The organism is Erythrobacter sp. HI0063 (assembly GCF_001635685.1).
In the GTDB taxonomy this organism is placed as follows: domain Bacteria; phylum Pseudomonadota; class Alphaproteobacteria; order Sphingomonadales; family Sphingomonadaceae; genus Qipengyuania.
On the sequence record NZ_LWFF01000048.1, the window covers coordinates 1 to 55,347 of the forward strand.

Sequence of the window (55,347 nt, forward strand, 5' to 3'; positions counted from 1 at the left end):
CAGCACTCGACCCGCCCGCCCCCCGATGCCTCATTTTTGACAGATTCGTTCATCCGGGCGACAGGCCGCGATGGCACCCGGCCCGCTTTCTCTCGAAGCACGGCCCGGCGCCGCGTTTCCGTTCGTGAAGGAGCAAGCAATGAACACACTCACCGCCGCGCCCCGCGCGCTTGCCATCGCCGCCGCGATCGCCCTTCCCGCCACCGGGCTTCACGCCCAGCAGGACCGCGTTCAGCCGGAAACGGTCGATGTCTATGGATCCGCCCTTGTGGAAGGGCCCGATGTCGAGGGGATCATCTCCGCCCGGCGCGACAATCGCATCCAGATCACCGCCGATGACGGCACGAACACCGTGGTCACGATCGACCAGGAAACGCGGGTCAAGGGCAAGGGCGGCTTCCTGGGCCTCGGCAACAAGGACATGGCCGCCGATGCGCTGGTCAACGGCCTGCCGGTCAGCGTCGAAACCCTACAGACCGCGGATGGCGAGCTGGTCGCGAGCGCGATCGATTTCCGCAACAAGGATCTCGAATTCGCCTCGATGATCCAGCGCGGCACCGCTCAGGGTTTCGCCGAGCAGACCGCCGCCACCGATGCGCTGCGCAGCCGCGTGGGCGACATCGACCAGTATAATGTGAAGGGCACGACCAATGTGTTCTTCGACACCGGCAAGGCCCAGCTTTCGGGGCAGGCGCAGGCCGATCTTTGCGCCGCCGCCGCGCAGGCCGACAGCACGGACAACGCCCTGCTGCTGGTGGTGGGATACACCGATTCGACCGGCGATTACGAATTCAACCAGGAATTGAGCGAGAAGCGCGCCGCGCGCGTGGTCAATTATCTCCAGCAGCAATGCGGCTGGAAGCCCTACCGGATGCTGACGCCGACCGGCATGGCCGAAGCCGATCCCCTGGCCGACAATTACACCGAGCAGGGCAAGGCACAGAACCGCCGCGTGGCGGTGAACATCCTCGTGAGCAAGAGCGTCGACGGGCTGTAAGACGGTTTCAAGACCGGACTGGCGGGGGCGGAAGCGATTCCGCCCCCGCTTCGTATCCGGATCTCTGTCGAAAGGCCGCGCGCGCAGCCGGGGCCGGGTGGGATCAGGCCGCCAGAGCGGCGCGCAGATCGTCCCGTATGGCCTTGAGGCGCGGGAGGATTTCGGACACGTCCTCTGCGCCCTTGCTCGCAGCCGCGCTTTCGCCCCGCGGGGCCGATGAGGTATCTTCAGCCGAACGATTGCCCTGCTCGCGAAGCGCCGCCTGCGCACCTTTCAGCGTATAGCCGTCACGATTGACCAGCCGGTCGATCCGCTCGATCAGGGCGATATCGGCAGGGCGGTAATAGCGGCGATTGCCGCTGCGCTTCAGCGGCTGAAGCTGCGCAAACTGCTGCTCCCAATAGCGCAGGACGTGTTGCTTGATGCCGAGCGCGCGGGCGACCTCTCCGATGGTGCGCAGGGCGCCGTCATCCTTGCCGTCTTCGAATGTGGCGTCGAATTCAGCCATGCGTCCCTCCCGGCAAGCGCGATCACCCTTGGGCGATGCGGTCCTTCAACAATTGGCTGGCGCGGAAAGTCAGCACGCGGCGCGAGGTGATCGGAACTTCGACCCCGGTCTTGGGATTGCGGCCGACACGCTCGTTCTTGTCGCGCAGCACAAAACTGCCAAAGCCGGAGATCTTCACGTTCTCGCCATCGCTCAGCGCGTCGCACATATTCTTCAGGATCGCTTCGACCATGTCGAGCGATTCCGCACGGCTGAAACCCATCTTGCGATTGATGGTCTCAGCCAGATCGGCGCGGGTTAATGTGCCCACGGAGCGCATGTCGCTTCCTTTCCTAACAGGTGCGACCCTGTATCGATTAACCTAAGTCTATAGGCGCAGGGTACGAAAGCTGCAACCAAAGGGGCCGAAGCGTCCCGAAATGGTCACATGCGTGCGAGCGCGGCACCCCAGGTGAAGCCGCCGCCCATCGCTTCGAACAGGACCAGATCGCCCTCTTTCACACGCCCGTCGCGCACCGCCACATCGAGCGCGAGCGGAACCGAGGCGGCCGAAGTATTGGCGTGGCGATCCACGGTGACGACCACCCTTTCCGCCGGCAGGCCCAATTTGCGCGCCGTCGCATCGAGGATGCGCGCATTCGCCTGATGCGGGACCACCCAGTCGATCTGGTCGACCGCGATACCGGCCTCCTCGATCGTTTCCCTCAGGACTTCGGCGAGATTGACGACCGCGTGGCGGAAAACTTCGCGCCCGCGCATTCTGAGCTTGCCGACCGTGCCGGTGGTCGACGGGCCGCCATCGACATAGAGCAATTCCTTGTGCGCTCCGTCGGCATGCAGCTTGCTGGCAATGATGCCCGGGCCGTCTTCCGCGACCTCGCGCGCCTCTAGAACGACTGCCCCCGCCCCGTCGCCGAAGAGGACGCAGGTGGTGCGGTCCTCCCAGTCGAGAATGCGGCTGAAGGTTTCCGCGCCGATCACAAGCGCCTTTTTCGCCATGCCCGTGCGCAGCAGCGAATCGGCCGTCGCAAGCGCGTAGAGGAAGCCGGAACAGACCGCCTGCACGTCGAAGGCCACGCCGCTATTGCAGCCCAGCGCGTGCTGGACCTGCGTGGCGGTGGCGGGAAAGGTGTGGTCGGGCGTTGCCGTGGCAAGAACGATCAGGCCGATCTCGCTCGCTTCGACACCCGCAGCGTCGAGCGCACGGCGCGCGGCTTCGGTGGCGAGGCTGGAGGTGGTCTCGTCCTCTTCGGCGAGATGGCGCTGGCGGATGCCGGTGCGCTCGACGATCCACTCGTCGGACGTGTCGATCCGCTCCGCCAGATCGGCATTGGTAAAGACCTGGCGCGGCAGAGCCGAGCCGGTACCGGTCAGGACCGAGCGAATCACTTCGCGTTTCCGGTCGCCGCGAAGCCGGTATCCGACACTTCACCCAGATCGTGGGCGATGCGGTTGACGATATCGTCTTCGAGCAGGCGTGCAGCGACCTTCACCGCGTTGGCGACACCCTTGGCATTGGCGCTGCCATGGCTTTTGACGACCACGCCGTTGAGTCCGAGGAAGACCGCGCCGTTGTGGTTGTTGGGATCGAGATGGTGCTTCAGCAACTCGGTCGCGGGCCGCGAGACGAGGAAGCCGACCTTGGACCGGATCGAGGAGCTGAAGGCCTGCTTCAGCAGATCGGTGACGAAGCGGGCCGCGCCTTCGATAGCCTTGAGAGCGATATTGCCGGAAAAGCCATCGCACACCACCACGTCGCACTGGCCGCGATTGATCTTGTCGGCTTCCACGAAGCCTTCGAAATCCATCGCCAGGCCCGTCGCCGCACGCAGGCGGTTGGCGGCTTCCTGAATGTCCTCGGTGCCCTTGGTTTCCTCGGTGCCGATATTGAGGAGGCGCACGCGCGGACGCTCGCGCCCCGTTACAATGCGCGAATAGGCGGCGCCCATGATCGCGAACTGGACGAGATTGCGCGCGTCGCATTCGCGATTGGCGCCCAGATCGAGCATAATCACGTCGTCGTCGGTCAGCGTGGGAAGCAGCGCGGCCAGCGCGGGCCGATCGAGCCCCGGCATGGTGCGCAGGGCAAGCTTGCTCATCGCCATCAGCGCGCCGGTGTTCCCGGCGCTGACGGCGGCACCTGCCTCGCCCCGCTTCACCGCATCGACGGCGAGGCCCATGCTGGTGGTCTTGGCCCGGCGGAGTGCGCGGCTGGGCTTTTCGTCGCCCGCGACCACATCCTCGCAATGGAGGATTTCGGACGCGCCGCGCATGTTGGGATGCTCTTCGAGCGCGGCTTCGATCCGCGCCCGGTCACCCACCAGCAGGAATTTGAAGCTGTCGTGGTCGCGACGCGCCAATGCGGCGCCTTCGACCATGACGCGAACGCCCTCGTCGCCGCCCATCGCGTCAACGGCGATACGCGGCAAGCTCATGGCGTTCTCCGGTCGCTAACGGTCAGAGACCGACGGCGATGACTTCGCGGCCGTTGTAGAAACCGCAATGCGGGCACAGATTGTGCGGACGCTTCAGTTCGCCGCAGTTCGAGCATTCGTGATGTGCTTCGACCTTGAGCGAATCGTGCGAACGGCGATTGCCGCGGCGGTGGGGCGATACTTTTCTTTTGGGGACGGCCATGGCGGCACCTGTTCCTCAATCAATTCGAATGGTTGGTGGCCGCCCTAGGGGAAGGTCCGGGACCGCACAAGAGCGCGGCAGACCGAAAATTCCAACCCGTGACGGTGAAGGCGGGCGCTATAGCGATATTTTCGCACGTTGCAAGCACACTGGCCGGGCCCTAGCAGAGCGTCTCACGCAAAACCGGGGAACCTGCCGCATGGATATCGTCCTGCCGATCACGCTTACCTCCGCCGCTGCCGCGGCGCTGATCAATATCTGGCTCGCTTTCAGAGTCGGCCAGCTGCGCCTGGCGACCAAGACCAGCCACGGGGACGATGGCGGCGGACCGCTGACGCGGCGGATGCGCGCGCAGCTCAATTTCGTCGAGAACACCGCCTTCTTCCTGATCCTTATCGCCGGAATCGAACTGGCCGGGCACGGCGATCTGTGGCTGTCGGCCACGGCGGGCATCTATCTGCTGGCGCGTGTGGCCCACGGGATCGGCATGGACGGCGAAAACCCCACCCTGCCCCGCAAGGTTGGCGTGATCGTCACCTTCGTGACGCAGCTCTTCCTGGCGGGCTATGCAGTGGGGATTGCGCTCGCCGTGATCTGATCCGTCAGGCCAGCGCCGCGTCGCTTACGAAGGCGTTGGTCTTGCGCTCCTGCCCGAATGTGCTGGTGGGGCCGTGGCCGGGGATGAACGTCACATCGTCCCCCAGCGGCCAGAGCTTGGTCACGATCGCATCGATCAGATCCTGGTGGTTGCCCATCGGAAAATCGGTCCGACCGATACTGCCCTGGAACAAAACATCGCCGACCAGAGCGAATTTGCTGGGGCGATGGTAGAAGATGACATGGCCGGGCGTGTGGCCGGGGCAGTGGAAGACTTCCAGCTCCAGATCGCCGACCGTGACCGTCTCGCCCTCTTCCAGCCAGCGATCGGGTTCGAAGGTCTGGCCGTGGACGCCGAACCGCGCCCCGTCGTCGTCGAGCCGGGCGATCCAGAACCGATCCGCTTCGTGCGGGCCTTCGATGGGAACGCCCAGTTCCTTGGCGAGAATGCCCGCTTCGCCGCAATGGTCGATATGGCCGTGCGTGAGCAGAATCTTTTCAAGCTCCACGCCGGAATTCTTCAGCGCCGCCTTCACCTTGTCGAGATCGCCGCCCGGATCGACCAGCGCGCCCTTATTGGTGGCGGTGCACCATATCAGCGAGCAATTCTGCTGGAGCGGCGTGACGGGGATGATGCCCGCCTTCATCGGCGGATTGCGGGGCGGTGTAGTCGTCGTTTCGGTCATGCCGCGGAGATGGCCCAGCGCCCCCGGCTTTGCAATGCCGCCCCGATCGGGTGGCCGTTACGCGGCCTTCGAAAGCCGCCGCCGATTGGCGCGCACGGTCTTGCCGAAATGGGATAGGCCGCGCCGGGTGACGGTGGCGGCGCTATCGGTGGGCGAGGACCAGAGGGCGAAGGGCAGCATGACCATGGCGAGCATCTTTTCCTCGACCATGCGCTGCGCCTCGCGATCGCCCAACGCGCCACCCTGCGCGATCCGCATGGTGCGAAGCCCGATGACAGTCATGGCGTCGAGGGAAAGGAGCCAGGCATCGAACCCGATGCCTGGCCAGGGATTCTTGGTGAACATAGCGGCTCCTTCATAGCGAGCGCGAAAGGAAGGGAATTTCCGAGGCCGCAGGACCGGCTCGCCCACCACTACGTCGAAATGAGAGTCGGCTTGAAGTCAGCCCAAGCGGAAATCGACGATCCGCCCATCACTGCGGAACGTGCAGCCGAATTCATCGCGGCGCGAATCGCGCGAATCGATCCGGCCGATCACGCGCACGGCATTGCGGTCGATCTGCTCAACCCGGTCGATCGCCACGCGGCCATATTGCGAGGCCTGGCGTCCGCAGGCGTTGAAGGCCGCGCGCTCGAAATCGTTGCTGTAATTGGTCCCGTAAAGATCGTCCCCGCGATAGGGTTCGTACCCGCCCGAGCCGCTGCGATATGTGTCGCCGCCGAGAATTCCGCCAAGCCCGCCGAGGCCGCCATAGGCCGAACAGCCGCCCAACAGGACGGTCGCGGCGAGAGCGGGGATGAGGCGGATGGGGATAAGGGACGTCTTCATGGCGATGCTCCTGCAAGATCAAAGATTTGCGTGCCCACTCACGCAGTCGATGAAGCTCATACGAACGCACGCGCCTCTCGTTCCAGCGCACGCCAAACCAGGCGCATTCACATCCGCCCGCCCTTCCACACCACGCGGCCGATCACTTCGACCTCGTCCCGCGCAAGCTCGATCGGTGCATAGGCGTCGTTGGCGCTGACCAGAGCGATCCGGCCCGGCGCGCTGGCCTGGATCTGCTTGACGTGGAGCGCATCTCCGATGCGGACGACGAACACGCCCTCGCCCGTGCGCCGCGTGCGGTCGACGAAGATTTCGTCACCCGAACGCAGCAGCGGCTCCATACTGTCGCCCTCGACCCGGATGGCGGACAGATCCGCCCCGTCCAGCCCCATCTCGCGCAGCCAGCGCTTGGAAAATTGAAAGGTGTCATAGGAAATTTCCTCCGCGCCTACCGATCCCGGCCCCGCCGACGCTTCGAGCGGAAGGCGCGGCACCGAGATATACGCGTCTTCGCGCGAAGCGACCGGCGGATTGGCGGAGGACTGCCCGGCTGGACGAGCAAGCGAGCGAGTGGCGATGGCGTCGCGCGCGACTCCGAGAAACTCCGCGATCCGCAGCAGGTCAGGCTCGTCGAGATGGCGGGGGCTGCCGCGATTGAGATATTGATGGAGATAAGCGGGATTGCGCCCGATCAACCGCGCCAGCGCGCTCAGCGTGTGGCCCTGCTCCTTGGCAATGGCAGCGAGCCGCGCGCGCGCATGGCGCTCCTCGGGATCGAAACGGTCGAGCGGTTCCTGCCTGTCCATGAGCGGTCCTTTCCGAGTGCCGCGTTATATTTTTCCTATAGCTTAGTATTTTTCCTAGACAAGTAGGATTTCGACTGGAACGTATCGTGAACATCAAGCGACTCGTCACCTGCCACAGAGGGAAACATGCTGCTTCGCAAAGTCGAGAAATTCCTCCGCCGCCACCGCATGGCCGCCACCACCTTCGGACGCCTCGCGGCGCGCGATCCGCGATTCGTGCTCGATCTGCGGCGCGGACGCGAACCGCGCGGGCGCACCGAACAGCGCGTCACGCGCTGGATGAACGATTACGAGGAGCCGCTGTATGTCTGACGTTATGACCTCCGCGCTCGTGGTCGCGAAACCGCCGAAACGCGCTCGCAAGACTGCGGCAGACCGACTTCGCGACGCGTTACTGGCTCTGAGCGAGCATCGGGGCCAGCTTCTCGCGCAGTCCGAGCGTGCCTGGGCCAGCATCACCTTCGCAGGCGCGCGGCATGGCTTCATTCTGCTGTTCGCAGGCGAGGACGCGGTTGCGGCGGGCGAGCGCTTCATAGCCGCCCTGCCCGATCACGAATTCGCGCTCGCCGGCCAATTGGTGGCGGATGCGACCGTCACCGAAGTCGAACACCGGCTTTTGCCGAGCCCGCGCCTGATCGTGACCTGCGAGGTGTTGTTGCTGGAAGAAGGATGACGGTCGGGCGGGAGGGGATAGGTCCCCCACCGCCCGATCACGATCAGTTCCGCCTGATCACCATGTTCCGGATCTCGGTCATGTCCTCCATCGAAAAGCGGATGCCTTCGCGTCCCAGGCCGGAGTTCTTCACCCCGCCATAGGGCATGTTGTCGACGCGGTAGCTTGGGATTTCGTTGACCATCAGCCCACCGACATCGACTCGGTCCCAGGCTTCGAGCACCTTGAACAGATCGCGCGTGAAGATGCCCGCCTGAAGGCCGAACTCGCTGCGGTTCACTTCGGCCAGCGCATCGTCCCATTCGCGGAATTTCATCAGCACGGCGACCGGGCCGAACGCCTCTTCGTTGACGATCTTCGCCGCGCGATCGACGTTTTCGAGCAGAGTCGCTTCGACCAGCCGCCCGTCGCGCCCGCCGCCGCAGAGCACTGTCGCGCCGTTATCGACCGCCTCGCCGATCCAGCTTTCCAGCCGCTCGGCCTCGTCGTCGTCGATCATCGGGCCGATGAAGGTGTCGCGCTGTTTGGGGTCGCCAACCTTCAGTTCCTTCGCCGCAGCGACCAGTTTTTCCCGGAATTCGTCATAGACGTCCTCGTGGATCACGATCCGCTGGACGCTGATGCAGCTCTGGCCGGACTGGTAGAACGTGCCCTTGATCACGCGCTCGCACGCATCGTTGAGATCGGCGTCGTGGTCGATGACGACAGCGGCGTTGCCGCCCAGTTCGAGCACGACCTTCTTCTTGCCCGCCTTGGCCTTGAGCGCCCAGCCGACCGTGTCCGATCCGGTGAAGCTCAAGAGCTTAAGGCGCTCGTCCTCGGTGAATAGATCCGCGCCGTCGCGGCTGGCGGGCAGGATGCTGAACGCGCCCTCAGGCAGATCGGTTTCGGCCAGAATTTCCCCGATGATCAGCGCGCCCAGCGGCGTCTTGCTGGCAGGCTTGAGGACGAAGGGGCAGCCCACCGCGAGAGCGGGCGCGATCTTGTGCGCGGCGAGGTTGAGGGGGAAATTGAACGGCGAAATGAAGCTGCACGGACCCACCGGCACGCGCTTCCACATCGCCTGATAGCCTGCCGCGCGCTCAGATATGTCGAGCGGCATGACCTCGCCGCCCATCCGCACGCTTTCCTCCGCAGCGATTTCGAACGTGTCGATCAGGCGGTCGACCTCGCCCTCGCTATCGCCGATGGGTTTGCCCGCTTCAACGCAGAGCGAATAGGCCAACTCGTCATAACGTTCGCGAAACCGCTCCACGCAATGCATCAGCACCGCCTTGCGCTGATAGCTGGCGAGCCGTGCCATCGGCTCTGCGGCGCGGACGGTGCCGGCAATGGCCTTGTCGATGATCTCGGGCGTGGCGAGCGCAGTCTTGAACGCGACCTCGCCGGTGAACTTGTCGGTGACTTCGAGATCGGTGTTGGGCTGCTCCGCCTTGTTGCAGAGGTAGAGCGGGTACGTGTCTTTCAAGGTGGGCATAGTGGTCTCCGTTTCGAGACATTAACGGCGGCCCACCGTGTGACGTTCCGGGTTACGGTCCGCTCAATAACCGAGCGTCAGATCCATCTGCGGCGCGACTTGCTCGCCATCGTGCCAGCGCTGAAGATTCTCGATGAAGCGATCGGCGGACCGCATGAACATCTTCGTCTGCGCGCGGCCCGAAAGGTGCATGGTGATCTGCGCGTTATCGAGCGGCCAGAGCGGGTGATCCTCGGGCAGCGGTTCCGGATCGGTCACGTCGAGCAGCGCAGCCTCGATCCGCTTTTCTTCGAGTGCGGCAAGGAGCGCGGGCTGATCCACCACGTCGCCGCGCGCGATGTTGACGAGGACGGCGGTGCTTTTCATCGCCGCGAGTTCCTCCGCGCCGATCATGCCGACCGTTTCGGGCGTGGAGGGGACGGCAAGCACCACCCAGTCGAAATTGCCGAGCTGGCCGCGCCATTCGTCCGGCGCGAGCGAATTTTCGTGGCGCGAGCGGCGCACCGGCACGACGTCCATGTCGAACGCTTCCAGCCGCGTCTTCACCAGCGATCCGATCGCGCCGAGGCCCAAGAGCAGCACCCGCTCGCCCGCCAGTTCGCGTTTGCCGGGGCTGTCCATCAGCCATTCGCGCCGGTCCTGCGCACGCACCACGTCGCGGTAACCCTTAGCGTGCGCCAGCATCAGCATGACCGTGTATTCGGCGATCGTGATCGCATTGATGCCGACCCCGTTGGTGACCGTGACGCCGCGTTCATCGAGCAGGTCGAGGGGGAGGAAATCGAGCCCCGCATAGATCGAATTGAGCCATTTCAGCGACGTTGCGGCCTTCACCACCTCCACCATCGGTTCGGGATGGGTGAAATCGAACCAGCCGATTTCGGCCTGCGGCGCAAGCTCCAGCGCCTCGTCCTTGCTGGCGAACCACAGCGGCTCGACCCAGTCGGGCAGGCGCGGCTCGACCAGCGGGCGGATCATGGCGGAGAGGACGGCTTTGGTCATGCGAGCTTCCATTCCCAGCCTAGCGGATCGCCGTCCATCACTTCCACGCCCTTGGCGGAAAGGCTGGCGCGGATCGCGTCGGAAGTGGCGAAATCCTTGGCAAGGCGCGCTTCTTTGCGGCGGAGCAGATCGGCCTCGATCTCGGCTTCGGTGATCTGGGCGTTCTTTGGACGCAGGCGCAGGTCGGTGCGCTTCAGCCGAAGCAGATCGAGGCCGAGCACCCGGTCCATCTCTTCTACAACGGCGCGTTTCATTCCGGCATCGACCTTCTTCACCGCCAGCGCGTCTTCCAATGCCGTGAGGACGACAGGGGTGTTGAGATCGTCGGCAATCGCATCCTCGAACCTCGTCAGGATGGGTGCGAATTTGGGATGCTCGGCGACCGCCTGCGAAGGTTCGTCGCGCAGCTTTTCGACCGCCATCACCAGCCGCTTCAACCGGGTCAGCGCGGCCCCCAGCCCTTCCCAGCTGAATTCCAGCTCGCTGCGGTAATGTGCCTGGAGGCACATCATCCGATAGGCGAGCGGATGGTAGCCCTTGTCGATCAGCAGCTGGAGCCGCAGAAACTCGCCCGACGATTTGCTCATTTTGCCCGAACGCTCGACGAGGAAATTGTTGTGCATCCAGATCTTCGCGCCGGAATGCGTCGCCTCGTCCAAGCCCCCGGAAACTTTGCCAGAGCCACAGAAGGCTTGGTTCTGCGCAATCTCGTTTGGATGGTGGATTTCGCGGTGGTCGATCCCGCCGGTGTGAATGTCGAAGGGGAAGCCCAGCAGCTTCTCCCCCATCACCGAACATTCCAGATGCCAGCCCGGCGCGCCCTTGCCCCAAGGGCTGTCCCATTCCATCTGCCGCGTCTCGCCCGGCGGCGTCTTGCGCCAGATCGCGAAATCGGCGGCGTTGCGCTTGCCTTCGACCGTCTCGATCCGCCCCTCACCCTCTTCGGTGATGGCACGCGCCAATCGGCCGTAATCCGCGATGGTCGAAACGTCGAAATAGAGCCCGCTGTCGATTTCGTAGCAATGCTTGTCCGCGATGCTCTTCGCAAAGTCGATCATCGGCTCGATGTAATCGGTGGCGACCGACCATTGCGATGGCTGGCGGATATTGAGAGCGCGCACATCCGCCTTGAACGCCTCGGTATAATGCTTTGCGATGTCCCAGATGGACTGCGATTTCTGCGCTGCCGCCTTTTCCAGCTTATCCTCACCGGCATCGCCATCGTCGGTCAGATGGCCGACATCGGTGATGTTGATGATGTGGGTGAGATCGTAGCCCTTCCAGCTCAACGTCCGCCCCAGAACGTCCGCGAACACATAGGCGCGCATATTGCCGATATGCGGGTAGTTATAGACCGTCGGCCCGCAGCTATAGACGCGCGCCTCGCCCGGATGGACGGGAACGAAGGGCTCAACCTGCCTGTTAAGAGAGTTGAACAGGCGCAAGGGAGCGTCGGTCAGGGCTTCGGTCATGACGCGGCAAATGGTCGAACCGACCGGCAAGCGCAAGCGGGGCATTCCAATGAGCAAGAATTCGGGAAGCGACGCCACGTCGCGCATTCTGGGCGGCCTGGCCGTTACCGGCAGTCTCGCCACGGCCGTCACCGATCTGCTGGGCGTGGCGCTGTCCGACCGTATCGGACTGGCAGCCGATACCATATCCGACATGGCCGCGGGAGAATACGACCTGCTGGCGGATCTCGGCCTTTACGCCTTCGTCCTCGGCGTTCTGGCCGCGACCGCGGGCCTGCTGCGCTGGCGGATCGACCGCAAGGACTGGAAGATCGGCGCCGCTCTCCTGGTCGTCTATGCCGCCGCAGTTACTCTGATTGCCGCGTATGAGGCCTATTCCACCGGCGATGGTCCGGTGATCCACATCTATCTGGTCTATACGCTTGGGGTCGCGTTTCCCCTCGCCGCGCTGCTGACGGCGGGCCAGATTTACGAGATCGACAAGCGGATCGGCATCGCCTGCTATCTGCTGGGCGGAACTTTCGCTCTGCTGGGGCCGGGCCTGTTCATGATGCCCACGGGCTGGGACGGCCTCTATGAGCGGTTTCTCGCCTTCCTGATGCTGGCATGGTTCGTGATCATGGGCGTGATGATCTGGCGCGATCCCGATATCGCGCACCAAGTCAGCGCCGAACAGCAGGGCAAGGACTAGGCGCCCCACCCCTCGAAGCGTACGCTTTCGTCCAGACCGGCGCGCTTCACGTCGAAGCGATTCACCGCCGCATCCTCGTCGCGATAGCCGATCGCCATGCCGCAGAAGAAAATGTGATCTTCGGGAATGTCGACCACCTCACGGATTTGCGGGGAATAGACGGCCCACGCTTCTTGAAAGCAGCTATCCAGCCCCTCCTCGCGCAGCAGCAGCGCGACGGTCTGCAACCACATGCCGATATCGCTCCATTGCGGCGGGCCCATATATTTGGGCGTATGGACCAGCATCAGCACCGGCGCACCGAAGGCGCGGAAATTGCGCGCGAACCATTCGAGCCGCTTGCCCTTGTCCTCGCGCGCGATGTCGAGCGCGCCGTACATGTCCTCGCCGACACCGAAGCGGCGCTGTTCATAGGCACCGTCGAGTTCCGGCGGATAGATGTCGTATTCGGGCTTGTGCGCCGCGCGGCCCTTGGGAAATTCCTCGGCGATGCGGTCGAACAGTGCCTGCATCGGCTCGCCGGTGAGGACGATGCCATGCCAAGGCTGCGTATTGCCGCCCGAAGGCGAACGCTGCGCCTTTTCGAGAATGCGGGTTAGGATTGCGCGCTCGACCGGCTGGTCGGTAAAGGCGCGGACGGAACGGCGGGTAGCGACGGCTTCTGAAACCTTCACCCTTTTTCCCCCTCGAATAGCCCAGCCAACTGCTCGATGATCGTGCCGCCCAATTGCTCGACATCCATGATCGTCACCGCGCGTTTGTAATAGCGCGTAACGTCATGACCGATGCCGATCGCGACCAATTGCACCGGCGATTGCTTCTCGATCCAGCCGATCACCTTGCGCAGATGTCCTTCGAGATAGCCTGCCTGATTGACGCTCAGCGTGCTGTCGTCGACCGGGGCGCCGTCGCTGATGACCATCAAGATGCGGCGATCCTCTGGTCGGGCGAGCAGGCGGGTGTGCGCCCACAACAGCGCCTCACCGTCGATGTTTTCCTTCAGCAATCCTTCGCGCATCATCAGGCCGAGATTGCGGCGCGCGCGGCGCCAGGGCTCGTCGGCCTTCTTGTAGATGATGTGCCTGAGATCGTTGAGGCGGCCCGGATCGGCGGGGCGACCGTCCGCCAGCCATGCCTCGCGCGATTGGCCGCCCTTCCAGGCGCGGGTGGTGAAGCCGAGGATTTCGGTCTTCACCCCGCAGCGTTCCAGCGTACGCGCCAGAATATCCGCGCTGATCGCGGCGATGGAGATCGGACGCCCGCGCATCGATCCGGAATTGTCGATCAGCAGCGTGACGACCGTGTCCTTGAACTCGGTATCCCGCTCCACCTTGTAGCTGAGCGCATGGCCGGGGCTGATGACCACGCGGGTCAGGCGCGCGGCGTCGAGCAGGCCCTCTTCCTGGTCGAAATCCCAGCTGCGGTTCTGCTGCGCCATCAGGCGGCGCTGCAAACGGTTGGCGAGCCGGGTGACGATGCCCTGAAGGCCCGCCAGCTGGCTGTCGAGATAGCTCCTCAGCCGGTCGAGTTCCTCGTGGTCGCACAGCTCGGGTGCCTCGACCACTTCGTCGAACTTGTCGGTGAAGTGCTTGTAGTCGAACTCTTCGGGCAGATCGGTCCAGGGGCGGTTCGGGCGGACGGGCTGCATGCCCTCCTCGCCATCGTCGGCGGGATCGCCCTCGCCCATTTCCTGCTCGCCGCCCTCCTCGCCATCGGTGTCGGCATCGCTTTCGCCCTGCGCGGGCTCGCCGGCGATCTCGCTCGACTGCGGCTCGGCATCACCTTCGTCTTGTTCGTCCTCGCCAGTTTCGTCCTCTTCGGGCGCTTCGCCCTCGTCCTCGCCGGTGTCGTCGCCCGAATCCTCGGCATCCTCCGGCAAGGTCAGGTCGAGATGGCGCAGCATGTCGAGCGCCAGTTTCTGGAAGGCGGACTGGTCTTCGAGATTGTCGGCCATGGAAGCGATGTCCATGCCCGCCTTTGCCTCGATTTCCTCACGCACCATGTCGACGCCTTCGCGGGCGCGCTCGGGGATCGGATCGCCGGTGAGCGCCTCGCGCAGCATCAGCGACAGCGCGGTCGGAAGCGGCACCTGCGAGGCTTCGGTGGCGCGCGCGATCGGATCGGACGCCGTGCGCATCTCGACCGCCGATGTGAGATTGGCGCGGATGCCCGAATAGCGGGTCGCGCCCAGAGCTTCGTAGCGGGTCTGTTCGATCGCGTCGTAACAGGCGCGCGCGATCGGCTCGCGCGGGGCGCCGCTCGAATGGACCCCCTCGTCGTGATGGCGCAGCCGCAGCGCGAAACTGTCCGCAAAACCGCGCGCCTGCCGCGCCTGATCGTGCGGCAGCGTGCGGCCCGGCAGGGGAACGCGGAAGTTCTTGCCCGCCTGAGACGGGCTATCCGCGCTCCAGGCGACTTCGACCTCATCCTCACGCGCCAAGGCGCGGGCCGTGCCGGTCAGGGCCTGCTTGAAACGGTCGAGGGGCGTCTGTTCGGTCATGTATGGAAAATCACAGGATCGACTGACCCGTTCCCGCCCAATCCTTCAGGAAGCCTTCGATCCCCTTGTCGGTGAGGACGTGATTGAACAGCGCCTTGATCACTTTGGGCGGCATGGTCGCCACATCGGCACCGATGCGCGCGCTTTCCAGCACGTGAGTCGCATGGCGGATACTGGCAGCGAGGATTTCGGTCTCGTAACCGTAATTGTCGTAGATCAGGCGAATATCACGAATAAGGTCCATCCCGTCGAAGCCGTTATCGTCGTGGCGCCCGATGAAGGGCGAGATGAAGGTCGCCCCGGCCTTGGCGGCCAACAGCGCCTGATTGGCAGAAAAGCACAGGGTGACATTCACCATCGTGCCGTCTTCTGCCAGTGCCTTGCAGGTCTTCAGCCCGTCGATCGTGAGCGGCACCTTGATGCAGACATTGTCGGCGATGGCGCGCAGCTTGTCCGCTTCCTTCATCATGGTGGGATGATCGAGCGCCACGACCTCCGCGCTTACCGGCCCATCGACCAGCGCGCAGATTTCCTTCGTCACCTCCATGAAGTCGCGGCCCGACTTGGCGATAAGCGACGGGTTGGTGGTGACGCCGTCCAGCAGGCCGATATCGATCAGTTCCTCGATCTCTGCGATCTCGGCGGTGTCGGCAAAAAATTTCATCTGGCGAGCGCTCCTGTCACGAACCGGTCATAAAAATCCGGCTGGGGAAAATTTCATTTTTGTGTCGTAATTACGACTGTTTTCCAACCGAAGGATTCAATCCGTGTCGAACACCCTTCCGGCCCTTGCGATCGGCTTTGCCGCCCTGGGCGCCATTATGCAACCGAGTGCCGCGCGCGCCGCCACCAGCGACGACGAGCTGTGGATCGAAACCGGCATCAAGGGCGACATCGCGCCCGGAACCGACTTCAAGCTGGAGCTCGAAACCCGCCGTCGCGACGGGCCGAACGAATATATCCTCGGTGCGGAATTCAACACCGATGTTTCCGATGCGGTCGCCCTCGGCGGCGGGATCGAAATCCACGACGAAGACGGCTTCACCGAAGTGCGCCCCTATCAGCAGCTGACCTTCGGCGTGGGCAAGTTCGATTTCCGCAGCCGGATCGAGGAGCGCTTCTATGACGGCGCCGATCGCATGGCCCTGCGCCTGCGCCAGCGCGCTCGCTTCCGCACGCCGATCGCCAACAAGGTGACCGGATTCGCTTCGGGCGAACTCCTCTACCAATTGCGCGACCGCAACGAAGGCGGCCCGCAGCGGATCGACCAGTGGCGCCTCAACGCCGGTGCGACTGCGCGCATTACGCCCACGCTCGATCTGACCGGCGGATATCTGTTCCAGATCCGCCCGCGCGACAACGGCAACACCCGGCACACGCATGTGAGCCAAGTGTCGCTGTTCTACCGCTTCTGACGCTCTAGAACGCCGCTTCCGCTCCGAAGACGCCAGCGATCAGGGGATCGTTGGCGCTTCGGGGATTGGCGCGGATCAGGCTCTCCTCGCGGCCGATCTCGTTCCAGATCGTGTCGTCGATCCGGCTTGCAAACGTGGTCGCGATGCGCGGCACGTCGACGCCGGTGAGGCCGGCCAGCAGCTCGCCCACCAGCGGATCCTGCGCGACGCGCATGGCTTGTCCGAGTTCCGGCACCATCGCGTCGATCAGGCGCGAACCCATGCTGCCGCGCAGATAGGATGTCGCGGCAGTCGGCCCGCCTCGCACCAGATCGATGGCGTTGGAAAAACCGATCACCCGCACCGCATCGGTCACGATCGGCGCAGCGCGATAGGCCGCATCATAGGCGAAATTGGCAAACGCGCCTTCGAGACGGTTCTTGAACAGCGCGGAGGTGAGGATCCGGCCGAGCACATCGCCGCGCGCGCCCAACAATCCGCCCAGACCCAATTGCGCGACCTGCTCGTCCCAGAACCCATCGGGCTGGAGCATGCGCGTGAAAGCGCGCTCGCTCGACAGGAACAGCAGCCGCTCGACCGCATCGACCAGGCTGAAGCCGCCGCCGCCGAAGCTGGTGCAGGCGGGCAGTGACAGCAGGGCCGCGCCTGCGCCGAGCCCACCGCCGATTTTGCCGAGAAAGCCGCGCCGCCCGGTCGGTCGATCGAGCGACGATGCGCCCGCGGATGATGCTCTGCTATCGGAAAGGATGAGAATATCGGTCATTTGCAGTCTCCTTTAAGGTCCCACCCTTGTTTTCCTGAGCGTGCCCCGCCCATATTGACGCGTTCATGAACCGCGTGCGCTGCCTCGTCCTCAATGCCGCCCTCGGCCCGCTCGATTACAAGGTCCCCGAAGGGATGATGGTCGAACCGGGCCAGGTGGTCGAATGTCCGCTGGGCCCGCGCGCGGTGATCGGAATCGTCTGGGAGGCGGAACGGCTGCCCGGGGCCGAGGTTCCGGCGGAAAAACTGCGCGCGCTGAGGGGCTTGCTGCCGATTCCACCCCTCCCCGCACCCCTGCGACGGCTGATCGAATGGACGGCGGTTTATTACTGCGCCCCCCTCGCCAGCGTGGCGCGGATGGCGCTGAGTTCGGGCGGTGCGCTGAAAGGCCCGGCCACCACGATCGAATACCGCCTCACGGGCGGCCTGCCCGAACGCATGACGCCGCAGCGACAGGCCGCTCTGGAAGCGCTGGAGGGGGAACAGGCGACGATCCGCGAGCTGGCGGGGATCGCGGGCGTATCGGAAGGCGTGCTGCGCGGCCTCGTCAATCAGGGCTGCCTCGAACCGGTCGAAGTCGATTGCGACCGCCCCTACCACCCCGCACGCCCCGATTTCGCCGAGGTCGATCTGTCGGCCCAGCAGCAAGCCGCTGCCGGAACGATCGCTCAGGCGGTGAGGGAAGGAAAATTCGCGCCCTTCCTGCTCGACGGCGTGACCGGATCGGGCAAGACCGAGACGTATTTCGAGCCCATCGCCGATGCGCTCAGGATGGAACGGCAGGTGCTCGTCCTCCTGCCGGAGATCGCGCTGACCGAAGCGTTCCTGTCGCGGTTCGAGGAGCGGTTCGGGGCCAAGCCGGTTCTGTGGCATTCCTCGCTCAAATCCACCGAACGTCGCCGCGCCTGGCGCGCCATTGCGAACGGGACCGCGCAGGTCGTGGTTGGCGCCCGGTCGGCGCTGTTCCTGCCCTATGCGAAGCTCGGCCTGATTGTGGTGGACGAAGCGCACGAAGTGAGCTTCAAGCAGGATGACGGCGTGCGCTACAACGCCCGCGACGTGGCGGTGATGCGTGCCGCGTTCGAGGAAATCCCTGTCGTCCTCGCCAGCGCCACGCCCGCGCTCGAAAGCCTGGCGATGGTGGAGAGCGGCACGTACGCCAAGCTCGACCTGCCCAGCCGCTTCGGTGGAGCGGAGCTGCCCGAAATCCGCACGATTAACCTGACCGAACACGTGCCGGGGCGCGGATCGTGGCTTGCGCCGCCGCTGGTCGAAGCGTTGGAAGAGCGGCTGGCGCGCGGCGAACAGTCCCTGCTGTTCCTCAATCGGCGCGGTTATGCGCCGCTGACGCTGTGCCGAAATTGCGGCTTCCGCTTCCAATGCCCCAATTGCAGCGCCTGGCTGGTCGAACATCGCTTTTCCCGCCGCCTCGCCTGCCACCATTGCGGCCACGAGACGCCGCCGCCCGAAACCTGCCCCGAATGCGGCGAACCCGATTGCCTGGTCGCCTGCGGACCGGGCGTGGAGCGGATCGCTGACGAGGTGGCCGAGCGCCTGCCGGATGCGCGCGTGTTCGTCGCCACGTCCGATACGCTGAATTCGCCCGGCCGCGCGGCGGAATTCGTCGCGCTGGTCGAAAATGGCGGCGTGGACGTGATTGTAGGGACGCAATTGGTAACCAAGGGGTTCCATTTCCCCGAGCTGACCCTTGTCGGCGTGGTCGATGCCGATCTGGGCCTCGAAGGCGGCGATCTGCGCGCGGCAGAGCGCACCTATCAGCAGGTCGCTCAGGTCGCGGGTCGTGCGGGGCGCGGGTCCAAACCCGGCGAAGTGCTGATCCAGACCCGCCATCCCGATGCGCCGGTGATCGCGGCGCTGGCCGCAGGCGATCGCGACGCCTTCTACGAAGCGGAAACCGAAGCGCGCCGCATGGCGGGCGCCCCGCCCTTCGGCCGCTGGGCCGCGATCATCGTGTCGAGCGAGGAGGAAAGCGAAGCACGCGATGCCGCCCGCCGCATCGGCGACGCCCGCCCCAGAAGCGACGACATGGCGATCTACGGCCCGGCCCCCGCTCCGCTGAGCCTTCTCCGCGGGCGCTACCGCTATCGCCTGCTCATCAACGCGAAACGCAGCGCCAGACTTCAGGACACGATCCGCGAATGGCTGGGCGCTTTGAACCATCCGGCGGGCGTCCGGGTGGGTGTGGATGTCGACCCGTACAGTTTCGTGTAAATAGCTGCTGGACCCTGCGGCCAACTTTGATAGTCTGTATTGACTACCGGGACGTTGGGGTCAGAAATGAAATCGGTTCTTTTTCGCAAGAGCATTACGATGCTCGCGGTATTTTTGAGCGTTGCAGGGGCAAATGCTGTTTCTGCGGCAGAAACGTGGCATCGCGCCGATTCGCATCACTTCACCATCTATTCGGATGGAAGCGCGGGCCAGCTTGAAGATTTCACGCACGAGGTCGAAAAATTCGACGCGCTGCTGCGGATGATATTCAGCCGACCGGCGAAGGATGATCCCGCCAAGCTGACGATCTATCTGCTGAGGAATTCCAACGCGGTCGATGCGCTGCACAAGGGTGCGGCGGGCTTCTATTCCGTGCGCCTTGGCCAGACCTTTGCCGTCGGCAATCGCGAATTTGGCGGCGATCGCACCGATCTTAGCGGCAAGCGCGTGCTCTTTCACGAATACGCACACCATTTCATGTTCCACAATTTCGCCATTCCGGCCCCCGCCTGGTTCGTGGAAGGGTTTGCGGAGTACGTCTCGACCGCCGAGTTCAAGCGGAACGGCGACTGGACGTTCGGATTTCCCGCCCATCATCGCGCCTACTCGGTCCAGAACGGTCCGAACATTCCGATCGAACGGCTGCTGTCCGACACGTATTCGGGAATGAACGGAGCGGAGACATCGGCTTTCTATGGCTGGGCTTGGGCGCTGACCCACATGCTCTATTCGGATCCGGACGAGCGTGGCAATCAGATCATGCGGTATCTGCGCGACATCAATTCGGGCATGGACAATCTGGCCGCCGCAGAAAAGAATTTCGGCGATCTGGGCGAACTCGAACGATCGCTGCGCGGATATGTGCGCAAATCGATGGGATATTCGAAATCGGACAAGTCGATCCCCTATCGCGACGCCATAACCGTCACCACGCTGGACGACGAGGCTTCGGAACTGGTCGAATTGACGCTCGACCGGCTGGCCTCGCCCGAACCGATGAAGGTGCGCGAACGACTGGTGCGCTTTGCCGCCGAACGTAACTCGGCGCTCGCATGGCTGCAGCTTGCCGAACTCGACTACCGCCTCGCGCATCGCAGCGAGGGCGAGGCGGAACCGCCCTATGACTTCACCGCGGCGCAGGGATCGATTGATCGTGCCCTTGCCATTGATCCCGATCTGGCGCGCGCGCATGTCCTGAACGGCCGCATCCTTCTCGAACCGTTCGATCATGGCGAAGAAGCCGACGAGGCCGACGAAAGCCTGTGGGGAGAAGCACGCGCGTCCTTCCTTGCAGCGAACCGGCTCGACCCGCGCGATCCTCTGGCGCTTTACCTTTATGCGCAGACCTTCCAGCGGACTGGCGAGCGTGACGCGATGGTCGGTCCGGCGCTGGAAACCGCATTCGGTTTCCGGCCTGAATCGACCGAGTTCCGATCCGCCCTCGCCATGCATTACGCGTCCGAGGGTCACTACGATTCCGCGATCGCCCTGCTCAAGATCATCGCCAACAACCCCCACTCCGACAATCGTTCGGCCAAGGACGCGATCGCCCGGTTGGAACAGGCCAAGGCCGGTGGCGGCCCCGTCCCGGTCGGCGCCATCGCGATCGAGAGCGAAGAGGATGAAGAGGAAAGCGGCGCGAGTACGAAGGCCGGGTAATTTTCCGTCCGGAAACGCCTGTGGCCATGAACCGTTAGGCGCGCATGGCATCTGACAGCACCGGCCCCGTCCTCGTTCCCATTCTCGGCGATCAGCTGACCCGCACCCTGGCTTCGCTGCGCGGGCGGACCAAAGACGATACGGTCGTCCTGATGATGGAGGTCTGGGACGAGGCGACCTACGTCAAGCATCACAAGCAGAAGATCGTCCTGATCTTTTCCGCCATGCGCCATTTCGCCGCCGAGCTGGAGGATGCCGGCTGGACGGTCGATTACGTGAAGCTGGACGCCGAGGACAATGCTGGCAGCTTCACCGGCGAAACCGCCCGCGCGATCGAGCGGCACGAGCCGCGCCTCGTCAGCGTGGTCGAAGCGGGCGAGTGGCGCGTGCGCGAGGATATGGAGCAATGGGCGGACAAGTTCGCCTGCGAGGTCGAGATCCTGCGCGACGATCGCTTCATCTGCTCGCAGTCCGAATTCGAGGACTGGGCCGAGGATCGCGACAGCCTCCGCATGGAATTCTTCTACCGAGAGATGCGCCGCAAGACCGGGCTCCTGATGAAGGAGGACGGCAAGCCCGAAGGCGGCGAATGGAATTACGACAGCGAGAACAGGAAACCGCCCAAGGAAGGCCTGTCCGCGCCCGAACGACCCAAGTTCGAACCCGACGAAATCACGCAGGATTGCATCGATTTGGTCGAGGATCGCTTTGCCGACCATTTCGGCAATCTCGATACGTTCCGCTGGCCCGTCACGCGAGACGAGGCCGAGAAAGCCGCCGATGCCTTCTTCGCCGAGCGGATCGAGAAATTCGGTCCGTTTCAGGACGCGATGGTCTGCGGCGAGGACGATCTGTTTCACTCGATGCTGTCGACCAGCATCAATCTCGGCCTGCTCGACCCTCTGGAACTGTGCCAGCGCGCCGAAAAAGCGTATGAGGATGGAAACGCGCCGCTCAACAGCGTCGAAGGTTTCATCCGCCAACTGATCGGATGGCGCGAATATGTCCGCTGTTTCTACTGGCATCAGATGCCGCATCTGCAGAAGGCCAACGCGCTCAACGCCCAGCGCGGCCTGCCCGAATTCTACTGGACGGGCGAGACCGACATGGCCTGCCTTGCCGATTGTATCCGGTCGACGCGCGACAATGCCCACGCGCATCATATTCAGCGGCTGATGGTGCTCGGCAATTTCGCCCTGCTGGCGGGGATCAATCCGCGCGAAGTGCAGGACTGGTATCTGGTCGTCTATGCCGACGCCTATGAATGGGTAGAGCTGCCCAACGTTGCGGCGATGATCCTCTATGCCGATGGGGGCAAGCTGGCGTCCAAGCCCTATGCGGCGAGCGGGAATTACATCAACAAGATGTCGAACTATTGTTCGAACTGTACCTTTTCGCCTAGCAAAAAGACCGGCGAAGGGGCCTGCCCGTTCAATCCGCTCTACTGGCATTTCATGGATCGCCATCGCGACCGGCTGGAAAGCAATCACCGCATCGGACGGATCTATTCGACCTGGGATCGGATGGATGACGACCGGAAGAAGGAATATCTCGACAGCGCGGATAGCTTCCTCGCCACGCTGGATCCGGCCGGCGGCGGCTGGGCGCGCGAGGAATGATCGGACCAGCTCAAGCGGCCTGAGACGAAGCCTGTCGAACGGGTGGCCCTATGCAGGCTGCAACCCGTCGCCCGGCGGCCGCGATTCCGGTTGCGAAACGGAACCGATCGGCCCTCTCGCCCCTTAGTCCTGTAACTCCAACAGGAAAGAACCCCATTCATGGCCACTGTCACAACCGTCAACCCCGCCACCGGCAAGGACATCGAAACCTATACCCAGATGACGAAGGACGAAGCCTTCAAGAAGGTCGATGCCTGCCACGAGGCGTTCACGAAATGGAAGACGCGCAGCCTCGAAGAGCGCGCCGAAATCATCAAGGGCATCGGCAAGGCCCTGCGCGACAACAAGGAAGAGCTGGCCCAGCTGATGACCGCAGAGGTCGGCAAGCTGATCGGCGACAGCCGCGACGAAGTCGAACTGTGCGCCGGGATTTGCGACTATACCGCGAAGACCGGGCCCAGCGAGCTGGCCGACGAGAAGCGCGATCCTAACAACGCGGCGCGCGGCATCGTCACCTATTCGCCGATCGGCGTCATCTACGGCATCCAGCCCTGGAACTTCCCGTCCTATCAGGTCGTCCGCTACGCCATCGCCAGCCTGATGGTCGGCAATGGCGTGCTGCTGAAGCACTCCTCGCTCTGCGTCGGCAGCGGGCTGATGCTGGAGAAGATCTTCAAGGAAGGCGGCCTTCCCGACAATGTCTTCACCGTGCTCGTCATCGATCACGATACCTCGGACGAGATCATCGCGCACGACAAGGTGCGCGGCGTGACGCTGACCGGTTCGGATGGGGCGGGCCGTCACGTGGCAGAAAAGGCCGCAAAGGTCATCAAGAAGACGGTGATGGAGCTGGGCTCGAACGATGCCTACATGGTGCTCGAAGACGCCGATCTCGATCTCGCCACCAAGGTCTGCGCGCAGGCGCGCCTTTATAATAACGGCCAGACGTGCATCAACGGCAAGCGCTTCATCGTTACTGACAAGGTCTACGATGCCTTCATCGAGAAATTCGTCGCCCGCTTCGAAGGCGTCGAGACCGGCGATCCGACCAAGGAAGGTACCGATATGGGCCCGATGTCCTCGGTCGATCAGCGCAAGGATCTGCACGAACAGGTCGAAAAGTCTGTTTCGAAGGGCGCCAAGATCGCGTGTGGCGGTAAGGTGCCGGACGGTCCGGGCGCCTTCTATCCCGCCACCGTGTTGACCGATGTCGAGCCCGGCCAGCCCGCCTATGACGACGAATTGTTCGGCCCCGTGGCCAGCGTCATCCGCGCCAAGGACGACGAGGACGCGATGCGTATCGCCAATGACAGCCGCTATGGCCTTGGCGGCGGTATCCTGTGTGGCGACACCGAACGCGCGATCGAACTCGCGTCGAAGCATTTCGACACCGGCATGGTCTATATCAACACCTATGGCGTCGCGGATCCGTCCATGCCCTTCGGAGGCGTGAAGGATTCGGGCTACGGCCGCGAACATGGCGGCTTCGGTGTCAAGGAATTCGCCAACGCCAAGGCGATCTTCATCGGCAGCGATTGATTGCCATATCAGGGGCGAGCGTCCGTTCGGGATGATCCCTAGCGAATTGCTCGCCCCGATCTATCGATACGGTTCGACCGCGCTGTTGCGACGCCTCTCGACGACCTGAGACGCGCGTAAAATGCTCGATACGATTGACCACGCGCAAGCGAAGCTCAGGCCCGATCGGGCCTTTCCCGCTTGAGCAATTCCGCCTTGATCTCGGTCCCATAGGCATAGCCACCCAGCCCGCCATCCGCCGCAATCACGCGGTGGCACGGGATCAGAACTGCGACATGGTTCGCTCCGTTCGCGCCGCCGACCGCGCGGCTGGCCTTGGGGTTGCCGAGCGCGGCGGCCAGTTCGCCATAGCTGCGGGTCTCGCCCGCCGGAATTTCGCGCAGCGCCTGCCAGACGCGCTGCTGGAACGCAGTGCCCTTCACGTCGAGCGGTATGTCCGCGCCGGTGCCCGGGCGTTCGACCGCTTGAGCGACGCGCGCGAACAGGGCGCGGAAATCGTCTCCAGCCGCGACGAGGTCGGCCTCGGGAAAGCGAGCGCGCAGATCGGCTTCACCCTCCCCGAAAGCGAGGCAGCACACGCCTTTGTCGGTCGCGGCGACCAGCATCGCTCCCAGGCTCGTTTCGACCACGCTCCAGGCTATGCGCACACCCCGTCCACCGTGCCGCCAATCGCTTGCAGCCATGCCCAATCGTCCTTCCGTATCGGCGTAGAAACGGCTCGGCGCCTTATACCCCGCATCGTAGATCGCGTCCGTCACGCTGTCCGCCCGGCCCAGCGCGCTGCATGCCCGCTCTGCGCGAAGGGCGCGTGCATAGGCGGCAGGAGACAGTCCGGTGGCCCGCGAAAACAGCCGCTGAAAATGCGCGGGCGAGTAGTCGACCCGTTGTGCAAGCTCGCCGAGCGAGGGCGTGGTATCGCCAGCCTGCGCTGCGGCCTTGATCTCCGCGATCGCGGCACGCAACGCCCTATCCTCGCGGCTGATCTGGTCTGGCGCGCACCGTTTGCAGGCGCGAAGGCCTGCCGCCTCGGCTTCGGGAGGGGAGGAATAGAAGCGGACATTCTCGCGCTTCGGCGCCCGCGCCGGGCAGGATGGGCGGCAGTAAATGCCCGTCGAATGCACGCCGGTCACGAAGTGCCCGTCATAGGCGCGATCCTTCGCCAGCGCGATCCGCCAGCACTCGTCGTCGGTCAGGGGAATCGTTTCGCTCGCCATGAGACGGGGCGATAGCGCGCTCCGCCGAACCGCGCATCCCGAAGCTTGCGGTCAATGTCCGCCGCGCGGTAGAGGCTGCGGCGATGGCCCGCTTTCTCGCCCTGCTTTTCGGTCTGGCCGCGCTGGTCGCGATGCTCCAATCGCCTCTCCACGCAGAACCCGCCGATATCGACGCGGCGGCGCGCGGCGTGGTGCGCGTGGTGATCATCGGCATTGAGGATACGCCCGACGGCGAAGAGGTCTATCCCATCGGTCACGGCACCGGCTGGGCGGTTGCGCCGGACCGGATCGTGACCAACGCCCATGTCGTGCGCGATGCGATGATGGACGATCGCCTGCGCATCGGGATCGTCCCCTCGGACGGGGCGGACGCGGGCTATGCAAAAATCGTGGCGGTCGATCCGCGCAGCGACCTTGCGCTGCTACGCATCACCAGCGGGCTACGCCTGCCGCCGCTGACGCTGGCGGGCGGGACGGTTTCGGACAGCGGCGAGGCTTTCGCGGTCGGTTATCCGATGAATGTCGACCGGGCGCAGGGACTGGAGATCGGCGACATCTTCAAGAGCCAGCCGCCGGTGAAAAGCCGCGGCTTCCTTGCCGGAATGCGCCCGAGCCGGAATTTCGACACCGTGCTGCACACCGCCCCCATCGCGCGCGGCAATTCGGGCGGTCCGCTGCTCGACGGATGCGGGCGCGTGCTCGGCGTCAACAGCTTCGGCGCAGATTCGGGCGGATCGGACGCGGAATTCTTCTTCGCGGTCTCGAACCGCGAGCTGATCCCGTTTCTGCGCGCCCACGACGTCACCGCCCGCACCAACGACACCGCCTGCCGCAGCCTCGCCGATCTGGAAGACGAGGAGCGTGACCGGCTGGAACGCGAACAGGCGGCGGCGCGCCAGGACATGGCGGCGCGCGGCGAGGAACAGCGCGAACGATTGGATCGCGCGCGCTTAGAGGCGGAAATGCAGGTGCGCGACGAGCGCGACGACCGGATGCTGGCGAGCATGGTGCTGCTGCTGATCGGCGCGGGCGCGATCTGGTGGGCGTTCGAAAAGCGCCGCCCGCCCCAGCCCGACGAAGATGAGCCGACTCCCAGCGGCTGGCCAGTTCGCAACCGCGTGGCGTTGGCCTTCGGCATCGGCGCGATCGTTATCGCCCTTCTCGTCCATCTCACCCGGCCGGGGATCGACGAGATCGACCGGCGCGTCGCCAATGTCATGCAGGACCGCGACTCCGGCAATCCAACGAAAGGCGGCACGGCATCGCCCGAAGCGCGCAGCTTCGTGTGCCGTCTCGACACGCAGCGCAGCCGCGTGACCAACGCCCAGACCGGCGAAGTGCGCTTCGATTGGTCGCCCGAAGGCTGCGTCAACGGTCGGACCCAGTACGGCAGATCAGGCGGAACATGGTCGCGCGCGCTTGTGCCGAACGACGAGATGGCGGTGGCGGTGAATAGCTTCGATCCCGAGCGCGGCATTTTCCGGACCGAGCGCTATCTCCTCGCGCGCGACGCCATGGCCGCCGCCCGCTCCGCACGCGGCGAATACAATGCCCCGAGCTGCGAGGCGGACGACGCGGCGACCACGCTCGGCGAAATGCAAAGCGGCGTGCTCGCCGCCCTGCCCTCCAGCCCAAACGAACGGCTGGTCTATGAATGCGAGGCGGTCACCGACTGAGTGCGGATCACGCCGCCAGCTTTTCGCCCGTCAGAGTGATGCGGTGCATTTCGCGCGCGTGGCCTTGATAATCGTTCAGCGCATTGTGCCAGGTGGTGCGATTGTCCCAGATCGCGACCGTGCCCGGCTCCCACACGACGCGCGCGTGGTGGTCCGGATTGCGCGCTTCGGCGAAGAGACGTTCCAGCAGCGGGAGACTGTCTTCGCGGCTGCGCCCGGCGATGGTGACGGTGAAGGACGGATTGACGTAGAGCAGCTTTCGCCCGGTCCGGGGATGGCGCACCACGACCGGGTGAGTCGCGCCGGTCTGAAGATCCTGGCCGCGTAACTCACCGCCGATATCGGTCCGGGCATAAATTCCGCCCTCCTTGTAGACATGGTCTGCGGTGTGGAACGCTTCCAAGTCTTCGATCTCGCGCTTGGTATCCTCGTCCAGCGCATCGTAGGCCGCGCCCATATGGGCGAACAGTGTGTCGCCTCCTTTCGGCGGAAGCGTGCGCGCGACCAGGATCGATCCCATGGCCGGAACCTGATCGTAGCTGTGATCGGTGTGCCAGGCACCGCCATATTGGTCTGCTGTTCGGCAGCCTTTCGCACCACCGCGATTTCGGGATGAGTGTCCGTAAGCGGGAAATAATTGTTGATGTCGATCCCGCCCCAGCGCTTCGCCAGATCGATGTGCTGTTCGGGCGAGAGAGACTGGCCGCGAAACACCGCCACACCATGTTCGAACACCGCTTGCCGAATCGCATCGAGCGTTTCGCCCTCCGCTTCGGCCAACTGGACATCGTGGACGGTCACGCCGCATTCAGGCGCCAACGGTTCGCTTCGCAGGACGGTGGACATGGCCTCTCTCCCTATATTCATGGGAATGTACCCGATTGCGGGATGCGATAAAAGCCGGGCGACTGCATTCGCGAAGGACAGCCGGTTGCCAATTTGCAGACCCGGTGCTAGTCGCGCGCCAGCCTGGCCGGAGAGGCAATAGCCCACTCGACACGGCCGGCGTTTCGCATCGGTATTTTTTCCGTCACCCGAGAGGACGAGAGCGCGTGGAGACTTCCGCCGGTATACAGGCAAGCCTTGCAGGGCGCTATGCGTCCGCCCTGTTCGATCTGGCGAGCGAGAGCGGGACCGTGACTGCGGTCGAATCGGATCTCGACAAGATCGAGGCCGGCCTTTCCGAATCGTCCGAACTCGCTCTGCTGACCACAAGTCCCAAGGTATCGCGCGATGCTGCGAACAAGGCGCTGTGGGGCGTGTCCGCGATCATGGGCCTGTCGGAACTGACTCAGAATTTCCTCGGCACGCTGGCGCAGAACCGCCGCCTGTCGAAACTGCCCGCCATCATCCGGTCGTTCCGCGCCATCGCCGCCGCACAGCGCGGCGAAGTCAGCGCCGAAGTCGCCAGCGCGCACGCTCTTACCGATACACAGCTCGACCAGTTGAAGGCCAAGCTGACCGCTCGCGAGGGTCGCACCGTCAAGCTTACGACCAAGGTTGACCCCGACCTGCTCGGCGGCCTTGTCGTCACCATCGGATCGAAGCGGATCGACGGCTCGATCCGCACCCGTCTCAATTCGCTTTCCCAGGCAATGAAGGCCTAAAGGACTTACATCATGGATATCCGCGCCGCAGAAATCTCCAAGGTCATCAAGGACCAGATCGCCAATTTCGGCACCGAAGCCGAAGTCAGCGAAGTGGGCACCGTGCTGTCGGTGGGTGACGGGATCGCCCGCATCCACGGCCTCGACAAGGTACAGGCTGGCGAGATGATCGAATTCGCCAATGGTGTGCAGGGCATGGCCCTGAACCTGGAAGCCGACAATGTCGGCGCGGTGATCTTCGGGTCGGACAACGACATCAAGGAAGGCGACAGCGTTAAGCGCACGCAGACCATCGTCGACGTGCCGGTGGGCAAGGCCCTGCTCGGCCGTGTGGTGGACGCGCTCGGCAACCCGATCGACGGCAAGGGCCCGATCGCGACGACCGAACGTCGCCTCGTCGAACAGAAGGCGCCGGGCATCATCCCGCGCGAATCGGTTTCGGAACCCGTTCAGTCGGGCCTCAAGGCGATCGACGCACTCGTTCCCGTCGGCCGTGGCCAGCGCGAGCTGATCATCGGCGACCGTCAGACCGGCAAGAGCGCGGTGGCGATCGATACCTTCATCAACCAGCGCGAAAACAACCAGTCGGACGACGAGAAGAAGAAGCTCTACTGCATCTATGTCGCCGTCGGTCAGAAGCGTTCGACGGTCGCGCAGATCGTGAAGAGCCTCGAAGAAAACGGCGCGATGGACTATACGATCGTGGTTGCCGCGACCGCGTCGGAGCCCGCCCCGCTTCAGTATCTCGCGCCCTATACCGGCGCCGCGATGGGCGAATTCTTCCGTGACAACGGCATGCACGCCGTGATCGTGTATGACGACCTTTCCAAGCAGGCAGTCGCCTATCGCCAGATGTCGCTGCTGCTGCGCCGCCCGCCGGGCCGCGAAGCCTATCCGGGCGACGTTTTCTATCTTCACAGCCGCCTGCTCGAGCGTGCGGCCAAGATGAACGAAAGCGAAGGCGGTGGCTCGCTGACCGCGCTGCCGATCATCGAAACGCAGGCGGGTGACGTTTCGGCCTATATTCCCACCAATGTGATCTCGATCACGGACGGGCAGATCTTCCTCGAAACGGACCTGTTCTATCAGGGTATCCGCCCGGCCATCAACGTCGGCCTGTCGGTCAGCCGCGTCGGCGGTGCCGCGCAGACCAAGGCGATGAAGAAGGTCGCCGGCTCGATGAAGCTCGACCTTGCGCAGTACCGCGAAATGGCGGCCTTCGCGCAGTTCGGTTCGGACCTCGACGCCGCAACGCAGAAGCTGCTCAACCGCGGTGCGCGCCTGACCGAGCTGCTCAAGCAGCGCCAGTTCTCGCCCATGCCGGTGGAAGAACAGGTCGTTTCGATCTATGCGGGCACCAATGGCTATCTCGACACAATCGAGACCAACCGCGTGACCGAATACGAAGCCGCCATGCTGAGCTATATGCGCAGCGAACATGCCGACGTGCTGGAAACGATCCGCACCACCGGTAAGTTCGAAGACGACACGAAGAACAAGGTGGTGAGCGCGCTCGACACCTTCGCTAAGCAGTTCGCCTGATCGCCGAATGAGTTATACCGTCTTCGCCACGATCCCGGTCAAAAAGGAACACATGGACGCCGCGTGCAACGCCGTGGCTGCCATCGTTCCCGCGACTCGTGGCGAAGAAGGGTGCATCGCGTTCGAACCGCGCCGTGCAGCTGACGGTTCGAGCACGATCATGATTTTCGAAGAGTGGGCGGATCGCGATGCTTTCGATTTCCACCATGCTCAGGATTATACGAAAGACGTTTTCGCCAAATATGAGAACTGGCTGCAATCCGCGCCGGAACTCGTGGAAGTAAAAGCGCTGGAAGGCTGAACTCAGGACATGGCAAGCCTCAAGGAACTCAAGGGCCGGATCAACTCGGTCAAGTCGACCCAGAAGATCACCAAGGCCAAGCAGATGGTCGCAGCGGCCAAGCTGCGTCGTGCGCAGGCTGCGGCCGAAGCGGCGCGTCCGTATTCGGAGCGGCTGGCAGGCGTCATGGCCAGCCTCGCCTCCCGCATTTCGGGCGGTTCCGCCCCGCGCCTGCTCGCAGGCACGGGCATGGACAAGCGTCATTTGCTGGTCGTGGTCAATACCGACAAGGGGTTGTGCGGCGGTCTCAATGCCAACATCGTCAAGGCAGCCAAGGTCAAGGCGCGCGCGCTTCTCAACGAAGGCAAGGACGTGCAGTTCTACCTCGTCGGCAAGAAGGGCCGCGCGCCGATCAAGCGCGACTATGCCGACCGGATCGAAAAGCATTTCGACACGTCCGAGGTCCGCACCCCCGGTTTCGACGAAGCCGAAGCGATCGCCGACGATCTGATCGAACGGTTCGAGAAGGGCGAATTCGACGTCGCGCACCTCGTCTATCCGGTGTTCCAGAGCGCTCTGGTGCAGGATCCGACGGTCGACCAGCTGATCCCCGTCCCCTCGATCGAGAGCGACGCGCCGAAATCCGGCGATGCCGTGGTCGAATACGAGCCGGACGAGGAAGGCATTCTCGAGGAATTGCTGCCCCGTTACGTCAAGACGCAGCTGTTCGGCGCGCTGCTCGAGCGCGAGGCGAGCGAACAGGGTGCCTCGATGACCGCGATGGACAACGCGACACGCAACGCGGGCGACCTGATCAAGGATCTGACCATCCAGTACAACCGCAGCCGCCAGGCCGCGATCACGACCGAATTGATCGAAATCATCGCCGGGGCGGAAGCGCTGTGATCGCGATCCGCGCCTCGCTTGCCCGCGGCGCCGCAGCGCTCGCTTTCGCGGCGTGCGGTTTGTCGGCCTGCGCCGAGCCGGTCGAGGATGAACCGGTGGAGGCTTATGCGACCGGAACACTCGACGATCTCGGTGAGACCGATCCTGCCGCGCAGGTCGTCGGTGCGGATGGCAATGTGCCCAGCATTGCGGAAGTCCAGCTGGCGCTCGCACAGTGCCAGGAAGCGCCCGAAGTCGTCGAAGCGCAATGCACTGCCGAAGCCGATGGCACCTCGTTCACCTGCCGTTACACGCTCGATGGCGATACGCCTGAAACGGAGCGGCAATCGATCATTGCCGCTCGCGGTGATGGATACGCTCTCGTCGATATCCCTGAAGATTGTACGGTCGAATAAGCGACCTTTCCCCCCTCACCCGTTTCCCTAGGATTTGATACCTGTGAAAAAGTTCGCTCTGCTTCTTCCCCTCGCCCTCCTCGCCGCCTGTGGTGAAGAGCCCGCGCCGCAGCCGGTTGACGAAGCCGCTGCGCCGGTTGCAGAGGCGGCCCCTTCGCTGCCCGCGCCCGATCAGGCTCTCTTCACTGCGAAATACGCCGAAGCCTGCCCCGAGGAAGAAGCCGTCAACACCGCAGTGTGCAAGCGCGCCGGGCTCGGCTCGGAAGACGTGATCTGCGAGTTCGGCCTCGGCGAAGACGAGTATCTCCGCAATTCCGCGACCCTTACCGCCGGCGACGGCGACTGGGTCTTCGCAGAACCGGACAATGTCTGCGTCGGCTGACGCGCCCCGTTCAAGCATTTCAGGACCAAGTCAGGATAGACATCATGGCCACCGCACCCGTACTCAACCAGTCGCCTAACGGCACGATTTCCCAGGTCATCGGCGCCGTCGTCGACGTCGCTTTCGAAAGCGAACTGCCGCCGATCCTGACCGCGCTCGAAACGAAGAACGGCTCCAACACGCTGGTTCTCGAAGTCGCCCAGCATCTCGGCGAAAACACCGTGCGCACCATCGCGATGGACGGCACCGACGGGCTCGTGCGCGGGCAGGAGGTCATCAACACCGGCGCGCAGATCAGCGTTCCGGTCGGCCCGAAGACGCTGGGCCGCATCATGAACGTGGTCGGCGAAGCAATCGACGAGCGCGGCCCCATCGGCGCCGATCAAACCGCTCCGATCCACGCCGAAGCTCCGCTGTTCGTCGACCAGTCGACCGAAGCGGCCATTCTCGTCACCGGCATCAAGGTCATCGACCTTCTCGCTCCCTATGCCAAGGGCGGTAAGATCGGCCTGTTCGGCGGCGCAGGCGTCGGCAAGACCGTTCTGATCCAGGAGTTGATCAACAACATCGCCAAGGGCCATGGCGGCGTGTCCGTGTTCGCGGGCGTGGGCGAGCGCACCCGCGAGGGTAACGATCTCTATCACGAATTCCTCGACGCGGGCGTCATCGCCAAGGACGCGGACGGGAACGCGATCTCGGAGGGTTCCAAGGTGGCGCTGGTCTTCGGCCAGATGAACGAGCCGCCGGGCGCCCGCGCGCGCGTCGCCCTGTCGGGCCTGACCATGGCGGAATATTTCCGCGATCAGGAAGGCCAGGACGTGCTCTTCTTCGTCGACAACATCTTCCGCTTCACGCAGGCGGGCTCGGAAGTCTCGGCACTGCTCGGCCGTATTCCTTCGGCGGTGGGCTATCAGCCGACGCTGGCGACCGACATGGGCAACCTTCAGGAGCGCATCACCTCCACGAACAAGGGCTCGATCACTTCGGTGCAGGCGATTTACGTCCCCGCGGACGATTTGACCGACCCGGCGCCCGCCACCTCCTTCGCTCACTTGGACGCGACCACCACGCTGAACCGCGCGATTTCCGAACTCGGCATCTATCCGGCGGTCGATCCGCTCGATTCGACCAGCCGTGTTCTCGAACCGCGCGTCGTGGGTCAGGAGCATTACGAGACGGCCCGCCGCGTTCAGGAAACGCTGCAGAAATATAAGAGCTTGCAGGACATCATCGCCATTCTTGGCATGGACGAGCTGTCGGAAGAGGACAAACTGACGGTCGCGCGCGCGCGCAAGATCCAGAAGTTCCTCAGCCAGCCCTTCCACGTCGCGGAAGTGTTCACCAACATTCCCGGCCAGTTCGTACAGCTGGAAGACACGGTGAAGAGCTTCAAGGCGGTGGTCGACGGTGAATACGATCACCTTCCCGAAGCCGCCTTCTACATGGTCGGCGGCATCGATCAGGCGGTCGAAAAGGCCAAGAAGCTCGCGGAAGACGCGTAAGCGATAACCCTCCCCCTATTCGCGGGGAGAAAACTCAGAGAGAGGGGCCGCGCTTGGCCCCTCTCGACTGCGACTGGCGGGCAAGCTCGCAAGTCGCGTTGTCTCTCCTCTTAATGGGGAGAGAGATGTGAGGAACAGATGGCACTGCATTTCGAACTCGTGACCCCCGCCAAGCTCGTCCGTTCGGAGGATGTGCATATGGTCGTCGTGCCCGGAACCGAGGGCGAGTTCGGCGTGCTCGAAGGCCATGCGCCTTTCATGTCGACGATCCGCGACGGCGCGGTACAGGTCTACAAGACCGAAGGCGGCACGCCCGAGAGCATAGAAGTGCGCGGCGGCTTTGCCGAAGTGGGCGAAAAGGGCCTGACCGTTCTGGCCGAACACGTCGAGGGCTGATCCAGTCCTAAGGGCGGTGCACACCGCTCCTTAACCATGATCGGGCATGGCGGCGGACGATGTCCGCGCCGCAAGCCCTTCCCCTTGCTACCCATCGCATAAAGAGCGAGGCTCGTTGGCTGGCGCCCTTGGTGCTGGCGCTCGCCGTCGTCGCGACACGCGCGATTTGGCTGGGCGATCCAGCGGCGGATTACGACGAGCAGCTCTATTCGCTGATCGGTCTACGCTGGCTCGACGGGGCGCTGCCCTATGCCGATCTGTGGGACCGCAAACCCGCAGGGCTATTCGCGCTGTTCGCCATGGCGCACGCGGTCGGCGGACCGTCACCGGTCGCGTATCAAGTGCTGGCGATGGCGTTCACCCTTGCGGGCAGCCTGTCGATATACGAGCTCGCCCGGCCGCTCGCCGATCGCTGGGGGGCGCTGCTGGCGGGGATCGCCTACCCGCTGATGCTGCCGCTTTATGGGAGCCATGCCGGGCAGAGCGAGGTGTTCTTCCTGCCGCTTCTTCTGGGCGCGCTCTATCTCGTGACGAGCGATCGCGAGCACCTTTCTTTTAGGCGAGCTGCATGGGCCATGTTGCTCGGCGGGCTGGCTCTCCAGGTGAAGTACACGGCACTCCCCGTTTGCATGACGCTGGGCGGGCTCGCTCTTCTGCGCTTCCATCGCCAAGGCGTTCAACCTGACTACCTCGCAAAACGCGCCCTCTTCTTTGCCGCGATCGGGATTGCGCCCACCGTGCTGACTTATGCGATCTTCGCGGCCTTGGGCGCAGGAGAGGCGTTCTGGTGGGCCAATTTCGGCTCCTTCTTCCTGCGCGAAGGCGCTGGGCGCTGGCGCGGCGAGCTGCCGATTGCCATGATACCGATCCTCGTCTCCGCCCTGCTCGGCCTTTGGGCGGCGGTGCGGCTGGCGCCGCCCCGCGATTCCGTGCTTTATGCCAGCTATGCGCTGTTCGCTGTCGGTCTGGTGGGGACGGTTTTCCTGCCAGGTACGGTCTATCTCTATTATCTGGCCGCGCTGGTGCCGGCGGCCATAGTGCTGGCCCTGCCCCTGTTCGCATCCCCGGCGCCGCTTGCACGGGTCTCGGTCCTCATGCTGTTTGGCTTTTATGCGCTGTTCTATGTCGGGCTCGATCAGGCGGGGAAGAGTGCGGATCGGCGCGCGAGCGTGGCGCATCTGTCTCAGGCGATCGCGCCGTTCGTCGATCGCGACAGCGAATGCCTGTGGATTTTCGACGGGCCGAGCGTTCTCTACACCACCACCGACAGCTGCATCGCGACGCGCTTCGTCTATCCCGATCACTTGAACAACGCCCTCGAAACGAATGCTCTCGGCGTGGATCAGTCAGGAGAGGTCGCGCGTGTCCTCGCCACGCACCCTTCCGTCATCGTGACTGCAAACGACCCGTTGACGCGACAAAACGCAACGGCGGGGCAATTGGTCCGCAACGCGCTGCAAAGCGATTACGAACCCCTCGCAAGCGCGAAATTGGGTGAACGGACCGTCCAGGCCTGGCGCCGCCGCTGACGTCCGATTTGCGGTCCGGCGGCGTCAGTCCTTTTTCGCGGCTTTCTTCTTGCGCATCGCGTCGTGGAAGCGGTCGGCCCAACCCGGTTTCACGATCTGCTCGCCGCGCACCATGCGAAGGTCGCCATCGGCCACATCGCTCGTCACCGCGCTGCCTGCCGCCACGATGGCGTCCCGCCCGATCCTGACCGGAGCGATCAGTGCGCTGTTCGATCCGATGAAGGCACCTTCGCCGATCACGGTGCGATATTTGAAATAGCCGTCGTAATTGCAGGTGATCGTGCCCGCGCCGATATTGGCGCGCGCGCCCACCTCCGCATCGCCGAGATACGTAAGGTGGCTGGCCTTGGCGCCTTCGCCAAGGTGGGCGTTCTTCATCTCGACGAAATTGCCGACGAAGCTGTCCTTCGCCATCACCGCGCCCGGCCGCAGGCGGGCATAGGGGCCGACTTGCGCCTTTTCCCCCACGCTCGCGCCTTCGAGATGGCTGAAGCTCTTGATGTGCGCGCCATCCGCCACGGTGACGCCGGGGCCGAACACGACATTGGGATCGATCGTGACGTCGCGCCCCAATTGCGTGTCCCAGCTGAAGAACACGGTCTCGGGCGCGCGCAGCGTTACGCCTTCGGCCATCCAGTGCGCCCGCTGCTCCGCCTGCCAGAGCGCTTCGGCTGCGGCGAGTTCGCCGCGCGAATTGATGCCGGCAACCTCGCCCGGATCGGCTGTGGTGACAGCGGCGCAAACGTCCCCGTCCGATATCGCGATATTGACGATGTCGGGGAGGTAGTATTCGCCCTGCACATTGTCGTTGCCGACGCGGTCGAGCAGCGCGAACATATCCTCGGCCCGCGCCGCCATCAGGCCCGAATTGCACAGACGGCAGCTGCGCTCGTCCTCGCTCGCATCCTTGAATTCGACCATCTTCGCGATCCGGCCCGCATCGTCGGCGATCACGCGGCCATAGGCCAGCGCGTCGTCCGGTTCGAATCCAAGCACGACGACTTTCGGCGCATCCTCGGCATGGAGGCGATCGAGCATGGCCTGCATGGTCTCGCCGCGCACGAAGGGGACATCGCCGTAAAGGACCAGCACGTCGCCCTTGAAACCCGCCAGCCGCTCCTGCGCCTGCTGGACCGCGTGGCCGGTGCCGAGCTGGGGTTCCTGAAGGCAGGTCTCCGCCGTATCGCCCAGCGCGCCTTCGACCTGCTCGCGCCCTGCGCCGACCACCACGACCTGCTTTTTCGGGCCCAGCGCCTCCACGCTCGCCATGAGATGCTTGAGCATCGGGCGCCCGGCAATGGGATGGAGGACCTTGTGCAGCGCGCTCTTCATGCGCGTGCCCTTGCCTGCGGCGAGGATGATGGCGGCGAATTCGTGATGGCTCATGCTGTGCGCCTTGCCACGACAAGCTTGCGGTTTGAAGGCGTATCCTGCACCCATCCGCGCCATGAGCGATTTTCCCTTCGACATCGTGTGCTTCGACCTCGACGGCACTCTCCTCGAAACCCACCGCGATCTCGGCACGGCAGTCAATCACGCGCTGACGCTGGGCGGGTTCGCGACGGTCCCGATCGACAATGCGAAGGATCTGATCGGCGGCGGCGCGAAGGCGATGCTGAGCCAGGCGGTGGACGCCCAGAGCGAGGCGGAAGGCGGCCTCGACAGAGACGAGTTCAAGCGCCTCTACAAAGCGATGCTGGCCTATTACGGAGATCATTACGCGGTCCACACCCGTCCCTATCCGGGCGTAATCGAAACGCTCGATAGGCTGGCCACACGCGGGGCGCGCCTCGCCGTCGTCACCAACAAGTTCGAGGATTTCGCGCGCGGCGTCCTGACGGAACTGGACCTTATCGATCGCTTCGAATGCGTGATCGGTGGCGACAGCCTCGGCAAAGGCGAGGATGGACAGTATCGCGCCAAGCCGCTGCCCGATCCCATACTGGCCGCGCGGGACCGCTGCGGCGGCGGATCGCTGATCTATATCGGCGACAGCAGTTACGACCGCGATGCGGCGCGTGCGGCGGACGTGCGCTTCATCGCCGCCTGTTACGGCTATTGCGATCTGAGCGAAGATGATTTCGAAGCGGATGCGCTGATCCATCAGATGGACGAGCTGATCCCGGCGATCGAGGCGCTCTGAGGCGCGATTCGCGCAAAAATCCGCTCTCGAAGCTCGTCCCGCCCCTACGGCATCGCGCCCTGCCGTGCGGCCTGTTGCCAGCAGGCGGCGCACATGGCATTCCGCTTCCCAGATTGACCTTAACGTAAACGAGAACGGAGAGCCGCATGAGCATCGATTTCAAGGACAAGGTAGCCATCGTCACCGGCGCAGGCGGCGGTTTGGGCCGCGAATACGCGCTCGAACTCGCCAAGCGCGGCGCCAAGGTGGTCGTCAACGATCTGGGCGGATCGCGTGACGGCACCGGCACGTCCGACGCGGCGGCCAAGGTGGTCGAAGAAATCGAAAAGGCGGGCGGCGAAGCGATCGCCAACGGCGCATCGGTCACCGAATACGATCAGATGGAAAAGATGATCGCCGACGCCAAGCAGAAATGGGGAGGCGTCCACGTCCTCATCAACAATGCCGGCGTGCTGCGCGACAAGAGCTTCGCCAAGATGGAACCGGCGGATTTCGACTTCGTGGTGAAGGTTCACCTTCTGGGCAGCGCCAACGCCACCAAGGCGGCGTGGGAAACCATGCGCGAACAGGCCTATGGCCGCGTGCTGATGACCGCGAGCTCCACCGGCCTGTTCGGCAATTTCGGCCAGGCCAATTACGGCGCGGCCAAGCTGGGCCTCGCAGGCCTCACCAAGACGCTCTATCTCGAAGGCGCGAAGTACAACATCAAGGTCAACACGCTTAGCCCCGTCGCGGGCACGCGCATGACCGAGGATCTGTTCCCCGAGCAGGCCTTCGAACTGTTCGATCCGGTGAACGTGGTCCCCGCCGCGCTCTTCCTCGTCAGCGAAGATGCGCCGACCAACGCCATCGTCGGCGCGGGTGCGGGCGGTTTCCACAGCGCCTGGACCGTGATGAACGACGCGGTGTGGCTGCCGGAAGAGCAGCGCACGGTCGAAGGCTTTGCCGAAAACTGGGACAAGATCAGCGACTTCTCGAACCTGAAGGCTCCGCAGAGCGGGTCCGAACAGTCGGGCGCGATCCTGACCGCGATGCAGAAGGTCACCGGCACCGGGCCAAGCTCGGCACGCGGCTGACACGCCAATCCTCAGGCGTATTGACTGAATAACACACCGGACGTAGTATCCGCCCTTCAACAGGGTAGGAGTCGTCCGGTGTATTCAGAAGAGGACATCAATTCCGCCGTCAGTGCCGGGGCGCTCAGCGCCGAAGCGGCGGCTGCGTTCCGCGCGCATATGACGCAGATTCGCGACATGCCGCGCGGTGACGAAGAGAATTTCCGGCTGATCAACAGCTTCAACGACATCTTCGTGGCGATCGGCGTGATCATCATGCTGGTCGCGGCAGGCGCGATCGGGCAGGCGATCGCGAGTGCCATGGCGCCGATGACGGATATCTGGACGCTTGGCTCCAATGTCGAACCGACCGAAGCCGAGATCGCAGCCTGGTCTGCCGCATCCGAATGGCGCAGCGCGCTCACGACCCTGTTTGCCGGGGCCCTGATCGCCGCGACTGCCTGGCCGCTCTCCGAATTCTTCACCCGCCGCCGCCGCATGGCGCTGCCCAGCATCATCCTGCTGCTGGCTTTCGTCGGTGGATGTTTCGCCGCCGCGATGGGCATCGGGCTGTCTCTTGGCGCGATGGACAATGAAAGCACCGGCGCGTTGTTCGTGGCCGGGGCTGGCCTGCTGGCGGCGGGCGCTGCCTATTTCCACTGGAAGCGCTTCATGGTGCCGATCACTGTCGCCGCCGGTGCAGGTGCCGCCGCCGTCACAGTCATCGCGCTGATCGTGTCCGTCCTATACGGCCCGCTCGAACTGAACGAGAATACGGTCGGCGACACTTTGCTGGCACTGACCTTCGGAATGGGCCTCGGCGTGTTCGCGTTCGCGATGCGCTGGGACGTTTCGGATCGAGAACGCACCACGCGCTGCAGCGATGTCGCCTTCTGGCTGCACCTGCTCGCAGCACCGATGATCGCACATCCGGTGTTCTATTCGCTCGGCGTGATGGATGGGGCCGATCGGGTCGGCGTCGGTTCCGCAATCGGCGTGCTGGCGATCTATGTCCTGTTCGGCCTTGTCGCGCTGGCGATCGACCGGCGGGCGCTGCTGGTTTCCGCCCTCGCCTATGTCCTCGTGGCGCTGGCCTTCCTGTTCGACCGCTTCGGTGCGGTTGAGCTGACCTTCGCGCTGACCGCGCTGGTGATCGGGTCCGCCCTGCTCAGCCTGTCGGCCTTCTGGACGCCGATCCGCAACAAGGTGGTCGCAGGATTGCCCAATGAGTGGAAGGCGCGCGTGCCGGTGGCGGGCGTCGTGGCTGGCTAGAAAAAGGGGCCGGGGTCTTGGGACCTCGGCCTTTTCTCGAACGAAACTTACGTATCGACGGCCTTCATCAGCCGCCGCTCCATCGGCGCGAGCACGCTAGCCAATTCATGGCCGCGTTTCAGCACTTGGCCGTGCTCTCCGAATAAAGTCCACATGCCCTGCCGCTGGCGCAGCGAAGGCCGCTTTTCCACGCGGGCCTGAGGCTTTTCCGCAGCGCGGCGAAAGGCGGCGAAGCTGGCGAAATCGCGCGTGAAATCCATCGCGTAATCGCGCCATTCGCCTGCCGCGACCATCCGGCCATACAGGTCGAGAATGCGCGTCAGCTCATCACGCGTGAAGCCGATCTGGTCGGCATTGCGCGCGGGGAATGGCAAAACCGCGCCACCTGATCCACCGCTCGGCTGCATCAGTTTGTCGATCCGCTCCGCTTGGCGTCCGCAATGTCGGAAGCTTCGGGCGTCGATATCTTGCGAAGCGCTTCCAGCTCGGCACGCATTTCCGTCAGCTGCTGCTCCAGCGCCTCGAACCGGCGCATGTCGGGCTCGCACGGTTCCTCGCACGGCGTGCCGTAGGGCATGAACTCGCGCATATAGGTTTCGACCGGCACCAGCGTGCTGCGCGCCTTGAAGCCGATCATCGTCGCGCCTTCGGGCACGTCGTCGGTGACGACCGCATTGGCGCCGATCCGCGCGCGCTCGCCCACCGTGATCGGGCCGATCACCTGCGCACCCGATCCGATGATGACATTGTCCATGATGGTCGGGTGGCGCTTGCCCCCGATCCCATTGGTCGGATTGGTCCCACCCAACGTCACGTTCTGGTAGATCGTCACGTCGTTGCCGATCACCGCCGTCTCGCCGATCACGGTAAAGCCGTGGTCGATGAAGAAATTGCGTCCGATCTTCGCGCCCGGATGAATGTCGATCGCGGTCAGGAAGCGACTGAAATGATTCACGAACCGGGCAAGGAAATGCAATTCGGCTTCGAACAGCCAATGCGCGATGCGGTGCCAGAACACCGCCCAGACGCCCGGATAGGTGAGGATTTCCCAGCGGCTGCGCGGCGCGGGATCGCGCGCGCGGATGGAGTCGAGATAGGCGGTCAGCCGGTCGAACATGACGCAGGATTCTCCCACCAATCGCGTATCAAAGCAAGCGCCCCTGCTCCGGCCCCTGGACCGCTTCGAGCGCATCGCGCCATACCGACATGGTGGCGGGCAGTTTCCGTTCAAGGGAAATGCGGTCGATTTCCGCCACCACTTTCTCGATAGCGGCATGGCTGCGGGTGACGCGCGGGACGAGGTAATCCGCCGCCGCAGGCGCGAGTTGCAGGCCGCGCTGCTCCGCATGCGCCAGGATAAGCTCGCCCGCCATGACGTCGTCCGGCGGGGCGATTGCAAGCTGGATTGATCCGCCCAGGCGCGAGCGCAGATCCGGCAGGTCGATCCTCCATCCATCCGCATCGCTGACGAGGAGCAGTGGGCGGCCATCCTCCTGCGCGCGGTTCCAGCGATGGAACAGCGCCGTTTCATCCCAGCGGTCCGCCCCGTCGATCGCCTCTCCATGCCCGGACGACGCGAACCAGCGCGCCAGCAGCGTCTTGCCCGAGCGTGGCGGCCCCACCAGAACCGCCGTGCGATAGGGCCAGTCCGATGGCTCCGCCAATGCGGCGATGGCGGCTCGATTCGCACCACCCACCACGATCCGCACCGCCCGATCGGGATCGGCGACGGAAAGCGGAAGAGCGATCTGAGACACTGGAATGGCGGTCGCGACGATGCGCCTAGCGGCTGACGGACAGCGCGTTGTTCGCCTGCCGGACCGTGAAGCCCTGGCTGCGCAGAGCGGCGGCGAGCTGGTCGATCGAACCTTCGAAGCCGACCGTCAGGACCGACGTGCCGCCGATCGCCGTGCTGCGGATCCCGGCGGTGCGAACGCCCGAAGCGCCGCGCACCTGCGCAACGCCTGCGTTGAATGCGTCGGCATCGGGCGTAGCGATCTGGACTGTGTAGAGCCCGACAGAGCCCGGCGGGGGCGGATTGTCGATCGGCGCGGACGTTACGCTCGAGCCCGGTTCGGCCTGCTGGTTCTCGCGCGTAGCGCGCGCCGCGGCCGCCGCTGCCCGCTCACGCTCGGCCTCGGCCCGGCCCAGATCGATCAAGCGCTGGATCGCCGGATCGATCTCCAGATCGCCGAGGTCCAGCGTGGGATCGGGCGCCAGCCGCCCATTGGCGAGCGCCTGTTCGAAGATCGCGTCGAAGCGGACCACGGCCTTTTCCAGCATCGCGGGCAATTGTTCGGGATTGGCGGCCGTCATCCGGAATCCGGCGAGATAGACATTGTCCGGTCCATGGCGCGCCGTGAACGTGCCTTCGATCGGTCCGCCGGGATAGGTGTATCGCAGGTCCGCGATCGGCACGAGAACGTCCGATGCGCTGAACTGATCTAGCACGGTGCGCCACCAGATTCGGCTTCGACGCCCGATCTGCCCGTAAGTGACCAGCAGCGAATCGCCACCCGATCCCGCCGGACGGACATAGTCGATCCGGCTAGACCCCGATTGATATTCGGCCCAGGCGCGCTGCCAGGGATTGCGCATCTCGTAGACCAGCTCCGTCCCGGCGGAAAACGTCACCGGTACCAGCAGCATCGGCGCGGACCGGCGCGCCTGTTCGGTGCCGCCAAGATAGGCATTGGCGCGCTGCCGGTCGAAAATGACGCCCAGCCGCGCGATATAGCGGCGCGGACCCAATTGCTCGCGTTCGATCACGATCGCCGAAACGAGACCGGCTATCTGCGAATCCGACAATTCCGGGCCCTTCAGCCGCTCCCACGCCTTGCGCTGTGCCTGCTCCCAGCCGTTAGCGCGCGCTTCGTCGCTGCTCTTGCCGGTGGCGTCGACTTCGATCCCCGTGACCGAAATGTCACTTGAGGCAGCGACTGGAGCGATGCCGCGCTCGCCCCCCACCTGCGCCCAGACCGCCGCCGCAAGCAGGACAAGCGCCGCCAACCCGGCGAAAATCGGGAGCGGACGGCGCAGCGCAGGAAGGGATGGGATCAAGTGCATGGGGGAAACCGCGCGCCTTTTGCCCAATGGCTTATGGAAATCCAAGCGCGAATGCGTATGGCAGGCGCCATGCAGGAAAAGAATTCGTCCTATACCTATTCCGATGCGGGGGTTTCGATCGCCGCAGGCAACGCGCTGGTCAAGGCGATCGGGCCGCTGGTGAAGGCCACTGCGCGCCCCGGCGCCGATGGCGAAATCGGCGGGTTCGGCGGCTTCTTCGACCCCAAGGCTGCAGGCTACACCGATCCGCTGCTGGTCGCAGCGAATGACGGTGTCGGCACCAAGCTTAAGCTCGCCATCGATCATGACCGGCACGATTCGGTTGGGATCGATCTCGTCGCGATGTGCGTGAACGATCTGATCGTTCAGGGGGCGGAGCCGCTGTTCTTCCTCGATTATTTCGCCACCGGCAGGCTGGAAAACGGCATTGCCGAGCGTGTGATCGCAGGCATCGCCGAAGGCTGCAAAATGGCGGGCTGCGCGCTGATCGGTGGCGAGACGGCGGAAATGCCGGGCATGTACCAACCGGGGGACTACGATCTCGCAGGCTTCTGCGTCGGCGCGGTGGAGCGTGGCGAACAGCTGACGGGCGAGCGCGTTGCGCCGGGCCATATATTGCTCGGTCTCGCCAGTTCGGGTGTGCATTCCAACGGCTATTCGCTCGTCAGGAAGCTTGCGGCGGACAAGGGCTGGAAGCTCGACCGCCCGGCCCTGTTCGGTTCCGATCGCCTGCTGATCGATGCCCTGATCGAGCCGACCCGGATTTACGTGAAGAGCCTGCTTCCCCTCGTACGCGACGGGCTGATCGACGCGATGGCGCATATCACCGGCGGGGGGCTGCTCGAGAATATTCCGCGCGTCTTGCCCAAGGGCGCGCATGCGATGGTCGATGCCGGTCTGTGGGACCAGCCGCGCCTGATGGCCTTTCTCCAGGCGCAGGGCGCGATCGAACCGGAAGAAATGGCGCGCACCTTCAATTGCGGCGTCGGCATGGTGCTCGCCGTCGAGCCCGCGCAGGCCGAGATGGTCCGCACGCGGATTGAAGAGGCGGGCGATACGGTGCTGGCGGTGGGCGAGATCGTCGAAGGCGAGCGCGGCTGCACCGTGCGCGGCGCGGCGGGCGTCTGGTCCGCGCGCGCCGATTGGGAAGCCGTGCATAATGCCTGAAACCGCCCTGCAACGGGCGCGCGTCGCGGTTTTCGTCTCGGGTCGCGGAAGCAATATGGCGGCGCTGCTCTATGCCAGCCGCCTGGATGGCGCGCCTTACGAAATCGCGCTGGTGGCCAGCAACGATCCGGATGCGGAAGCGCTTGCTTTGGCCGAGGCGGAGGGAATCGCGACCTTTGCCCTCTCGCACAAGGACATGGCGCGCGAAGACCATGACGCAGCGATGGAAGATGCGGCCCGCAAGGCAGGGGCCGATCATATCGCGCTCGCCGGTTACATGCGCATTCTGACGCCGGGCTTCGTGCGGCGCTGGAAGGGGCGAATGCTCAACATCCATCCCTCGCTGCTGCCGAAATACACCGGTCTCGACACCCATGCCCGCGCCATCGCGGCGGGCGACACGCATGGCGGCGTGTCGGTCCATCTGGTGACCGAGGAACTCGATGCGGGCGAGGTGCTGGGAAGGATCGCGGTCGCCATCCGCCCGGGCGAGACCGCCAAGAGTCTCGCCGAGCGGGTCCGCATCGCCGAACATCAGCTTTATCCGCGCATCCTTGCCGAACATGTGCTGCGGCATGCCGGGGCCTGCGCGACCGTCTGATGCCGCCCCGCCCTCACCCCCTCTGCGTGTCGCGCACCGCCACGCTGGCCAACCGCGCGATTGCCGGCATGTGGGAACGCGGGCTGACCGTGCAGCCGCCGCTCGATCCGGATTTTCTGTGGGCCAAGGGCAGCGAGGGTTTTGCGCCTGACGACGAAATATCGATCCGTCCACCCGAGGATGTGGCCGATTTCCGCGCCCGGCTGGAGGCGCTGTGCCGCTCGCTGCGCGAAGAAGCGCAGCTCAACGCGCTGGGCCACACCATGGCCTATGGCCAGATCGTCGCCGCCATCGAGAAGCGCCATGCGCTGGGCCGCTTGTGGCGCGAACGGCCCGATCTCGCGGAAACGCCGATTACGCCACCGATCGCCGTGGTCGGCCAGATGCGCGCGGGCACCACGCGGGTTCACCGCCTGCTTGCCGCCGATCCGCGCCATGCGGGAACGCGGTTCTGCAATGCGGTCGATCCGGTGCCTCCCGCAGGCAATGTTTTCGACTGGCGTCCGCTCAAATTACGTGCGGGCTTGGCCATTGCACGGCTCGTCAATCCGTGGCTCGACAGCCAGCACCCCTTCGGACCCACCCGCGCGGACGAGGAATTGGGCTGGCTGACCACCGCGCTCGACGTGTGCGCCTTCGAAGCGCAATGGCGCATTCCCGGCTACGTCGCCTTCAGCGAGGCGCGCGATGCAGCCCCGCTCTATCGCGAATTCGCCCGCATCCTGCGCACCGATGCCGCGATGATGGGCAATGCGGACCGGCCCAGAGTGCTGAAATGTCCGAAGTTCGCCGAGGATATCCCCGCGCTGCTAGCCGAGCTTCCGGGCACGCGGCTGGTGGTCACGCGGCGCGAGCCGGACGATGTGCTGGCAAGTTCGGTGTCGCTGGTGGCGGCGCAGTCCGCCTTCCAGAGCGCGGAGCTGTCGCTTGAGAAGATCCGGCAGGAATGGGCTCGCAAGCTGGCGCTGCGCGAAGAACGGATGGCCGCAGCGCTCGCCGATTTCACAGGCCCTCTGGCCCGCGTCGATTTCGCAGCATTGGGGCGCGACTGGCAGAGCGAGATCGCGCAGATCTACGCCGCGCTCGGCCTTACGCTGACCGACGAGGCGCTAGAGGGCATGGGCGCCGAACAGGCCCGTGCCGCGAACGGCGCGCATCACGCGCACCGTTCGCAGATCGCGGGCTTTTCGGCGTCCTAAATCAGCCGACGATTTCGTCGTCGTTGAAGAAGAATTCGATTTCGGTCTTCGCGTTCTCGTCCGAATCCGAACCGTGGACCGAATTGGCTTCGATGCTCTCGGCATAGGTCTTGCGGATGGTGCCGTCTTCGGCGTCGGCCGGGTTGGTGGCGCCCATCACGTCGCGATTGCGCTTCACGGCGTCTTCGCCTTCGAGCACCTGAACGACGACCGGGCCGCTGGTCATGAAGTCGACCAGTTCGCCGTAGAACGGGCGTTCGGCGTGGACTTCGTAAAACTTCTTCGCCTGGTCTTCGCTCATCTGGATGCGCTTGGACGCGACGACGCGCAGGCCGGCATCTTCCAGCATCTTGGTGACGGCGCCGGTCAGATTGCGGCGCGTGGCATCGGGCTTGATGATCGAAAAGGTGCGGGTAACCGCCATCGTAATTTCCTCGAATTTAGGGGGTGCAATGCGCGCGCCCGTAGACGCGTGGGGGCACAACGGCAAGCATCAGTTGCGTGGCCTGTTTCCATGGAGCTGATCCACGCTGAGCTGGCCCACGGTAAGCTGGCCCACCGTCTCGTCCTCCTCGCGCGCCGCCTGGAAGGTGAAATGCGTCCCGTCCTCGGCACGCCCGCCGACCATCGAAAGCGTATCGGTGGCAAGCTCGACATCGACCGCAACGCCCGCCGCCTCCGCCTCGGCGCGATAGAAGGCGATCATGTCCGCCGGGGGCGCATCGCTGGCAAGCGTCATCGTGACCGAGCGCCGCTCGCCGCGCCCTACTTCCACGGTGGAGCGTATTTCGGCGTCGGGATAGACGGTGAAGCCGGTGGGCAGCTCGGCCACCTCGCCTTCGCTGCCATCACCTGCGCGCAGGATCGTGGTGCCGTCTTCATTGGTGATCGAGGCGCGTGTCGCTCCCGTTTCGGGATCGACGACGTAATGGCCCTTGGGCTGCGGATCGTCGCGCGGCGGCTCGTCTTCCGACGCACCGCAGGCTGCGAGCAGAAACAGAGCGGCGATGGAACCGGCGATACGCAAGAAAAGCCTCCTTCTCCCAACCAACAGGTGGGAGTCACAGAGGGTTCCAGCCGCCATCCTCGTTCTGGCGGAACGCGCCGAATTCGACGGTGCCGTCGCTGGCGGCACGCGCTTTCAGTTCGCGCCACAACCCGCGCGCAGCCTCGGTCTGGTCGGGGCCGAACATCAGGAACGTGCGCGCGAAGGCGCTCGCCTCTTCGCGCCAGACGCCATCCGCGAGCAGGAGAAAGCGCGCTTCGTTGAGCGGCTCGCAGCTGTCCGACAGCAGGATCGGCTGGCGCGCGGCGTGCGGCTCCGCCGCCTCCCCATTGGCGAGGAAATGCGCCGGGCCTTCCTTCCACAATTCTTCGGCAATGATCCGGCGCTGCTCCTGATCCGCGCCGACGATCAGCATGCGCTGGCCCGCCTGCAGGGTCTTGCGGGCGAGCGCAGGAACGACCTTTTCGACCGGATCGCGGGTCAGTTGGTAAAAGTCGACGCGCATGCGATCAGGCCGATTGGGCGGTCGTTTTTGCAGAGCGGCGGCAGCGTTCGGAACAGTATTTCACGCTGTCCCAATCCCGCTCCCACTTCTTGCGCCAGGCGAAATCGAGCCCGCAGGCGGCGCAGGTCTTGTGCGGCAGGTCGCCCTTGCGCCGCATCTTGCCTGTACCGCCGCCTGCCATTGGCCGATCAGCCTTCGATCGTGTCGGCGACCAGCCGGTCGATCAGGCGCACACCGAAACCGGTCGCGCCCTTGCCCCAGGTGGCACCGGGCTTGTCGCTCCACACGGTGCCCGCAATGTCGCAGTGCGCCCAGGGGGTGCCGTCTTCGATGAAGCGGTGGAGGAACTGCGCCGCCGTGATCGAGCCCGCGCCCTTGCCGCCGATATTCTTCATGTCGGCGATCGGGCTGTCGATCAGCTTGTCGTAGGCCGGGCCGATGGGCAGGCGCCACACCTTGTCTCCGCTGGCCTTGCCCGCATCGGCAAGATCCTGCGCCAGCGCATCGTCGTTCGAGAACACGCCCGCATGTTCGTTGCCCAGCGATACGATGATCGCACCGGTCAGCGTCGCGAAATCGACGATCCGGGCGGGCTTGAATTCCTTCTGCGTCCAGTGGAGCGCGTCGCACAGAACCAGGCGGCCTTCGGCGTCGGTGTTCAGGACCTCGATCGTCTGGCCGGACATTGAGGTGACCACGTCGCCGGGGCGCTGCGCGTTCCCGTCGGGCATGTTCTCGACCAGGCCGACCACGCCGACCACGTTGGCCTTGGCCTTGCGCCGCACCAGCGCCAGCATCGCGCCTGCGACCGCGCCGGCGCCGCCCATATCCCACTTCATGTCTTCCATGCCGGGTCCGGGCTTGATCGAAATGCCGCCCGTGTCGAACGTCACACCCTTGCCGACGAAGGCGATCGGCGCTTCGCCGTCCGTGCCGCCGTTCCAGCGAATGGCGAGGATGCGCGAATCGCGGGCCGAGCCCTGCCCGACGCCGAGCAGCGCACCCATGCCGAGCCCTTCCATCTTCGCTTCGTCGAGCACGATCAGTTCCGCGCCACTGCCTTCGAAGCGCTTCTGGCAGCGTTCCACGAAGGTTTCGGGGTAAATGATGTTGGCAGGCTCGGTGACGAGTTCGCGCGTGAACTCGATCCCGTCGGCGAGATGAGCGGCCTCGTTCCAGGCGTCTTCGGCACCTTCGGGCGCGTTCAGGACGACGACGCGCTGCAGCGTCACCTTCTGCTCGTCCTTCAGCTTGGTGCGATAGATGTCGTAACGCCAATTGCGCAGCCTGAGGCCGAGCAGGACATGCGCGAGATCTTCGGCGGCGAGGCCGGTCGCATCGAAGCCGATCGTCTCCTCGCCCGCCGACTGGTACTTGGCCGAAATCGCAGCACCAGCCTTCTCGCAATTCGCCGCGCGTCCTTCGGCGTCGGCAGCGCCGGTGCCGACCAGGACCAGGCGCAGGACCGCGCCGTCACGCTCGACGAAGCCGTCGAACAGCTGGCCTGCCGAGCCCTTGAAACGTGCCGCCTTCGCGCCTTCTTCCATCGCCCGCTCCAGCCCGTCGGGCAACGTGCCCTTGACGGTGGCCTGGGCGACGAGACGCAATCCTTCGGGACGCGATGGGCTGAATTCGATCTGCATGGGAACTCCCGCGAGTAATAGGTGTGGCGCGGCCGCGACGCGATTTGAGGCTATGCGAAAGGCCGCTCGTGAACGCGATTGCAGTTAGGGAGCGGCGATGCGATAGGCAAGCCATGCACACGCCCAGCGTATCCGCGCCCGATTTGCACCGCATCCGGGCGGGGCTCTCGCTGTCCAGCGCGCTAAGCATCTGTCTGATAGCCGGTTTTCACGGCTCCGCCGCCCTCGCGCAGGACGGTGCGGCCACCGGCATGGCCACCGCGCAGGATCAGGCCGACCGGTCCGATCCCGACCGGTTCGAGGACGAGGAAGAAAGCGCCGACCTCTCCACGCGCCCGCTGGAAGATGCACCGCAGGACACGGTCGACCTGCCGACCGGCCAGAGCGCCGACAGCGACGAGATCGCCTTCGAAGCCGACACGCTCAGCTACGATTCGCCCAGCGACACCGTTACTGCCAGCGGCAGCGTCGTCCTGCGCAGCGGCGATCGCTCGGTACGCGCCGATCGCGTCACCTGGAACCGCAATAGCGGCGAAATCCTCGCCGAAGGACGCGTGCGCTTCGTCGACGAAAACGGCAATCAGCTGTTTTCGGAAAGCGTGGTGCTGACCGACGAATTCGAAGCCGGCGCGATGGAGAACCTGCTGCTGGCGCTGCGCCAGGGCGGGCGGCTGGCCGCAGAAACCGGATCGCGCGGTGCGGACGGAACGATCGAGCTGGAACGCGCGGCTTACACCGCCTGCTCAGTCACCACGCCCGAAGGATGCGACAAGGCGCCGAGCTGGCGGATCACCGCCGATCGCGTGACGTACGACCCCAGCGACAGCCGGGTCCGGTTCCGCAACGCCTATCTCGAACTGTTCGGTGCGCGTCTCCTGCCGTTGCCCGGCCTTTCGATCCGCACCGATGGAGGGCCGGTCGCAGGCTTCCTGGTGCCCGATCTGCGCATTTCGAAAAGCAACGGCGTCGAGGTCAGCGGCAGTTACTACTGGCGTCTCGGCCCCAATCGCGATGCGACCGCGAGCGCGTATCTCTTCACCGAAGCGCTCCCCATGGTGAGCGGGCAGTACCGCCAGCTTACCGATAAGGGCGCGTTCCAGATCACGGGGTATGCGACCTACAGCCGCCGCATCTCCAGTCTGACGGGCAATCGCGTCGGAGAACGCGATTTTCGCGGCTATGTCTTCGCCAACGGCCAGTTCCAGTTCGATCCCAATTGGAGCCTGACCGGATCGGTGCGCCGCGCCAGCGACCGCACGTTCCTGCGCCGTTATGACATCAGCCGCGACGATCGCCTGCGCTCCACCATCGATCTCGAGCGGATCGACCGGCAATCCTATCTCTCGATCGCCGGCTGGGCGACGCAGACCTTGCGATTGGGCGCGGATCAGGGGCAGGTTCCGCTGGCCCTGCCCGCGATCGACTATCGGTATCGGCTCAACGATCCGGTTCTGGGCGGCAAGGTCGAGCTACAGGCCAACAGCCTCGCCATCCTGCGCGACGAGGGACAGGACACGCAGCGCGCCTTCGCCCGCGCGCGCTGGGATCTGCGCCGCGTGACCGGGATGGGCCAGCTGGTGACTCTGACCGGCCTGGTGCGCGGCGATGTCTACCATTCGAGCGACAATGCGCTCACCGATACGGCGCTCTATCGCGGCAATCCGGGATGGGAAGCGCGTGGGATCGCAGTCGCGGCGGTGGATGTCGAATGGCCGCTGGTGGGCCAATTCCTCGGCTGGGATCAGGTGCTGACCCCGCGCGTTCAGTTCGCCGCTAGCCCGCCGATCCGCAACCTCGCGATCCCCAACGAGGATTCGCGCGCGATCGATCTGGAGGATTCCAACCTCTTCGCGCTCAACCGCTTTCCCGGATACGACCGGGTCGAGGACGGGGCGCGCGTGACCTATGGCGTGGACTGGCAGTTGCGCGCGCCGGGATGGGATCTGAAGACCACGCTCGGCCAGACCTATAGGCTGGACAAGGATCCGGGCGTCTTCGTCGACGGCACGGGCCTGTCGGAGCGCGTATCGGACATCGTCGGACGGACCCAAGTGCGGTTCCGCGATTTCGTGAAGCTGACCCACCGCTTCCGCCTCGACAAGGATAATCTGGCGGTGCGCCGCAACGAGATCGACGCGACTGTCGGCAGCGCGCGAACCTACGCCGAGGTCGGCTATCTCCGGCTCAACCGGAATATCTTCCAGGTCGAGGATTTGCAGGATCGCGAGGAATTGCGCGCCGCCGCGCGTGTCGCCTTCCGCCGCTACTGGTCTGTATTCGGCTCCGGCGTCTTCAATCTCACCAATCGCGACGAGGATCCCAATCTCGGATCGGACGGCTTCCAGCCTATCCGTACGCGGCTGGGTGTCGCCTACGAGGACGATTGCCTCGAAATGGGGCTGACCTGGCGGCGCGACTATCTCGACACGGGCGATGCGCAGCGCGGCGACACGTTCCAGGTCTATTTCGCGCTTCGCAAACTGGGCTTCCGCTGACGCGAGCGGGCCGCGCCCGTTGGCATGCGGGCTCCTATGCGCTAATCGCCGCCGCCAATCAGCTACGGTTAAGCCGGACGGCGGCAAGACCGGGCTGTATCCGGGCGCCTGCATGGCGCCGCAATTGGACGATCTACGTGACGCGCAAACCGCTATCCTCTCTCGTTTCCCTTACGGCGATGCTCGGCCTGATGGCTGCGCCGCTGCCTGCCATCGCGCAGGTGCAGGCCGATGCGCCCGAAGCAGGCAATCCGCTGGGCCTGCCCGAATCGGTGACCTTGCTGGGCGAGAGCAATCCGAACGTTCGCACGGCGACCGCGGTCGTGAACGGCGATGTCATCACCGGAACCGATGTCGATCAGCGGGTAGCGCTCGTCACGGCAGCGAACGATCACGAATTGAGCGCCGAGGATTTCCAGCGCCTCAAAATGCAGGTGCTGCGCAATCTCATCGACGAAACCCTGCAAATTCAGGAAGCCGCAGCGCAGGAAATCGAGGTCACCGACCAGGAGGTGGAGCAGCGTTACAACGCCGTGGCCCAACAGAATTTCGGCCAGAAAGACGGCGCGATGGCGGCCTATCTCCAGCAGGTCGGTTCCTCGCCCGCGTCCCTGAAGCGCCAGATTCGCGGCGAGCTTGCCTGGCAGCGCCTGCTGCGCCGCAATGTGGCTCCGTTCGTCAGCGTATCGGGTGAAGAAGTGAACGAGCAGCTCGAGCGGCTCGAAGCCTCGCGTGGGACCGAAGAATTCCGGCTGGGTGAAATCTTCCTGTCCGCAACGCCCGAAAGCCAGGCCGCGGTGCAGGACAATGCGCGGCGTATCGTCGAACAATTGCGCCAGGGCGGCAGTTTCGTCGCTTATGCACGTCAGTTCTCCGAAGCGTCGACAGCAGCCGTGGGCGGCGATCTGGGCTGGGTGCGGCTCGGCCAGTTGCCCGCCCAGCTATCGGAAGTCGCAGGCCAGATGCAGCCCGGCCAATTGGTCGGCCCCCTGCCCATTCCGGGCGGGTTCTCGATCCTGTATCTGATCGACAAGCGTCAGGTGCTGACCGCCGATCCGCGTGACGCCGTGCTCAGCCTCAAGCAGATCTCGATCGGATTCGATCCGGGCACCACGCAGGCGCAGGCGGCTGCGCGCGTGCAGGCCTTCACCCAAGGCGTGTCGCAGATTCGCGGCTGCGGCGATGCGGACAGCGCGGCCGCTGCGCTCGGCGCCAGCATCGTCACCAACGACGAAATCCGCGTTCGCTCGCTTCCCGAGGCTTTGCAGAACGCGATTCTGCAATTGCAGATCGGTCAGACCACCCCGCCCTTCGGCAGCGTGGAAGACGGCATCCGTGTGCTGATGCTGTGCGGTCGTGACGATCCCGAACAGAATGCCGGACCCGATTTCGAGACTCTGATGAACCAGATCGAGGATGAGCGCATCGGCAAGCGCGCCCAGCGTTACCTGCGCGATCTGCGCAACGACGCCTATATCGAGTATAATTGACATGCCCCCTCTCGCCGTATCGCTTGGCGATCCGGCGGGGATCGGGCCGGAGATCATCGTCGCGAGCTGGGCGCGGCGCCGTGAAAGCAAGCTTGCGCCCTTTTTCGTAGTCGGCGGTACTACCGTGCTGGAGAAAGCGGCTGCGGTTCGCGATCTCGCCTGCCCTATCGTGCCTATCGACGATGCGGCAGAAGCGAACGACGCTTTCGATCGGGGCCTTCCGGTGCTCGGAGCGGAGGACGGCACCTATCGCCCGGGAGTGCCCGACGATGCGGGAGCGGCGCTCGCGCTCGGCTCGCTGGCCGGGGCGGTCCGCATGGCCTTGCTCGGCAAGGCGTCCGCAGCCGTCACCGCTCCCGTCTCCAAAGCCCATCTGGCGCGCGTCGGTTTCGAATTTCCCGGCCAGACCGAATTTCTCGCCGCCGCCTGCGGGCTGGGGCCAAACGATGTCGTGATGATGCTGGCCGGGCCGAGCCTGCGCGCGGTTCCGGTGACTGTGCATTGTGCTCTCGCCGACGTGCCCCGCCTGCTCGACAAGGCGACGATTGCCGCGAAAGCGCGAATAACTGCCGCGGCTCTTACGCGGGATTTCGGGATCGCGGCTCCGCGCATCGCGATCTGCGGCCTCAATCCCCACGCGGGCGAAGGCGGCAAATTCGGCAGCGAGGAGCGCGACATCATCGCCCCCGCCATCGAAACGCTGCGCGCAGAAGGCATGGCGGTGACAGGTCCGCACCCCGCCGACGCGCTCTTCACCCCACGCGCGCGCCAGACCTACGATGCGGCACTGGCGATGTATCACGATCAGGCGCTGGTCCCCATCAAGGCGCTCGATTTCGACGAGGGCGTCAATGTCACGCTCGGCCTGCCCATCGTCCGCACTTCGCCCGACCACGGAACGGCGTTCGACATCGCAGGCAAGGGCCTGGCCGATCCCGGCGCGATGATCGCCGCACTGCGCATGGCAAGTGCGATGGCTGAACGGCGAGCGAAGCCTTGATGGCCGACCTGCCCCCCTTGCGCGAAGTGATCGCCCGGCACGGTCTGTCCGCCAGCAAGGCGCTCGGCCAGAATTTCCTCTTCGACGAACATTTGCTGGACCGGATCGCAGCCGTTCCCGGCGATCTGGCGGGTCGCAACGTGCTCGAGATCGGCCCCGGCCCCGGCGGCTTGACCCGTGCGTTGCTGCGTGCCGGAGCGCGCGTCACCGCGATCGAAATGGACCCGCGCTGCCTGCCCGCGCTTGCCGAACTGTCCGAGGCGTTTCCCGACCGATTGACCGTGGTTCCGGGCGACGCGATGAAGCTCGACCATGCAGAGTTGATGGGCGGCGAACCGTTCGAAGTGGTCGCCAACCTGCCCTATAATGTCGGCACCGCGCTGTTCGTGCGCTGGCTGTCGGGCGAGACATGGCCCCCGCTCTGGACGGGGCTGACGCTGATGTTCCAGCAGGAAGTCGCCCAACGGATCGTCGCCGCGCCTGGAGGTTCTGCCTATGGCCGGCTGGCGGTTCTGGCCCAGTGGCGCGGCACGGCGAAGCTGGCGATGAAGGTCCATCGCAGCGCCTTCACGCCCCCACCCAAGGTGATGAGCGCCATCGTCCATGTGACGCCCGCGTCCATGCCGGACGGCGTCAGCGCCCGCACGCTCGAACGCCTCACCGAAGCCGCCTTCGGGCAACGCCGCAAGATGCTGCGTCAAAGCCTCAAGGGCGTGCCGGGCGCGATCGAGGCGATGGAAACCCTCGGTATCGATGCGCAACGGCGGGCCGAAACCTTGCGCGTCGCCGATTTCGTCGCACTGGCGAGGCAGGTGGACGGGATGGCGAAACGATAGCGTCGCGCCATGCATTGACGGGCTGAAGGAGACAATTTCCATGTCCGTCAAAGCCATCGCCATCAATTGTTCGCTCAAGAAAAGCAGCGGCGAGCCCAGCTCGACCGACGCGATGATCGCATTGCTGAGGGAAAAATTCTCCAATCACGATGTCGAGATCACCGAGATGCTGCGGATCGCCGACTACAATGTGCTGCCCGGGGTCACCTCGGACGAAGGCGACGGAGACGACTGGCCAGAACTGCGCACAAAAATCCTCGCGCACGATATCCTGATCTTCGGCGGCCCGATCTGGATGGGACAGATCGGTTCGATCGCCAAGCGCGTGCTCGAACGCATG

General features: G+C 64.5%; 58 protein-coding genes and 1 pseudogene (1 of these 59 only partly in view). 31 read left to right on the forward strand and 28 right to left on the reverse strand.

Annotated features, from left to right (window positions below):
- The first annotated feature begins 139 nt into the window (after positions 1-139).
- The gene (locus A3736_RS01775) at positions 140-997 is read left to right on the forward strand and encodes an OmpA family protein (RefSeq protein WP_067678585.1); all 858 of its coding nucleotides are present in this window, start codon (positions 140-142) and stop codon (positions 995-997) included.
- A 103-nt stretch (positions 998-1,100) separates the two neighbouring features.
- Here A3736_RS01775 and A3736_RS01780 read toward each other — a convergent pair whose 3' ends face one another.
- From A3736_RS01780 to rpmF, 5 genes are all read right to left on the reverse strand, one after another.
- Positions 1,101-1,505, reverse strand: coding sequence for a MerR family transcriptional regulator (locus A3736_RS01780; RefSeq protein ID WP_067678435.1), 405 nt, complete (start codon positions 1,503-1,505; stop codon positions 1,101-1,103).
- A 22-nt stretch (positions 1,506-1,527) separates the two neighbouring features.
- Positions 1,528-1,824, reverse strand: a complete 297-nt coding sequence (locus A3736_RS01785; protein ID WP_067678438.1) for an integration host factor subunit alpha — start codon at positions 1,822-1,824, stop codon at positions 1,528-1,530.
- A gap of 104 nt (positions 1,825-1,928) precedes the next feature.
- Positions 1,929-2,894 carry a beta-ketoacyl-ACP synthase III gene (locus A3736_RS01790; RefSeq protein ID WP_067678442.1) on the reverse strand — a complete coding sequence of 322 codons (966 nt, stop codon included), beginning with the start codon at positions 2,892-2,894 and terminating at the stop codon, positions 1,929-1,931.
- Complete coding sequence (gene plsX, locus A3736_RS01795; RefSeq protein WP_067678446.1) at positions 2,891-3,940, reverse strand: phosphate acyltransferase PlsX; 1,050 nt, start codon at positions 3,938-3,940, stop codon at positions 2,891-2,893. The genes A3736_RS01790 and plsX overlap by 4 nt, the downstream gene beginning before the upstream one ends.
- A gap of 22 nt (positions 3,941-3,962) precedes the next feature.
- Complete coding sequence (rpmF, locus tag A3736_RS01800; RefSeq protein ID WP_067678449.1) at positions 3,963-4,142, reverse strand: 50S ribosomal protein L32; 180 nt, start codon at positions 4,140-4,142, stop codon at positions 3,963-3,965.
- 199 nt (positions 4,143-4,341) lie between these two features.
- Between rpmF and A3736_RS01805 the strand changes: the two genes are divergently transcribed.
- Positions 4,342-4,740 carry an MAPEG family protein gene (locus A3736_RS01805; RefSeq protein ID WP_197465460.1) on the forward strand — a complete coding sequence of 133 codons (399 nt, stop codon included), beginning with the start codon at positions 4,342-4,344 and terminating at the stop codon, positions 4,738-4,740.
- A gap of 4 nt (positions 4,741-4,744) precedes the next feature.
- On the opposite strand, the gene A3736_RS01810 is transcribed toward A3736_RS01805, so the two are convergent.
- The 4 genes from A3736_RS01810 to A3736_RS01825 form a co-directional block, all read right to left on the reverse strand.
- The gene (locus A3736_RS01810) at positions 4,745-5,386 is read right to left on the reverse strand and encodes an MBL fold metallo-hydrolase (protein ID WP_067678588.1); all 642 of its coding nucleotides are present in this window, start codon (positions 5,384-5,386) and stop codon (positions 4,745-4,747) included.
- A 96-nt stretch (positions 5,387-5,482) separates the two neighbouring features.
- A complete protein-coding gene (locus A3736_RS01815) occupies positions 5,483-5,770 on the reverse strand; it encodes a hypothetical protein (protein ID WP_067678451.1) in 288 nt (95 codons plus the stop codon).
- 96 nt (positions 5,771-5,866) lie between these two features.
- On the reverse strand, positions 5,867-6,253 hold the full coding sequence (locus tag A3736_RS01820) for a hypothetical protein (protein ID WP_067678455.1): 387 nt from the start codon (positions 6,251-6,253) through the stop codon (positions 5,867-5,869).
- A gap of 107 nt (positions 6,254-6,360) precedes the next feature.
- Positions 6,361-7,059: a LexA family transcriptional regulator gene (locus A3736_RS01825; protein ID WP_067678458.1), complete on the reverse strand. Its 699-nt coding sequence runs from the start codon at positions 7,057-7,059 to the stop codon at positions 6,361-6,363.
- Between the two features lie 126 nt (positions 7,060-7,185).
- Between A3736_RS01825 and A3736_RS01830 the strand changes: the two genes are divergently transcribed.
- The gene (locus tag A3736_RS01830) at positions 7,186-7,371 is read left to right on the forward strand and encodes a hypothetical protein (RefSeq protein ID WP_067678461.1); all 186 of its coding nucleotides are present in this window, start codon (positions 7,186-7,188) and stop codon (positions 7,369-7,371) included.
- The gene (locus tag A3736_RS01835; protein ID WP_233999170.1) at positions 7,364-7,732 is read left to right on the forward strand and encodes a hypothetical protein; all 369 of its coding nucleotides are present in this window, start codon (positions 7,364-7,366) and stop codon (positions 7,730-7,732) included. The genes A3736_RS01830 and A3736_RS01835 overlap by 8 nt, the downstream gene beginning before the upstream one ends.
- A 43-nt stretch (positions 7,733-7,775) precedes the next feature.
- Here A3736_RS01835 and A3736_RS01840 read toward each other — a convergent pair whose 3' ends face one another.
- From A3736_RS01840 to cysS, 3 genes are all read right to left on the reverse strand, one after another.
- Complete coding sequence (locus tag A3736_RS01840) at positions 7,776-9,209, reverse strand: aldehyde dehydrogenase family protein (RefSeq protein ID WP_067678466.1); 1,434 nt, start codon at positions 9,207-9,209, stop codon at positions 7,776-7,778.
- Between the two features lie 63 nt (positions 9,210-9,272).
- On the reverse strand, positions 9,273-10,211 hold the full coding sequence (locus tag A3736_RS01845; RefSeq protein ID WP_067678469.1) for a D-2-hydroxyacid dehydrogenase: 939 nt from the start codon (positions 10,209-10,211) through the stop codon (positions 9,273-9,275).
- Positions 10,208-11,671, reverse strand: a complete 1,464-nt coding sequence (gene cysS / locus A3736_RS01850; protein WP_067678594.1) for a cysteine--tRNA ligase — start codon at positions 11,669-11,671, stop codon at positions 10,208-10,210. The genes A3736_RS01845 and cysS overlap by 4 nt, the downstream gene beginning before the upstream one ends.
- Before the next feature lie 10 nt (positions 11,672-11,681).
- Here cysS and A3736_RS01855 point away from each other — a divergent pair, with 10 nt between their 5' ends.
- Positions 11,682-12,374: a DUF998 domain-containing protein gene (locus A3736_RS01855; RefSeq protein ID WP_233999172.1), complete on the forward strand. Its 693-nt coding sequence runs from the start codon at positions 11,682-11,684 to the stop codon at positions 12,372-12,374.
- On the opposite strand, the gene A3736_RS01860 is transcribed toward A3736_RS01855, so the two are convergent.
- The 3 genes from A3736_RS01860 to fsa are packed head-to-tail and all read right to left on the reverse strand — an operon-like array spanning position 12,371 to position 15,538.
- A complete protein-coding gene (locus tag A3736_RS01860) occupies positions 12,371-13,048 on the reverse strand; it encodes a nitroreductase (protein ID WP_067678472.1) in 678 nt (225 codons plus the stop codon). The genes A3736_RS01855 and A3736_RS01860 overlap by 4 nt on opposite strands.
- A complete protein-coding gene (gene cobT, locus A3736_RS01865; protein WP_067678474.1) occupies positions 13,045-14,874 on the reverse strand; it encodes a cobaltochelatase subunit CobT in 1,830 nt (609 codons plus the stop codon). Before cobT ends, A3736_RS01860 begins: the two co-directional genes overlap by 4 nt.
- A 10-nt stretch (positions 14,875-14,884) precedes the next feature.
- Positions 14,885-15,538, reverse strand: coding sequence for a fructose-6-phosphate aldolase (gene fsa, locus A3736_RS01870; RefSeq protein WP_067678477.1), 654 nt, complete (start codon positions 15,536-15,538; stop codon positions 14,885-14,887).
- A 103-nt stretch (positions 15,539-15,641) separates the two neighbouring features.
- Between fsa and A3736_RS01875 the strand changes: the two genes are divergently transcribed.
- A complete protein-coding gene (locus A3736_RS01875) occupies positions 15,642-16,289 on the forward strand; it encodes a DUF2490 domain-containing protein (RefSeq protein WP_233999174.1) in 648 nt (215 codons plus the stop codon).
- A gap of 4 nt (positions 16,290-16,293) precedes the next feature.
- Here the strand turns inward: A3736_RS01875 and A3736_RS01880 are convergent, their stop codons facing one another.
- Positions 16,294-17,052, reverse strand: a complete 759-nt coding sequence (locus tag A3736_RS01880; protein WP_082851254.1) for a DUF4197 domain-containing protein — start codon at positions 17,050-17,052, stop codon at positions 16,294-16,296.
- A 65-nt stretch (positions 17,053-17,117) separates the two neighbouring features.
- Here A3736_RS01880 and A3736_RS01885 point away from each other — a divergent pair, with 65 nt between their 5' ends.
- From A3736_RS01885 to A3736_RS01900, 4 genes are all read left to right on the forward strand, one after another.
- Complete coding sequence (locus tag A3736_RS01885) at positions 17,118-19,283, forward strand: primosomal protein N' (RefSeq protein ID WP_067678480.1); 2,166 nt, start codon at positions 17,118-17,120, stop codon at positions 19,281-19,283.
- 99 nt (positions 19,284-19,382) lie between these two features.
- Positions 19,383-20,942: a hypothetical protein gene (locus A3736_RS01890; protein ID WP_197465461.1), complete on the forward strand. Its 1,560-nt coding sequence runs from the start codon at positions 19,383-19,385 to the stop codon at positions 20,940-20,942.
- 44 nt (positions 20,943-20,986) lie between these two features.
- Positions 20,987-22,561 (forward strand): cryptochrome/photolyase family protein, encoded by a 1,575-nt coding sequence (locus tag A3736_RS01895; RefSeq protein ID WP_067678486.1) that lies wholly within the window; start codon positions 20,987-20,989, stop codon positions 22,559-22,561.
- Positions 22,562-22,720: 159 nt separating this feature from the next.
- On the forward strand, positions 22,721-24,100 hold the full coding sequence (locus tag A3736_RS01900) for an NAD-dependent succinate-semialdehyde dehydrogenase (RefSeq protein WP_067678489.1): 1,380 nt from the start codon (positions 22,721-22,723) through the stop codon (positions 24,098-24,100).
- Positions 24,101-24,255: 155 nt separating this feature from the next.
- Here the strand turns inward: A3736_RS01900 and ada are convergent, their stop codons facing one another.
- On the reverse strand, positions 24,256-25,314 hold the full coding sequence (gene ada / locus A3736_RS01905; RefSeq protein ID WP_067678491.1) for a bifunctional DNA-binding transcriptional regulator/O6-methylguanine-DNA methyltransferase Ada: 1,059 nt from the start codon (positions 25,312-25,314) through the stop codon (positions 24,256-24,258).
- Between the two features lie 83 nt (positions 25,315-25,397).
- Between ada and A3736_RS01910 the strand changes: the two genes are divergently transcribed.
- Entirely contained in the window at positions 25,398-26,990 is a 1,593-nt protein-coding gene (locus A3736_RS01910; RefSeq protein ID WP_067678493.1) for a serine protease, read from the forward strand.
- A gap of 7 nt (positions 26,991-26,997) precedes the next feature.
- Here the strand turns inward: A3736_RS01910 and A3736_RS01915 are convergent.
- A pseudogene (locus tag A3736_RS01915) lies at positions 26,998-27,857 on the reverse strand (TauD/TfdA dioxygenase family protein).
- Between the two features lie 185 nt (positions 27,858-28,042).
- Here A3736_RS01915 and A3736_RS01920 point away from each other — a divergent pair.
- The 9 genes from A3736_RS01920 (at position 28,043) to A3736_RS01960 (ending at position 35,529) form a co-directional block, all read left to right on the forward strand.
- Entirely contained in the window at positions 28,043-28,597 is a 555-nt protein-coding gene (locus tag A3736_RS01920) for a F0F1 ATP synthase subunit delta (RefSeq protein WP_067678496.1), read from the forward strand.
- 12 nt (positions 28,598-28,609) lie between these two features.
- Entirely contained in the window at positions 28,610-30,139 is a 1,530-nt protein-coding gene (atpA, locus tag A3736_RS01925; protein WP_067678498.1) for a F0F1 ATP synthase subunit alpha, read from the forward strand.
- Between the two features lie 7 nt (positions 30,140-30,146).
- Positions 30,147-30,440, forward strand: coding sequence for a putative quinol monooxygenase (locus tag A3736_RS01930; RefSeq protein WP_067678500.1), 294 nt, complete (start codon positions 30,147-30,149; stop codon positions 30,438-30,440).
- Between the two features lie 9 nt (positions 30,441-30,449).
- Positions 30,450-31,325 (forward strand): F0F1 ATP synthase subunit gamma, encoded by an 876-nt coding sequence (locus tag A3736_RS01935; protein WP_067678502.1) that lies wholly within the window; start codon positions 30,450-30,452, stop codon positions 31,323-31,325.
- Entirely contained in the window at positions 31,322-31,720 is a 399-nt protein-coding gene (locus tag A3736_RS01940; protein WP_067678506.1) for a hypothetical protein, read from the forward strand. Before A3736_RS01935 ends, A3736_RS01940 begins: the two co-directional genes overlap by 4 nt.
- 43 nt (positions 31,721-31,763) lie before the next feature.
- A complete protein-coding gene (locus A3736_RS01945) occupies positions 31,764-32,102 on the forward strand; it encodes a hypothetical protein (RefSeq protein WP_233999176.1) in 339 nt (112 codons plus the stop codon).
- 44 nt (positions 32,103-32,146) lie between these two features.
- Entirely contained in the window at positions 32,147-33,604 is a 1,458-nt protein-coding gene (gene atpD, locus A3736_RS01950; RefSeq protein ID WP_067678508.1) for a F0F1 ATP synthase subunit beta, read from the forward strand.
- Between the two features lie 138 nt (positions 33,605-33,742).
- Positions 33,743-34,000, forward strand: coding sequence for an ATP synthase F1 subunit epsilon (locus tag A3736_RS01955; RefSeq protein ID WP_067678511.1), 258 nt, complete (start codon positions 33,743-33,745; stop codon positions 33,998-34,000).
- Positions 34,001-34,059: 59 nt separating this feature from the next.
- A complete protein-coding gene (locus A3736_RS01960) occupies positions 34,060-35,529 on the forward strand; it encodes a glycosyltransferase family 39 protein (protein ID WP_067678514.1) in 1,470 nt (489 codons plus the stop codon).
- Positions 35,530-35,553: 24 nt separating this feature from the next.
- On the opposite strand, the gene glmU is transcribed toward A3736_RS01960, so the two are convergent.
- A complete protein-coding gene (gene glmU, locus A3736_RS01965; RefSeq protein WP_067678609.1) occupies positions 35,554-36,915 on the reverse strand; it encodes a bifunctional UDP-N-acetylglucosamine diphosphorylase/glucosamine-1-phosphate N-acetyltransferase GlmU in 1,362 nt (453 codons plus the stop codon).
- Positions 36,916-36,976: 61 nt separating this feature from the next.
- On the opposite strand from glmU, the gene A3736_RS01970 reads away from it, so the two are divergent.
- The 3 genes from A3736_RS01970 (at position 36,977) to A3736_RS01980 (ending at position 39,999) form a co-directional block, all read left to right on the forward strand.
- Positions 36,977-37,672 (forward strand): HAD hydrolase-like protein, encoded by a 696-nt coding sequence (locus A3736_RS01970; protein ID WP_067678517.1) that lies wholly within the window; start codon positions 36,977-36,979, stop codon positions 37,670-37,672.
- 146 nt (positions 37,673-37,818) lie between these two features.
- Positions 37,819-38,748 carry an SDR family NAD(P)-dependent oxidoreductase gene (locus A3736_RS01975; RefSeq protein ID WP_067678520.1) on the forward strand — a complete coding sequence of 310 codons (930 nt, stop codon included), beginning with the start codon at positions 37,819-37,821 and terminating at the stop codon, positions 38,746-38,748.
- Positions 38,749-38,826: 78 nt separating this feature from the next.
- The gene (locus A3736_RS01980) at positions 38,827-39,999 is read left to right on the forward strand and encodes a hypothetical protein (protein WP_067678523.1); all 1,173 of its coding nucleotides are present in this window, start codon (positions 38,827-38,829) and stop codon (positions 39,997-39,999) included.
- Between the two features lie 47 nt (positions 40,000-40,046).
- On the opposite strand, the gene A3736_RS01985 is transcribed toward A3736_RS01980, so the two are convergent.
- From A3736_RS01985 to A3736_RS02000, 4 genes are read right to left on the reverse strand one after another with little or no spacing between them, the layout of a single operon-like run.
- Complete coding sequence (locus A3736_RS01985) at positions 40,047-40,406, reverse strand: DUF2794 domain-containing protein (RefSeq protein ID WP_067678524.1); 360 nt, start codon at positions 40,404-40,406, stop codon at positions 40,047-40,049.
- The gene (epsC, locus tag A3736_RS01990) at positions 40,406-41,116 is read right to left on the reverse strand and encodes a serine O-acetyltransferase EpsC (protein ID WP_067678525.1); all 711 of its coding nucleotides are present in this window, start codon (positions 41,114-41,116) and stop codon (positions 40,406-40,408) included. Before epsC ends, A3736_RS01985 begins: the two co-directional genes overlap by 1 nt.
- A 28-nt stretch (positions 41,117-41,144) precedes the next feature.
- On the reverse strand, positions 41,145-41,756 hold the full coding sequence (locus tag A3736_RS01995) for a DnaA/Hda family protein (protein WP_067678530.1): 612 nt from the start codon (positions 41,754-41,756) through the stop codon (positions 41,145-41,147).
- A 25-nt stretch (positions 41,757-41,781) separates the two neighbouring features.
- Entirely contained in the window at positions 41,782-43,065 is a 1,284-nt protein-coding gene (locus A3736_RS02000) for a hypothetical protein (protein ID WP_067678533.1), read from the reverse strand.
- Between the two features lie 69 nt (positions 43,066-43,134).
- Between A3736_RS02000 and purM the strand changes: the two genes are divergently transcribed.
- Genes purM through A3736_RS02015 form a run of 3 tightly spaced genes read left to right on the forward strand, consistent with a single transcriptional unit; the run spans position 43,135 to position 46,032 of the window.
- The gene (gene purM, locus A3736_RS02005) at positions 43,135-44,232 is read left to right on the forward strand and encodes a phosphoribosylformylglycinamidine cyclo-ligase (RefSeq protein ID WP_067678612.1); all 1,098 of its coding nucleotides are present in this window, start codon (positions 43,135-43,137) and stop codon (positions 44,230-44,232) included.
- On the forward strand, positions 44,225-44,833 hold the full coding sequence (purN, locus tag A3736_RS02010) for a phosphoribosylglycinamide formyltransferase (RefSeq protein WP_067678536.1): 609 nt from the start codon (positions 44,225-44,227) through the stop codon (positions 44,831-44,833). Before purM ends, purN begins: the two co-directional genes overlap by 8 nt.
- Complete coding sequence (locus A3736_RS02015; RefSeq protein ID WP_067678539.1) at positions 44,833-46,032, forward strand: sulfotransferase; 1,200 nt, start codon at positions 44,833-44,835, stop codon at positions 46,030-46,032. The genes purN and A3736_RS02015 overlap by 1 nt, the downstream gene beginning before the upstream one ends.
- Before the next feature lies 1 nt (position 46,033).
- On the opposite strand, the gene ndk is transcribed toward A3736_RS02015, so the two are convergent.
- The 5 genes from ndk to A3736_RS02035 form a co-directional block, all read right to left on the reverse strand.
- Entirely contained in the window at positions 46,034-46,456 is a 423-nt protein-coding gene (ndk, locus tag A3736_RS02020) for a nucleoside-diphosphate kinase (protein WP_067678542.1), read from the reverse strand.
- Positions 46,457-46,525: 69 nt separating this feature from the next.
- Positions 46,526-47,059, reverse strand: coding sequence for a hypothetical protein (locus A3736_RS02025; RefSeq protein ID WP_067678546.1), 534 nt, complete (start codon positions 47,057-47,059; stop codon positions 46,526-46,528).
- Between the two features lie 34 nt (positions 47,060-47,093).
- A complete protein-coding gene (locus tag A3736_RS02030) occupies positions 47,094-47,543 on the reverse strand; it encodes a DNA polymerase III subunit chi (RefSeq protein WP_067678549.1) in 450 nt (149 codons plus the stop codon).
- 4 nt (positions 47,544-47,547) lie between these two features.
- Complete coding sequence (locus tag A3736_RS16550) at positions 47,548-47,724, reverse strand: DUF2256 domain-containing protein (protein ID WP_369815407.1); 177 nt, start codon at positions 47,722-47,724, stop codon at positions 47,548-47,550.
- 7 nt (positions 47,725-47,731) lie between these two features.
- Positions 47,732-49,186, reverse strand: coding sequence for a leucyl aminopeptidase (locus A3736_RS02035; RefSeq protein ID WP_067678551.1), 1,455 nt, complete (start codon positions 49,184-49,186; stop codon positions 47,732-47,734).
- Positions 49,187-49,299: 113 nt separating this feature from the next.
- Here A3736_RS02035 and A3736_RS02040 point away from each other — a divergent pair, with 113 nt between their 5' ends.
- From A3736_RS02040 to A3736_RS02060, 5 genes are all read left to right on the forward strand, one after another.
- On the forward strand, positions 49,300-51,681 hold the full coding sequence (locus A3736_RS02040) for an LPS-assembly protein LptD (protein ID WP_082851255.1): 2,382 nt from the start codon (positions 49,300-49,302) through the stop codon (positions 51,679-51,681).
- Between the two features lie 179 nt (positions 51,682-51,860).
- Complete coding sequence (locus A3736_RS02045) at positions 51,861-53,171, forward strand: peptidylprolyl isomerase (protein WP_369815408.1); 1,311 nt, start codon at positions 51,861-51,863, stop codon at positions 53,169-53,171.
- 1 nt (position 53,172) lies between these two features.
- Entirely contained in the window at positions 53,173-54,171 is a 999-nt protein-coding gene (pdxA, locus tag A3736_RS02050; protein WP_067678557.1) for a 4-hydroxythreonine-4-phosphate dehydrogenase PdxA, read from the forward strand.
- Positions 54,171-55,007 carry a 16S rRNA (adenine(1518)-N(6)/adenine(1519)-N(6))-dimethyltransferase RsmA gene (gene rsmA, locus A3736_RS02055; protein WP_067678560.1) on the forward strand — a complete coding sequence of 279 codons (837 nt, stop codon included), beginning with the start codon at positions 54,171-54,173 and terminating at the stop codon, positions 55,005-55,007. Before pdxA ends, rsmA begins: the two co-directional genes overlap by 1 nt.
- Before the next feature lie 40 nt (positions 55,008-55,047).
- Positions 55,048-55,347: the start of a flavodoxin family protein gene (locus A3736_RS02060; protein ID WP_067678562.1), read on the forward strand. The gene runs 315 nt beyond the window's last position; 300 of the gene's 615 nt are visible here — the first part of the coding sequence; the start codon lies at positions 55,048-55,050; its stop codon lies off the right edge, out of view.

Excerpts from the sequence above, each read along its gene's own strand:
- purM (WP_067678612.1), top strand. The coding sequence starts at position 43,135 with ATGCAGGAAAAGAATTCGTCCTATACCTATTCCGATGCGGGGGTTTCG.
- A3736_RS01825 (WP_067678458.1), bottom strand. The coding sequence starts at position 7,059 with ATGGACAGGCAGGAACCGCTCGACCGTTTCGATCCCGAGGAGCGCCAT.
- A3736_RS02000 (WP_067678533.1), bottom strand. The coding sequence starts at position 43,065 with ATGCACTTGATCCCATCCCTTCCTGCGCTGCGCCGTCCGCTCCCGATT.
- A3736_RS01820 (WP_067678455.1), bottom strand. The coding sequence starts at position 6,253 with ATGAAGACGTCCCTTATCCCCATCCGCCTCATCCCCGCTCTCGCCGCG.
- A3736_RS02045 (WP_369815408.1), top strand. The coding sequence starts at position 51,861 with ATGCTCGGCCTGATGGCTGCGCCGCTGCCTGCCATCGCGCAGGTGCAG.
- glmU (WP_067678609.1), bottom strand. The coding sequence starts at position 36,915 with ATGAGCCATCACGAATTCGCCGCCATCATCCTCGCCGCAGGCAAGGGC.
- cobT (WP_067678474.1), bottom strand. The coding sequence starts at position 14,874 with ATGACCGAACAGACGCCCCTCGACCGTTTCAAGCAGGCCCTGACCGGC.
- plsX (WP_067678446.1), bottom strand. The coding sequence starts at position 3,940 with ATGAGCTTGCCGCGTATCGCCGTTGACGCGATGGGCGGCGACGAGGGC.
- A3736_RS01880 (WP_082851254.1), bottom strand. The coding sequence starts at position 17,052 with ATGACCGATATTCTCATCCTTTCCGATAGCAGAGCATCATCCGCGGGC.
- A3736_RS01845 (WP_067678469.1), bottom strand. The coding sequence starts at position 10,211 with ATGACCAAAGCCGTCCTCTCCGCCATGATCCGCCCGCTGGTCGAGCCG.
- ada (WP_067678491.1), bottom strand. The coding sequence starts at position 25,314 with ATGGCGAGCGAAACGATTCCCCTGACCGACGACGAGTGCTGGCGGATC.
- A3736_RS02030 (WP_067678549.1), bottom strand. The coding sequence starts at position 47,543 with ATGCGCGTCGACTTTTACCAACTGACCCGCGATCCGGTCGAAAAGGTC.
- A3736_RS01810 (WP_067678588.1), bottom strand. The coding sequence starts at position 5,386 with ATGAAGGCGGGCATCATCCCCGTCACGCCGCTCCAGCAGAATTGCTCG.
- pdxA (WP_067678557.1), top strand. The coding sequence starts at position 53,173 with ATGCCCCCTCTCGCCGTATCGCTTGGCGATCCGGCGGGGATCGGGCCG.
- A3736_RS01830 (WP_067678461.1), top strand. The coding sequence starts at position 7,186 with ATGCTGCTTCGCAAAGTCGAGAAATTCCTCCGCCGCCACCGCATGGCC.
- A3736_RS01805 (WP_197465460.1), top strand. The coding sequence starts at position 4,342 with ATGGATATCGTCCTGCCGATCACGCTTACCTCCGCCGCTGCCGCGGCG.
- A3736_RS02035 (WP_067678551.1), bottom strand. The coding sequence starts at position 49,186 with ATGCAGATCGAATTCAGCCCATCGCGTCCCGAAGGATTGCGTCTCGTC.
- A3736_RS01910 (WP_067678493.1), top strand. The coding sequence starts at position 25,398 with ATGGCCCGCTTTCTCGCCCTGCTTTTCGGTCTGGCCGCGCTGGTCGCG.
- A3736_RS01900 (WP_067678489.1), top strand. The coding sequence starts at position 22,721 with ATGGCCACTGTCACAACCGTCAACCCCGCCACCGGCAAGGACATCGAA.
- ndk (WP_067678542.1), bottom strand. The coding sequence starts at position 46,456 with ATGGCGGTTACCCGCACCTTTTCGATCATCAAGCCCGATGCCACGCGC.
- A3736_RS01895 (WP_067678486.1), top strand. The coding sequence starts at position 20,987 with ATGGCATCTGACAGCACCGGCCCCGTCCTCGTTCCCATTCTCGGCGAT.
- atpA (WP_067678498.1), top strand. The coding sequence starts at position 28,610 with ATGGATATCCGCGCCGCAGAAATCTCCAAGGTCATCAAGGACCAGATC.
- A3736_RS01935 (WP_067678502.1), top strand. The coding sequence starts at position 30,450 with ATGGCAAGCCTCAAGGAACTCAAGGGCCGGATCAACTCGGTCAAGTCG.
- A3736_RS01835 (WP_233999170.1), top strand. The coding sequence starts at position 7,364 with ATGTCTGACGTTATGACCTCCGCGCTCGTGGTCGCGAAACCGCCGAAA.
- A3736_RS02040 (WP_082851255.1), top strand. The coding sequence starts at position 49,300 with ATGCACACGCCCAGCGTATCCGCGCCCGATTTGCACCGCATCCGGGCG.
- A3736_RS01960 (WP_067678514.1), top strand. The coding sequence starts at position 34,060 with ATGTCCGCGCCGCAAGCCCTTCCCCTTGCTACCCATCGCATAAAGAGC.
- A3736_RS01890 (WP_197465461.1), top strand. The coding sequence starts at position 19,383 with ATGCTCGCGGTATTTTTGAGCGTTGCAGGGGCAAATGCTGTTTCTGCG.
- A3736_RS01885 (WP_067678480.1), top strand. The coding sequence starts at position 17,118 with ATGAACCGCGTGCGCTGCCTCGTCCTCAATGCCGCCCTCGGCCCGCTC.
- atpD (WP_067678508.1), top strand. The coding sequence starts at position 32,147 with ATGGCCACCGCACCCGTACTCAACCAGTCGCCTAACGGCACGATTTCC.
- A3736_RS01985 (WP_067678524.1), bottom strand. The coding sequence starts at position 40,406 with ATGCAGCCGAGCGGTGGATCAGGTGGCGCGGTTTTGCCATTCCCCGCG.
- A3736_RS01930 (WP_067678500.1), top strand. The coding sequence starts at position 30,147 with ATGAGTTATACCGTCTTCGCCACGATCCCGGTCAAAAAGGAACACATG.
- A3736_RS02015 (WP_067678539.1), top strand. The coding sequence starts at position 44,833 with ATGCCGCCCCGCCCTCACCCCCTCTGCGTGTCGCGCACCGCCACGCTG.
- rpmF (WP_067678449.1), bottom strand. The coding sequence starts at position 4,142 with ATGGCCGTCCCCAAAAGAAAAGTATCGCCCCACCGCCGCGGCAATCGC.
- epsC (WP_067678525.1), bottom strand. The coding sequence starts at position 41,116 with ATGTTCGACCGGCTGACCGCCTATCTCGACTCCATCCGCGCGCGCGAT.
- A3736_RS01955 (WP_067678511.1), top strand. The coding sequence starts at position 33,743 with ATGGCACTGCATTTCGAACTCGTGACCCCCGCCAAGCTCGTCCGTTCG.
- A3736_RS01780 (WP_067678435.1), bottom strand. The coding sequence starts at position 1,505 with ATGGCTGAATTCGACGCCACATTCGAAGACGGCAAGGATGACGGCGCC.
- A3736_RS01840 (WP_067678466.1), bottom strand. The coding sequence starts at position 9,209 with ATGCCCACCTTGAAAGACACGTACCCGCTCTACCTCTGCAACAAGGCG.
- fsa (WP_067678477.1), bottom strand. The coding sequence starts at position 15,538 with ATGAAATTTTTTGCCGACACCGCCGAGATCGCAGAGATCGAGGAACTG.
- A3736_RS01970 (WP_067678517.1), top strand. The coding sequence starts at position 36,977 with ATGAGCGATTTTCCCTTCGACATCGTGTGCTTCGACCTCGACGGCACT.
- A3736_RS16550 (WP_369815407.1), bottom strand. The coding sequence starts at position 47,724 with ATGGCAGGCGGCGGTACAGGCAAGATGCGGCGCAAGGGCGACCTGCCG.
- A3736_RS01785 (WP_067678438.1), bottom strand. The coding sequence starts at position 1,824 with ATGCGCTCCGTGGGCACATTAACCCGCGCCGATCTGGCTGAGACCATC.
- A3736_RS01975 (WP_067678520.1), top strand. The coding sequence starts at position 37,819 with ATGAGCATCGATTTCAAGGACAAGGTAGCCATCGTCACCGGCGCAGGC.
- rsmA (WP_067678560.1), top strand. The coding sequence starts at position 54,171 with ATGGCCGACCTGCCCCCCTTGCGCGAAGTGATCGCCCGGCACGGTCTG.
- A3736_RS01815 (WP_067678451.1), bottom strand. The coding sequence starts at position 5,770 with ATGTTCACCAAGAATCCCTGGCCAGGCATCGGGTTCGATGCCTGGCTC.
- purN (WP_067678536.1), top strand. The coding sequence starts at position 44,225 with ATGCCTGAAACCGCCCTGCAACGGGCGCGCGTCGCGGTTTTCGTCTCG.
- A3736_RS01775 (WP_067678585.1), top strand. The coding sequence starts at position 140 with ATGAACACACTCACCGCCGCGCCCCGCGCGCTTGCCATCGCCGCCGCG.
- A3736_RS01855 (WP_233999172.1), top strand. The coding sequence starts at position 11,682 with ATGACGCGGCAAATGGTCGAACCGACCGGCAAGCGCAAGCGGGGCATT.